A 55394-nucleotide genomic window follows, 5' to 3' on the forward strand; every position below is an offset into this window, starting at 1 on the left:
TACGGCTCGGCGAGACCGGCGACCCAGACGAAGCGGTCGAGGCCCGCGTCCCGGGCGAAGGCGGCGAACCGCGCGGCGTCGGGTACGGCGTACTTCACACCGATGACGTTCGGGCAGTGGTCGGCGAGTTCGGCGAGCCGGGCGCCGGGCAGCTGCGCGTTGCGGATGTACGGCACCACGCCCAGCCCGGGCACGGCCTCGGCGATGGCGCGGTGGTAGTCGACCCAGCCGGCCGCCGAGACGTACGGGTGGACGGGCTGGTGGACCATGACCATCGGGGCGCCGAGGTCGCGGGCGTGCCGGGCGGAGGCGATGGCCGTGGGCAGGTCGTGGCCGACGCCGACGAGGACCGCGGCACGGTCGCCGGCCTCCTCGGTCGTCAACTCGGTGACCAGGCGGCGCTCTTCGGGGGTGAGGGCGTAGAACTCGCCGGTGTTGCCGTTGGGGGTGAGGGTGCGGATCCCGCCGTCGAGCAGGCGACGCAGCAGGGCCCGGTGGGTGCCGGTGTCGACGGAGCCGTCCGCGGCGAAGGGGGTCACCGGGATGGCCACCACGTCGGCCAGGGCCGCCCGTTGGGTCTCGAACGTCACGCTGCTCATGAATGACCTTCCTCTGCGGGGAACGCGCGCCGGACGAAGGAGGCGATGTGGGCGTGCAGGGCGCTCGCCGCGCCGTCGGCGTCGCCGTCGAGCGCGAGTCGGAGGATCTCCCGGTGCTCGGCGGCCTCCCGCTCCCAGGAGGGCTCGGCGGCCCAGGCGACGGCGGAGACCAGTGCGGCCTGGTCGCGGACCTCGTCCAGCATCCGGCCGAGCAGCGGGTTGCCGCACGGCAGGTAGAGGGCGCGGTGGAACTCCCGGTTGGCGAGCGACCGTTCGGCGGTGTCGTGGGCGGCATCGGCCCGGTTCAGCGCGTCGCGCGCGGCGCCGAGGGAGGCCCCCCGCCCGACGGTTCTTCTCAGTGCCTCGGGTTCCAGCAGCAGCCGCACGTCGTAGACCTCGCGTGCCATGTCCGCGTCCACCATGCGCACCGTGACGCCCTTGTACTGGCTCATCACCACGAGCCCGGTCCCGGCGAGCGTCTTCAGCGCCTCCCGCACCGGGGTCTTGGACACCCCGAACTGCGCGGCCAGCTCCGTCTCGACCAGGGCCTGACCAGGAGCCAGCTGCCCGGTCAGGATGCGGTGTTTGATCGCGTCCAGAACGTACTGCGTGCGGGACGGGATCGGGGTGGGCACAGAGGTCATGCGGCCCTCTCGGATCTCACATATCGCGTCTCATATATGACGTACGAAGTACGACGCGGTCGAAGGTAGGAGGGGGCCCGTGTTTCGTCAATGTCTATGACAAAAGAAGGCAGAGCTGCGGTCAGACGGTGTGGACGGCACCCTCGACGGCGGTGCGGGTGGGCCGGCCGGAGGCCGCCGCGGCCCGGGCGGTGGCCGCCTCACGGGTGAGCGTGGGTCCGACATGGGTGACCAGCAGCTCGCGGACGCGCGCCGCATGGGCGATCCGCCCCGCGTCCTCGGGCGTCAGATGGACCTGCTCCCGGTGTTCGCCGTCGCGATGCGTGTCGATGTCCGCCTCGCACAGGAACAGGTCGGCGCGGGAGGCGAGTTCGCCCAGCGCGGCACACGGCCCGCTGTCCCCGGAGTAGGCGAGCACGCTCCCCTGGCATTCGGCGCGCAGCCCGTACGCCTCGGTGTCGTGGGCGACGGCGCGTGCGGTGAGGCGGAGGTTCCAGTGCCGGACGTCATGGCCGTCGTACAGGGCCCGGAAGTCGAAGACGCCCTTGAGGAAGGCGACGTCCGCCCGCCCGAAGAAGCCGACCAGCCGGCGGGCGCAGTCCTGCGGCGCGTACACCGGGATGGGCGCGGCCGGGGTCATCCCGCCGAAGGCGAAGGCGTAGGCGGCGGGCAGCAGGTCGGCGCTGTGGTCGGCGTGCAGGTGGGAGATCCAGATCGCGGTGAGCCGTGCGGGGTCCGTGTGCCGCTGCAACGCGGCGAACGTGCCGGGCCCCGCGTCCACCCACACCTCGGCACCCCCGCCGGACAACAGGTACCCGGAGCAGGGCCGCTCGGGGCCGGGGTGCGGGGAGGCGGTGCCGAGGACGGTGAGGGTGAGTGGCATGGGGGGAGAGTACGACGGCCGTGGGTTCCGCTTCGGCCCACTCGGGCAAGCGGAACCGGGGCGTCAGGCGCCCGGTACGGGGAAGTACTGGGCGGCCTGGGCCTCGTAGGGGGTGCGGTAGTGACCGTTCGGGGGTTCCCGGATGCGCGTCGGCCGGACTGAGCACCTCCTCGTCACCGGCCGGGACGTGCTTCAGCCGGGTACACCTCTCACCCGGCGGCAGCTTCGAACCCTCCGGCCTTCAGGTACCGGGCCTCGCGCGTGTCGGGGAGCGAGGGACCTGAGCTTGCGCGGCACGCTCGTCCGACACCGCGGTCGGCAGCCGGCGTTGTTCTCACTCCGGGCGCCATCCCGGATTCCGCCCGCTCAGGCCCACCGCCCGGTCCAGCAGGGGTGCCTCCGGCGGCACCGGGACGACCGGGCCGAAGAGGCCGCCGCCGCGGTTCGGGTCCTCGGCGGCCGCGAGCAGGAAGCCGTGGGCCGAGTCCAGCGCCGCGGGGTCGGGAGCGTAGGGCCGGCCGATGGCGCGGGCCAGGTCCCAGCCGTGGATGACCAGTTCGTCGGCGACGACGGCGCCGGCGACCTCGCCCGGCAGGTTCACCCCGCCCGCGCGGGTCGTCCCGGTCCAGGCGGCCGGCTCGCGCCAGGCGTCGGCCAGTTCGTCCAGGGCCTTGGGCAGCTCCGCGCGCCAGCCGGGGCCGATGTCCGGTACGGCGGCGGTCGGATTGGTGTCGGTGGTCGTACCGAGGTCCTTGCGAGCGGCGTCGCGGAAGGCCACCGACAGCATCTGGATGTGGCCCAGCAGACTCCGCACCGCCAGGTCCGGGCACGGTGTGGGTGCGGTCAGTTGCTCGTCGGCCACGGACTCGGCGAGCCGCGCCAGGATCCGGGTCTGCGGCCCGAGGTCGACCATGTTCATGCCTCACTCCTTCACGGTTGCGCTCCTCCTGCGAAGTACTGACCGGCCGGCTCCCGAAAACTCATCGGTGCCCCGCAGCCGCTCCCACGGCGATCGTCCGCCGCCCAGGCACCACACCGCGATCACCGGATCGCACAGCGCGCAGCCGAACGAGGAGTCGTGGGCGAAGGGGATGATCGGGTGCCCCTTGAGGTGGTGCACGACGTCCCAGGCCGTGTGCAGCAGCCAGCCGCCGCCGATCCAGGCCCAGGAGTCCAGTCCCTTGTACGCCACCCAGGTGGCCACCGCGGTGAACACGAACTCCCAGCCGCCCAGCCCTCCGCCACTGAGATAGGCGGCGCCCGCGCCGGCCACCATGACCGCGTTCAGGCGGCGCCGGTGCGGCTCCGGGACGAGGGACATCGACAGGACGTAGACGAGACCGATCAGGATCGGGGCGAGGTAGCGCGTGGCGCCGACGGTAGGTTCGGGCGGGCGCGCGCCCCAGGGGCATTACCGACAGGTTCCGACGGATTGCCGCCGTCCGCCGGCCCTGCCGGACAAGGCACCTTACCGATCCGCGCCCACCCGCCTTAGACCCACGATGAGCAGGCATGACGACTTCCTGGACCCTGCTCCGCGTGCTGCGCGGGCGCAACGCGGGGCTGTATCTGGCGGCGGTGGTGGTGTCGGGCTTCGGCAACTCCGCGCTGTTTCTGGCATCGGGTGTGTGGGTGAAGGACCTCACCGGATCCGACGGCCTGGCCGCGCTGTGCATGTTCGCCACGTGGGCCCCCACCGTGGCCGGCCCGCCGCTGGGCACGATCGCCGACCGGGTGCGGCGCAAGCCCCTGCTGGTGGCTCTGAACGCGGGCCTGGCGGCCCTGCTGCTCACTGTGTGCACCGTGGACTCTCCGGGCGGCCTGTGGCTGCTCTTCACCGTGCTGCTGGTCTACGGCGCCGCCGAGGTCGTCCACGACGCGGCCGAGTCCGCCCTGGTGACCTCGGCGATCGGCCCGGACCGCCTGGGCGGCTTCAACGGGCTGCGCATGGCCGTCACCGAGGGCATGAAGCTCGTCGCCCCGCTGACCGGCGCGGGCCTGTACACGGCCTTCGGCGGCCCGGCCGTCGCCTGCCTGGACGCGGGCACCTTCGTGGTCGCCGCCGGGTTGTACGCCCTGCTGCGGGTGCGCGAGGAACGGCCGGTCCGGTCCGGCGGCAGTTGGCGCGAGGAGACCGCGGAGGGCGTCCGGCACCTGTGGGGTCACCCGGAACTGCGCCCGCTGGTCCGGGCGGGCGGTACGACGATGCTTTTCACCTCCCTGTGCGGCACGACGCTGTACGCCGTCGTCGACCGGCTCGGCCACTCCCCCGCGTACACGGGCGTGCTGTACGCCGTCCAGGGCGCCGGTTCGGTGGCGGCCGGGCTCGTCTCGGGCGCCGCGCTGCGGCGGCTCGGTGCGCGCCGGTTCGCGGCGGCGGGGATCGCGCTGACGGCACTCGCGGTGGCCGCCCGTGCCGTGCCGTCGGACCCGGTGGCCCTCGTGTCGTCCGCGGCGGCCGGTCTCGGCCTGCCCTGCGTGCTCGTCGCGGTCTTCACCGCCGTGCAGCAGCAGACGCCCGGCCCGCTGCTCGGACGGGCGACGGCCACCGCCGGCACCCTGGTCTTCACCCCCAACGCCGTCGGACTGGCCGTAGGCGCGGCCCTGGTCGAACTGGCCTCCCCGGCACTGCTGTTGCCGCTGTACGGCCTCGCGCTGCTCGGGACGGCGGCTTGCCTGGCTCAGCGCGCCGGCAGCGCCTCGCGCACCGAGGCGAGGTCCGAGTCCGACGCCAACCCGGCGTGATAGAGCCGCAGTTCGTTCGCGCCCTGCGCACGCGCGCGTGCCGCGTCCGCCGCGAGTGTGCCGGGGCTGCCGCCCATGCCGGAGACGACGGTGAGGTTGGCGGCCAGCACCGTCCCCTCCCGGGCCGCTTCGGCGAAGGGCGCCAGCAGGGCCGTACCGCCGGTGCAGGGCACCACCACGCCGTCGGCGACGGCGAGGACGCGGGCGGGGTCGACGCCGGCGTTGGCGCCGCAGTGGTAGGAGACCGGGTCGGCGTGCAGCAGGACCTGGAAGCCGGCCGGTGCGGCGGCGCGCACGGCGGCGACGGCCTGCTCCTGGAGCGTACCGGCGACCTCGTCGCGCCACGCGCGCGTGCGGGCCGCCTTCTCCTCGCCGAGCAGCTTCTCCACCGTCGGCCAGCCCTCGTCGCCCGCCGCGCTCCGCCACAGCGGCTCCAGCGCGGCCCGCACGGAAGCGGCCAGCTCCTCGGGATCCAGGCCCTGTTCGCCGTAGCCGGCGCGGCAGGACGGGCAGAAGCACAGGGACATCAGGTACTGCCCGGCCTCACCGAGACCGACACCGCCGGTCTTGTCGTGGGCGTGCAGGTGCTGGAGCCCGTACCAGCCGGCGGACTCCAGTTCGGTGCCCTGCGCGCCGGGGCGTACGGCGGCCTCGGCGGCCAGGTCGACCAGGTACGCGCGCGTGGCGGGCTGGGCGATGCAGGGCGCCCAGGGGTAGTGGTCGCCGTAGGCGTTGACCACCGAGGTGTCCGGGTGTTCGGCGCCCAGGCGGGAGTTGTGCGCGAGGACGACCCAGGTGTGCACCTCGAGGCCCGCCGCGGCCAGAGCGGCCGCCGCCTCGCCGTAGGCGTCGCCGGGGGCCCAGCGGCCGGCGGGGTACGGCCTCAGGCCCCGGCCCGCCCAGCGCTCGCCCGGCGGATAGAGGACGGCCGCGTACTCGGCGGTGACGATGCGGTGGCGGGGGTGGCGGGGGGTCAGGGCGCGGGTGGAGTGGTAGGCGGCGGCGAGGGTCACCTGTTCCACGCCGAGCCCGGCGATGCGCGCGGGGGCCTCCGGGTCCCCGCCCACGTCCCAGGGGTAGACGAACGCCGACGCCTTCACGCGCCCTCCTTCGAGCCGCACGGACGCTCGCTCACGCGTCCCCCTTCGAGCCGTACCGACGCTCGCTCACGCGTCCTCCTCCAGCAGCGCGCAGCCCCGCTCGATCAGCTGGGCGAGCTGTTTGACATGGTCCTCCGCCGGCTCGTGCAGCGGGGGCCGGACCTCGCCGACGTCCAGGCCGCGCAGCCGTACGCCCGCCTTGACGAGCGAGACGGCGTAGCCGCGGCCCTGGGCGCGCAGTTCCACGAACGGGCGGTAGAAGCCGTCCAGGAGGCGCCGCAGGGTCGCCGTGTCGCCCGCGGTCAGGGCCCGGTGGTAGGCGAGGGCGATCTCGGGGGCGAAGCAGAAGACGGCCGAGGAGTACAGGGTGACGCCGAGGGCGTGATAGGCGAGCTGGGTCTGCTCGGCGGTGGGCAGGCCGTTGAAGTACAGGAAGTCGCCGGGGACTTCGGTGCGTACGGTGCTGATGATCCGCTGCATCAGGTCCAGGTCGCCCAGGCCGTCCTTGAGGCCGATGATCCCGTCGGTGCGGGCGAGTTCGGCCACCGTCCGCGGGGTGAAGACGGCGTTGTCCCGCTGGTAGACGATCACCGGCAGCCCGGTGGCCGCGGCGACCTCCCGGTAGTGCCGCAGCAGGCCCTCCTGACCGGCGAGCACGAGGTACGGCGGCATGGCGAGGAGGCCGTCGGCGCCGGCCTGCCCGGCGAGACGGGCGTAGCGGACGGCGAGCGCGGTGCCGTAGCCGGCGCCCGCGACGACCGGGACACGTCCCTCGGCCGCCTCCACGGCCGCCCGGACGCAGGCCTCGAACTCCTCCGGCAGCAGCGCGTGGAACTCCCCGGTGCCGCAGCAGGCGAACACGGCGGCGGCACCGGCGGCGACGCCGCGGCGGACGTGGGTGCGGTAGACATCGAGGTCCAGCGAGCCGTCCGGGCCGTAGGCCGTGACGGGGAAGAAGAGCGGCCCGCTCGGTTCGCGGAGCCGTTCGGTGAGAGGGGCTGGCGTCACGGGCTCTCCCTTGGGACACGCCGGTGCATGTTTCACGGGTGCATGTTTCTGATCCACGTCCATATTTCTGAACGCGACCACGCTAAGGGCGCTTCTTGTGGCAGGTCAAGCAGGCAAACTCGCAACACCCGGAGCGAATTCGCCGACTCCACGCAACACTTGACGGTGCGCGTCGAAACTCTCTAGCGTGTCCACGTATGTGAATATCGGCCACAAGGAGAACCGAGGATGCCAGCTCCCCGCACCGTTCTGCTCACCGGCGCCGCCGGCGGGCTCGGCACCCTGATGCGGTCCCTGCTGCCGGAGTACGGCTACACGCTGCGCCTGTTCGACGTGCGCCCCATCGAGGACGCGCCGGACGCGATCACCGCCGACCTCACCGACACGGCGGCCCTGCGCGAGGCCGTACGGGGCGTGGACGCGGTCCTGCACCTGGCGGGCATCTCCCTGGAGGCCCCCTTCGAGAAGATCCTGAAGTCCAACATCGAGGGCACCTACAACCTCTACGAGGCCGCCCGCCAGGAGGGCGTGCCCCGGATCGTCTTCGCCTCCTCCAACCACGCCGTCGGCTTCACCCCGGCCCCGCGCCCGGGCGAGCCGCCGATCCCGGTCGACACCCCGCGCCGCCCGGACACCTTCTACGGCCTGTCCAAGTCCTTCGGCGAGGACCTCGCCCAGCTGTACTGGGACAAGCACGGCCTGGAGACCGTGTCCGTGCGCATCGGCTCCTGCTTCCCGGAGCCGACCAGCGTGCGCATGCTCTCGGTGTGGATGAGCCCCGCCGACGGCGCCCGCCTCTTCCACGCGGCCCTGACCGCCGAGGAGGTCGGCCACACCGTCGTCTACGGCTCCTCCGCCAACACCCGGCTGTGGTGGGACCTGGCCACCGCGCGGGCGCTCGGCTACGAGCCGCAGGACGACTCCGAGCCGTACGCCGAGAAGCTGATCGCCGAGCAGGGCGAGCTGGACCCCGACAACCCGGCGCACAGCCACCTGGGCGGGCACTTCGTGAACGACCCGCCGGTCTGGCCGTACTGAGTTCCGCCGGCCGCGGGAAGGCGCACCCCTACCCGGACGCCGCACCACGCGGCCGGCCGGGGCAACCCTGACGGCCCCGGCTGCCGCCACGCCGGGGCCGGTCCCCACGGCGGCCACCGGCGCACCCGGGACACCGACGAACCCCGCCTCGCCACTGCGCCGAGCCGGGCCGCCCAGCAGCCGCCTCCCGGCGAACACCGTCGGCCGGACACCACCGGCGGCGCCCGCACGGCCCGCAGCCCCGGCGCCTCCCTCCCGGCCGTACCCGCCGTGGCCCCTCCGGCGAAGGCCACCGGGCCCGGACACACGGCAGCCCCACCGGCCCGCACGCCCTGAGGAGGACGGCCGGCGCGTCGGCCACACCCGCGGCACCCCCGGCAGCCGGCCGCCCCCGGCGGCGACGACTGCGACCCGGCCACCGCGCAGCACGGAGCCGGAGCCGGGGCCGGGGCGGGAGGGCCCGGAAGGACTCCGGCCGGAATAGCTCGGGCGGCTCAAAACGATCGTCCGCGCACGCGGGCGGGCACCGAACGGGCCCGCCCGCCGCCGTGTTCGGGCATCCACGGCGCCCGCTCCCACCCCGCCGGGCACGGCCGCGCAGGTCCGCGCCGGGCACCGCCCTCGGTAAACGGGCGCAAACGGGCAGTATCGGGCCCGCAACAGGCCTGGCCACTGCCGCACGGCCGCTGTAGAACTTCCCCCAAGGGCCCGAACGGGCAGTTCCGCGGGAAGGTGGGTGAGGGGATGAGCACAGGGACGGCGGAAGAACGCCAGCGCGCGATCGTGCGGGCCGCGCGCGCCACCGGATCGGTCGACGTCACCGCGCTCGCCGCCGAGCTGGGCGTGGCCAAGGAGACCATCCGGCGCGATCTGCGCGCCCTGGAGGACCACGGGCTGGTCCGCCGTACGCACGGCGGCGCCTATCCGGTGGAGAGCGCCGGCTTCGAGACGACGCTCGCCTTCCGCGCCACCAGCCACGTCCCCGAGAAGCGCCGGATCGCGGCCGCCGCGGCCGAGCTGCTCGGGGACGCGGAGACGGTCTTCGTGGACGAGGGCTTCACCCCGCAGCTCATCGCCGAGGCCCTGCCCGCCGAGCGGGCACTGACCGTGGTCACCGCATCCCTGCCGGTCGCGGGCGCCCTGGCGGAGGCCGAGCAGATCCAGGTCCTGCTCCTCGGCGGCCGGGTCCGGGCCGGCACGCTGGCCACCGTCGACCACTGGACGACGAAGATGCTCGCCGGCTTCGTCATCGACCTCGCCTACATCGGCGCCAACGGCATCTCCCGCGAGCATGGCCTCACCACCCCCGACCCGGCGGTCAGCGAGGTCAAGGCGCAGGCGATACGGGCCGCGCGCCGCACCGTCTTCGCGGGCGTGCACACCAAGTTCGGCGCGGTCAGCTTCTGCCGGTTCGCCGAGGTCGGCGCGCTGGAGGCGATCGTGACGAGCACCCAGCTCCCGGCCGCCGAGGCCCACCGCTACTCCCTGCTGGGCCCGCAGGTCATCCGGGTCTGAAAGTCCAACTCACTCCCCCTAGAGGCGTTCCACACCGCCAAGTGCCCTTTATATCCCGATATCTTCAGGAGCGATCCATGCGAACCCAGAGCCGACGGAGGCCGCGAGCCACGCTCGTCATGGCCGCCGCAGGGACGCTGCTCTCCCCGCTGCTCTCCGGCTGCTGGGTCGGCGCGGGCGGGACCGGTGGCGGCGACTCCATCAACGTGTTGATGGTCAACAACCCCCAGATGACCGAGCTGCAGAAGCTCGCCCCCCGCTTCACCGAAGAGACCGGCATCAAGGTCAACTTCACGGTCCTGCCCGAGAACGACGTCCGCGACAAGATCAGCCAGGACTTCGCCAACCAGGCCGGCCAGTACGACGTGGCGACCCTGAGCAACTACGAGATACCGATCTACGCCCGCAACGGCTGGCTGCACGAGATGAACTCGTACGTCGCCAAGGACCCGTCGTACGACGAACAGGACGTCCTTGGCCCCATGCGCCAGTCCCTGACCGCCTCCGACGGCAGGCTCTACGGCCAGCCCTTCTACGGCGAGTCGTCCTTCCTGATGTACCGCAAGGACGTGTTCGCGGCGAAGGGCCTGACCATGCCGGCCCACCCCACCTGGCAGCAGGTCGCCGACCTCGCCGCACAGGTGGACGGCGCCAGGCCCGGCATGAAGGGCATCTGTCTGCGCGGCCTGCCCGGCTGGGGCGAGATGATCGCGCCGCTGACCACGGTGGTGAACACCTTCGGCGGCACCTGGTTCGACAAGAACTGGAAGGCGCACCTGGACTCCCCCAAGTTCGAGAAGGCGACGAAGTTCTATGTCGACCTGGTCCGAAAGCACGGCGAGTCCGGCGCCGCCCAGTCCGGCTTCGCCGAGTGCCTCAACGACATGACCCAGGGCAAGGTCGCCATGTGGTACGACGCCACGTCCGCGGCCGGCCTGCTGGAGGCGAAGGACTCCCCCGTCCAGGGCAAACTCGGCTACGCCCCCGCCCCCGTGGAGAAGACCCCGTCCTCCGGCTGGCTCTACACCTGGGCCTGGGGCATCCAGAAGGCCTCCCGCAATCCGGACAAGGCCTGGAAGTTCGTGTCCTGGGCGTCCGGCAAGGGGTACGAGCAGCTGGTCGGCCGGACCAGCGGCTGGCCGAACGTACCGGCGGGCAAACGGGCGTCGACGTACACCAACGCCGACTACCGCGCTTCGGCCGCCGCCTTCCAGGACATGACGAAACAGGCCATCGAGAGCGCCCGTCCCAGTGATCCCGGCGTGCAGCCGCGTCCGGCGCCCGGCATCCAGTTCGTCGACATCCCCGAGTTCACCGACCTCGGCACCAAGGTCTCCCAGGAGATCAGCGCGGCCATCGCCGGACGCCAGTCCGTCGACTCGGCCCTGAAGAACTCGCAGGCGCTCGCCGAGAAGATCTCCAAGGAGTACGAGGGACGATGACCGCGACGACAGCACCCCTTGCGACCGCACCGGTACGCGCCACGCGGCAGCCCTCCGCCCGCCTGCGCGCCTGGGCCACCCGGGCCCCGCTCATGCCCGCCCTCGTCTTCATGGTGGTGGTGACCCAGCTGCCGTTCGTGGCCACGCTGGTGATCTCCCTCTTCGACTGGAACGCCCTCTATCCCAAGGCCCGGCACTTCACCGGCCTGGACAACTACCGACAGGTCCTGACCGACGCGGACCTGCGCCACTCGGTCTGGACGACCGTGCTGCTCACGGTGACAGTGGTGCTGGTCAGCCTGGTCCTGGGGCTGGCGCTGGCGCTGCTGCTGAACCGGAAGTTCCGGGGCCGGGGCATCGTCCGCACCCTCCTCATCGCGCCCTTCCTGGTGGTGCCGGTGGCCGCGGCCCTCCTCTGGAAGCACGTGCTCTACAACCCTGAATACGGCCTGTTGAACGGGTTGTTGCACTATGTGGGAGGCCCACAGCCCGACTGGATCTCCAACACCCCGCTGCTCGCCGTCGAGGCCTCCCTGGTGTGGCAGTGGACGCCGTTCATGATGCTGATCCTGCTCGCCGGGCTGCAGAGCCGTGACCCCGAGCAGATCGAGGCCGCCCGGGTCGACGGCGCGAACGACTGGCAGGTCTTCCGTCATCTGACGCTCCCGCACCTGCGCCGCTACCTCGAACTCGGCGCCCTGCTGGGCTCGATCTACATCGTCCAGAACTTCGACGCGGTCTTCACGATCACGTCCGGCGGACTCGGCACCGCCAACCTGCCCTACACCGTCTACCAGAGCTTCTACCAGGCCCACGAGAACGGCCTCGCCTCGGCCGCCGGCGTCCTGGTGGTCATCGGCTCGATCATCATCGCGACCTTCGCCCTGCGCGTGGTGTCGTCCCTGTTCCGCGAGGAGGTGTCCCGCGCATGAACGCCGTGCTCCGCCGCAACGGCCTGGGTCTCGTCGCCTGGCTCGTCGGGATCGTGTTCTTCCTGCCCATCGCCTGGATGGCGCTGACGTCCTTCCACTCCGAGGCGGACGCGGCGACCAACCCGCCGTCCTTCGCCGCCTCGCTGACCCTCGACGGCTACCGCGAGTTCTTCGGATCGGGCGGCGGCGCGAGCCCCTGGCCGGCGCTGATCAACTCCACGGTGGCGTCCGTGGTGTCGACGGTCTGCGTGCTGCTCCTCGCCCTGCCGGCGGCGTACGCGCTGTCCATCCGGCGGGTGCGCAAGTGGACCGACGTCCTGTTCTTCTTCCTGTCCACGAAGATGCTGCCGGTGGTGGCCGGTCTGCTGCCGATCTACCTGTTCGCGAAGAACACCGGGATGCTCGACAACATCTGGCTGCTGGTCATCCTCTACACCTCCATGAACCTGCCGATCGCGGTGTGGATGATGCAGTCGTTCCTCGCCGAGGTCCCGGTGGCGGTGATCGAGGCGGCGCAGATCGACGGCGCCCGGCTGCCGACCGTCCTCGCGCGCGTGGTCGCCCCCATCGCCCTGCCCGGCATCGCCGCCACCGCACTGATCTGCTTCATCTTCAGCTGGAACGAACTTCTCTTCGCCCGAGTCCTCACGGGCGTGGTCGCCGAGACCGCCCCCGTCTTCCTGACCGGCTTCATCACCAGCCAGGGCCTGTTCCTGGCCAAGGTGTGCGCCGCGTCGCTCGTCGTCTCCCTGCCGGTGCTCGCCGCGGGGTTCGCCGCCCAGGACAAGCTCGTCCAGGGCCTGTCGTTGGGAGCCGTGAAATGAAGGCCGCCGTCATCGAGTCCGTGGGCCGCGCCGTCGTCGCCGAGGTGCCGGACCCGACGCCCGGCCCGCGCGAGGTCGTCGTGGAAGTGGCCGCCTGCGGCCTGTGCGGCACCGACCTGCACATCCTCCAGGGCGAGTTCGCGCCCAAGCTGCCGATCGTCCCCGGCCACGAGTTCGCGGGCGAGGTGGTCGGCATCGGCACCCGGGTCACCGAGGTGGCGGTCGGCGACCGGGTGGCCGTGGACCCCTCCCTGTACTGCTACGAGTGCCGTTACTGCCGTACCGGCCACAACAACCTGTGCGAGCGGTGGGCCGCGATCGGCGTGACCACGGCGGGCGGAGCGGCGCAGTACGCCGTCGCGCCGGTGGCGAACTGCGTGAAGCTGCCGGACCACGTGCGCACCGAGGACGCGGCCCTGGTCGAGCCGCTGTCCTGCGCGGTGCGCGGCTACGACGTCCTGCAGTCCCGCCTGGGCGCACACGTCCTGATCTACGGCTCGGGCACGATGGGCCTGATGATGCTGGAGCTCGCCAAGCGGACCGGCGCGGCCCGCGTGGACGTGGTGGACGTGAACCCGGCGCGCCTGGAGACGGCCGTACGGCTGGGCGTCTCGGCGTCGGCGGCGAACGCCGACGAACTGGACCGCCCGCAGGGCTGGGACGTCGTCGTGGACGCGACCGGCAACGCGGCGGCGATCCAGGACGGCCTGGGCCGGGTGGCGAAGGCGGGTACGTTCCTGCAGTTCGGGGTGGCCGACTACGCGACCCGGGTGACGATCGACCCGTACCGCATCTACAACCAGGAGATCACCATCACCGGCTCCATGGCGGTGCTGCACAGCTTCGAGCGGGCGGCCGAGCTGTTCGCGAACGGGGTGCTGGACCCGCAGGTGTTCATCAGCGACCGGATCCCGCTGGCGCGTTACCCGCAGGCACTGGAGCAGTTCGCGGCGGGGGTGGGGCGGAAGATCGTGGTGGTGCCGTAGGCCGTTCGGCGGGCCGTTCGACGGGTTTCTGCGGGTAAGGGAACGGTAAAGCGGTGTCGTTCGTTCACCCGGCATGACAGCTATGACCCCTGGCTCGAACATCCCTCTGCCGGCCGCGCGCGTGACGGTGGACGTCGCCGCTCCGGTGCGGCTCGACGTGTCGGGCCTGCTGCTCACCGCCGACGGCAAGGTGCGCTCGGACGACGACTTCATCTTCTACAACCAGCCGGCGGGGCCGGGCGTGACGTACGCCTCCGGCGGCGGTGCGGCGCCGGACGCGATCACGGTCGACACCGCCGCCGTCCCGCCGGACATCGAGAAGATCGTGGTCACGGCCAGCCCGGACGCGGCCGGCCAGACCTTCCAGGGCATCGAGCCGACGGCCACGATCCGCGACGCGGACGGCGGCGCGGTGCTGGCCACGTTCACCCCGCCCCAGCTCGGCGCGGAGACGGCGCTGGTCGTCGTGGAGATCTACCGCCGGGGCGGCACCTGGAAGGCCCGCGCGGTGGGCCAGGGGTACGCCAACGGACTGGCCGGCATCGCGACGGACTTCGGGGTGACGGTGGAGGAGCCGACGGCGGCCCCGGTGGCTCCTCCGCAGCCGGTGGCCCCGCCGGCGCCCACCGTGCAGACCCCGGTCACCCCGCCCGCCCCGCCGGTGTCCCCTCCCCCGGTCCCGCCCGCGCCCGCTCCGGGCGCGGGGAAGATCAACCTCGACAAGGGCCGGGTCAGCCTCCAGAAGAACCAGACCGTTTCCCTCGTCAAGGGCGGCCGCCCGCTGCTCGCCCAGGTCAGCATGGGGCTCGGCTGGGAGCCGGCGTTCCGCGGTGCGGACATCGACCTGGACGCGTCGGTCATCGCCTACGGCCCGCAGCGCAACCACGTCGACAGCTGCTACTTCGGCAAGCTGACGATCCTGAACGGCGCGATCAAGCACTCCGGCGACAACCTCACCGGCGAGGGGGCGGGCGACGACGAGGTGATCACGGTCGACCTCGGCCGCCTGCCCCAGGAGGTCACCGGCCTGGTCTTCACGGTCAACTCCTTCTCCGGCCAGAAGTTCACCGAGGTAGCCAAGGCCTACTGCCGCCTGCTGGACGCCGCCACCGGCGAGGAACTGGTCCGCTTCGACCTCACCCATGCCGAGCCCCAGACGGGTGTGATGATGGCCAAGCTCATCCGCCAGCTCTCGGGCGAGTGGGACATGACGGCGCTGGGCGACTTCGTCAAGGCCCGGACGGTGAGAAACATGGTGGAGCCGGGGGCGCGGGCCCTGTAGACGGCCGTACGGGAGCCGGTGGCGCCCCCCGTCCGTCAGGGGGCGCCCGGTCGCAGTCCCTCCGTCAGCAGGGACAGGTAGCGGCGGATCTGTCTCCCCTGCCCGTCCGCCAGCTCCGACGCGGACGCCACGCCATGCGCCAGGCGCAGGACCTCGATCGGCTCGACGTCCTCCCGCAGGCTGCCCGCCCGCTGGGCCGCCTCCACCAGCCGCCGAGCCGCGTCCTGCATATGGGTGCCGCAGGCCGTGGCCGCGACGGTGCTGCCGTCGGTGACGGCCGAGCCCAGGAGGGCCTTCAGTCCGCGCACCTGGATCGCCCCGACACCCACCTCGCCCAGCCACTCCACCAGCGCCTCGCCCGGCGGGAGTTCGGCGGCCAGTTCGTCGGCCCGGGCCGCCATGGCCTCGATCCGGTCCACGTACGCGGCCTCCAGCAGCGCCTGCCGGGTCGGGAAGTGCCGGTAGAGCGTGCCGGAGCCGACGCCCGCCCGCTTGGCGATGTCGTCCAGCGACGCGTTCTCCCCGTGCTCGGCGAAGGCCTCCGCCGCGACCTTCAGCAGCCGCTCGTAGTTGCGCCGAGCGTCCGCGCGCATGGGCCTGGCCTGCGGCATCCACAAACTCCTCGCGAACCGGGGATTTCCCCCGAATCCTATCGGGACCCGGTCCGCCCGGTCAGCGCGCTTCCGGGGCTTCGTACCCGCCGCCGGCCGGGTCCGGTCCGAGGTGGCGGCGTACGGCACCGGTGCCCAGGCCGATCGCGGCACGCGTCCGCATGGGGCCGTCGTCACGGCGGGACAGCACCGCGATCTCGGCCACGCGCGCGTGCAGTACGCCGAGCCGGGCGGCGCATTCGGCGGCGAGGACGCGCGGGGTGTGGGTACGGCCGAGCGAGAGGTGCGGGGTGAAACGCGGGAAGCGGTCCGTGCAGGACGGGAAGGGCTCCGCCAGCACGCGCCGGAGCTCCGTCCAGGGCGCGGTGCCGGCCGCCGCGGGGTCGAGCCACACGGTGGAGTAGGACCGGTGACGGAAGGAGCGGACCCCGCCGAGCCGGATGTCGAAGGGCTCGCACTCCGAGGCCGCGGCGGCCAGCAGCGGGAGCGCCGCCGGGAAGTCCTCCTCCGGCACGAAGCCGAAGATCAGGTTCACATGGGGCGGCCAGCGGCGGATCTGCGGGTCGTGCTCGGCGCGGATGTCCTGGATGACGGGCCACAGCCCGGCCGGCGGCAGCCAGGCCACGGCGGTCCGGGGCGTCGGAGCCGACTCCAGGCGGCCGGGGGCGGCAGCCGGGCGGGGCGTCGGGGGACGGGGCATACCGCCATCATGACCCCCGCCCGCCGACGGCCGCCGTACGTGAACTCCGGCGGGTGGTCACCATCCCCGCCGCACGATCAGGCTCCTCACGCCACCGAAGCGCTCACGTCCACCCAAGCGTCGGAGAAGCGTTCAGCCGCGCGCTTGTGGTGGTGCTTGCACGGCTTGTGATGGTGCTTGCACTTGTGGTGTTTGTGACAGGGCTTCGCCTCCTTGTGTTTGTGACAAGGCTTCGACTCCTCATGCTTGTGACAGGGCTTCGAGCCGTGGTGCTTGTGCTCCGGCTTCGACTCCTCGTGCTTGTGGCCCCGCTCCGAGTGCCTCTCGCCGTGCGGGGCGCCCCATGTGACCACCGCGGTGGCCTGCGCGGAAGCCACGGCGGAGACCTGGTACGGACCGTCGTTGCCGTCGGCGAAGCCGACGCCGGCGCCCAGGGTGGACAGTCCCGCGACCACCGCCGCCACGAGTGCGGCGCGCTGAAACGTGCGCATGCTTGTGCCCTCTCTCATCAGAGTGTGATGGTGCTACTACTCAGCGTGAGAATAGACACACGGATTGTAGGAATGTGCGATCTGAGGGCCGGGCACGCCGACTAGAACAGTGCGCTGTACGCGTTCAGCGCCGGCTGGCCACCGAGGTGGGCGTAGAGCACGGTGGAGTCCCTGCCGATCTCACCGCGGCGGACGAGATCGATGAGCCCGGCCATGGACTTGCCCTCGTACACCGGGTCGGTGACCATGCCCTCGGTCCGCGCGGCCAGCCGCATCGCCTCAAGGGTGGCCTCGTCGGGGATGCCGTACGTCCCCCCGTGGTACCGCTCGTCCAGCTCGATGTCCGCTTCGGTCAACTCGCTCTTCACACCGATGAGTTGGCCGGTGGCGTGGGCGATGCGGGCGATCTGCCCACGGGTGGCGGCCGGTTCGGCCGACGCGTCGACGCCGATCACCCGGCGCCGCCGTCCACCGGCCTCCTCCAGTGCCCGGAACCCGGCGACCATGCCCGCCTGCGTGGACCCGGTCACCGAGCACACGACGACGGTGTCGAAGAACACGCCCGACTCTCGCTCCTGAGCGGCGACCTCATGGGCCCAGCCTGCGAAGCCGAGGCCGCCGAGCGGGTGGTCGGAGGCGCCGGCCGGGATGGCGTACGGCTTACCGCCCGCCGCCTCCACGTCCCTGAGCGCCTGCTCCCAGCTCTCCTTGAACCCGATGCCGAACCCAGCCCGCACCAGCCGCACCTCGGCCCCGGCGAGCCGGCTGACCAGGATGTTGCCGACCTTGTCGTACACGGAGTCCGGCCACTCGACCCAACTCTCCTGGACCAGCACACACTTGAGCCCGGCGCGGGCGGCGACGGCCGCGACCTGACGGGTGTGGTTGGACTGCACGCCGCCGATCGACACCAGCGTGTCGCAGCCCTGGGCGAGCGCGTCGGCGACCAGGTACTCCAGCTTGCGGGTCTTGTTCCCGCCGTAGGCGATCCCGGAGTTGCAGTCCTCCCGCTTGGCCCAGAGGCAGGCGCCGCCGAGATGGGCGGTCAGGCGCTGCAGGGGGTGCACCGGGGAGGGCCCGAAGAGAAGGGGGTAGCGGGCGTAGGACGACAGGGACACGGGACCTCCAGTGGCAGAAGACGGGGTCAGTCGGGGTCGGCCAGGTCGGTGAGCGTGCGCCAGATCTCCTCCGTGACCCGGACCGCGCCGTCCACGTCACCGCCGGCGCAGGCCTCGATCAGCCGCTCGTGCAGTCCGGCGGAGCGGCACGAGCCGCCCTCGCCGAAGCGCTGCCGCTCCAGGCGGCGGATGAGCGGGGTGTAGCGGGCGGCGGTGGCGGCGGCCGCACGGTTGCCGGCCGCCCGGACCAGCACGTCGTGCAGGTCGTCGTCGGCGCGCAGGGCCTCGTCCACGTCGCCGGAGCGCACGGCGGCGGCGAACCGGTCGTTCGCCGCGCGCATCTCCGCGACGTCCGCCGGCCGCAGCCGGGGTACGGCGACCCGGTTGACCAGCTCGTGCATGGCGCCGACCACGGCCGCCGCGTCCCGTACGTCGGCGGCGACCAGCGGGGTGACCCGGGTGTAGCTCTGCGGCTTGCTCTCCAGCAGCCCCTCGTCCACCAGCCGCGAGAAGGCCTCACGCACCGGCGCCCGGGACAGCCCCAGCCGCTCGGCCAGGTCGGCGTCGCGCACCACCGCGCCGGGTTCGATCTCCCCGGCCACGATGGCGTCCCGGATCGCGGCGTAGGCACGGTCCCGCAGCAGGGTGCGGGGAACGGGTCGCAGGGCCTGCATGGACTGAAATGTTAGATGTCAGACCGGCGCACGGACAAGGGTGTGGCCCGCACCCCCCGTAGAAGTGCGGGCCACGCTCAGGGCCGGACGCCGCTCAGTTCTGCCACGGCCAGCGGCTGTCGTCGGCCGCCTCGAGCAGTGACACCATCCGGAAGGCCGCGTCCGAGAGACCGCCGAAGGTGTGCCGGTTTCCGCTTCCCGACGGTCCGTGGCCCGCCCGGTACCCCTCCAGGTTCCAGGTGTAGACGGGCACATGGGCCGGGATCCGGGCGGTAGAGTCGCCGTGCCGGTTCGGGGCGTACTGCTCGTCGGTGACGATCAGCACCCGGTCGTGCTTCCTGTAGTGCCGGCGCACCGCGTCGGTGGTGTCGGTGCCGCCCAGGTCGCCGAAGCGCTCCAGGATCTTCAGCACCGACTCGCCCTTGCGGAACGTCACCCTGTCGCTGGTCGTACCGAACTGGACGAGGTCGGCGTCGGCCGCCCGCAGCGCGAGCGCGGTGCCGAAGATCGCCGCCGCATCCGCCCGGGTGAGCTCCGAGCGGTCGCGCGACTGCGCCCAGAACATCGAGCCCGACCGGTCGACCAGGACCAGCGTCCGGCCCGGCAGCGCGGGCACGTTGGCCAGCGAGTGGCCGAGCGCCTGCTCCAGCGGCCAGGACCAGCGCAGTGACGGCGCGTGCCGGTGGGCGGCGAGGTAGCGGAACGGGAACTGCCGCGAGCGCACCACCTGCTCCGGGTCGCTGATCTTCGCCGCCACGCGGGCCGCGACCTCGTCGGACACCCCGGCCTCGTCGAAGTTGCGCAGGTTGCGCACGAGCGCCATCGCACCCATCGACGGGATCACGGCCTCCCAGGCCGCCTTGTCCATGGGGCCCTGGAGCCAGCCTGCCAGCGCCTCCCAGGTGATGCCGGCCGCCGCGAGCCGTTCGGCGCCACCGGGCGCGGTGACGACCGCCCGCCGCTCCTGGACCGGCAGGGCCATCAGCTCCCGGTGGGCGGTGAGCACCGGCAGGGACGCGGGCGGCACGGCGGTGTCCGGGTGGTGCCGGCGGTCGAGCGCGTACTGGAACAGCTCGCCCTGCCACGGCTTGTCCGGGTCCGGTGCCGCGTGCACCAGGTTGAGGATGTCGCCGAAGCGGTAGCCCTTGGACGCGGTGTCGTACTTCAGCAGCGACTTGGCGTGGTACAGCCGTCGTACGGCGTCGGCGACGCCGCGCTTTATGGGCTTGGGCACGGCACGGCCGTACGCCGACGTCCAGTACGCGAGCAACTCGCCGGGCTCGTCCGGGCGCTGGAGCACGGAGTCCACGACCTGCCGGTTCGACGGGCCGTCGGTCGCGCCGGCCGTCAGACGTGCGTGCACGTACTCGGCGGCGCCCACCAGCGACGCCGTCCGCATGTGGCCCTCACCGCGCAGCCAGCCGAGCAGGCCGGCCGTCCAGTGCGGGTCGCTGACGGCGAGGTCGCGCACGAGCCGGGCGAACCGGTCGTCGCGGTCGGTGCCGGACTCGTAGAAGGTGTTCCGGGTGACGAAGTTGGAGACCGCGAGGAGGAAGAGCTCGGAGCGGGCGTCGCGCTCGTGGCCCTTGCCGCCCTCGTGGGTCCGCAGGGTCCGGCCGGTGGTGGTGACGGGCGAGGCCGGCTGTGCCGTCGCGGCACGCGTGTTGAATCGCGCCATGGTGAATTCCCCCGAATTCATTGCCGTTTCGGAGGAAGGCGCAGCAATTGGAGGGTGTCCGAGTTCAGAGGTCGGCGACGGTCACATAACCCGGCGCGTCTTCCACTTCCGCCACACCGACACAAGTCGATGACGGGATTCGAACCCGCAACATACCGGGTCCCGAAGTATCCGCTGCCTGCGCACCGGACATCCACCACGAGCTGCGCCTCCCGAGATCAGGTCGGCTGCGGCTGTTGTTTCATTCCTGGAAAGGGAAGTAGCCGCTGCCCTCGCACCGGGAGGTGCGTGACGTTGTGATCTCACTGTAGGAGGCGCAGCACCGGACGTGCGAGCGGATTAATCTCCGCTTCCGCCGTTACCGCTTCTGCCGCTTCCACGGCCCCGTGATCGCGAGCATGATGCCGGGCGTCTGGATGTTGGCGAACAGGGTCCGGCCGTCGGGCGAGAAGGTGACGCCGGTGAACTCGCTGTACTCCGGCTCCGCTTCGGTGCCGCCCGCCGCGGTAGCGGCTGGTGTCATCGCGAGCTCGTTACGGGCGATCGGGTAGGTGCGGCCGCTCTCGGTGGCGCCGAACAGGTGCTGGACGCCCTCGCCGTCCTCGGCGATGACCAGGCCGCCGTACGGGGACACGGTGATGTTGTCGGGGCCGTCGAAGGCGCCGTCCTTGCCCGGGTCCGGGTTCACGCCGAGCAGGACCTTGAGCGTCAGGGTGCGGCGCCGCGGGTCGTAGAACCAGACCTGGCCGTCGTGCTGGACCGGGCTCTCCGCGCGGGCGTAGGAGGAGACGATGTAGGCGCCGCCGTCGCCCCACCACATGCCCTCCAGCTTGCGGGCGCGGGTGACCTGGCCGTCGGTGAACTGCTTGCGCACCGACACGGTCTTCGCGTCGCGGTCGGGGACGTCCACCCAGTCGACGCCGTAGACGGTACCGATCCTCGTGGCGCGGGACAGGTCGTCCACGAACTTGCCACCGGAGTCGAAGCACCTGAAGGCCTGGAGCCGGCCCGCGTCGTCGGCGAGGGTGCGCAGCCTGCCGCGGCCGTGGCTGAAGCCCTCCGGCGGGGTCCAGCGGTAGAGCAGGCCGTTGGGACCGGCCGCGTCCTCGGTCAGGTAGAGGTGGCCGCGCTTGGGGTCGACGACGACGGCCTCGTGGGCGTAGCGGCCGAGGGCCTTGACCGGCTTCGGGTCGCGGTTGGCCCGGCGGTCCTCCGGGTCGACCTCGAAGACATAGCCGTGGTCCTTGGTGAAACCGTTCTTGCCGGCCTTGTCCTCGGTCTCCTCGCAGGTCAGCCAGGTGCCCCACGGGGTGCTGCCGCCCGCGCAGTTGGTGGCGGTGCCGGCGATGCCGACCCACTCGGCGACCTCGCCGCCGCGGCGGACCTCGACGACGGTGCAGCCGCCGGCCGCCGCCGGGTCGTAGACGAGCCCCTCGGTCAGCGGCACCGGGTGCGGCCACTGGGCGCGGGGGCCGGCGAGCTCGTGGTTGTTGACGAGGAGGGTCGAGCCGCGGGGGCCCTCGAAGGCGGCGGTGCCGTCGTGGTTGGACGGGGTGAACTCGCCGGACTCCAGTTTCGTCCTGCCGCTGTAGGTGATGATCTCGTACGTGAAGCCCGCGGGCAGGGCCAGGATGCCGTTCGGGTCGGAGATCAGCGGGCCGTAGCCGACGCCGTGGTGGCCCTCGTGCGCCGGCTCCGTCTCGGTGCTGTCGATGTCGGTCGCGGCGAGGGCGTTCGGCGCGGTGGAGAGTGCGCCGACGCTGCCCACCAGGGCGACCCCGGCACCGGTGATCGCGGATTTTCTGGCGAAGTCCCTGCGGGTGAGCGACATGGTGTGTCTCCTGAGACGGTCGGAGTGCCGTGGAGGATGGCGGACCTCGGTTCGGCGCACACGCTCCCGCCACACCTTGAACGGGGGTTGAACAACGGACTACTTCAGAGGCCCTTGTTCAAGAATCCGTATGCGCCACCCCATGACCGGCTCAAGGACACCTTTCAAGCCCCGTGCTGCGACCGCGCCTTGAACGCCGCCTTCCGCGCTTCCTTCGCCACCTTCTTGTCCGGATGCAGCCGCCCCATCGCCTCCAGCACGTCGGCCGTGGCCGGGTGCTCCACCCGCCAGGCCGCGGAGAAGAACCCGCTGTGCTGCGCGGCAAGCCCCTCCACCAGCGCCTGCAGCTCCTCGGAGTTGCCCTCGGCCGCCAGCTGCGCGGCCACCGTGTCGATGGTCAGCCAGAACACCAGCTCCTCGGACGGCGCCGGCACCCCCGCCGCCCCGCGTTCGCTGAGCCACACCCGGGCGAGGCCGCCCAGTTCCGGATCGTCCAGCACCTCCCGCAGCGCCGGCTCGGCCTCGGTGCCGACCAGGGACAGGGCCTGCTGGCAGCGCAGCCGGCGCAGCGGGGCGCCCGCGTCCGCACCCCGCGCCGCCGCCAGCAACTCCCGTGCCGCGGCGAGCGGTTCGCGGCGCGCGAGCCACTGCTCGGTCTCGGCCTGGGCGGCCGCCCGGCCGAACACGGCCGTGGCGTCGAGCAGCGCGTCCGCACCCTTGTCGGCGAGGTCCCCGACGGCCGGCGCCCGGAACCCGGCCTCCAGCAGCCGGGCTCGCAGCCCGTACGCACCGAGCGGGGTGAGCCGGACCATCCCGTACCGGGTGACGTCGGTGTCGTCCAGCGACGCCGCGGGCTCCTCCCCGGCGTCGGCCATCAATGCCTCGTCCACCGGCTGGTACTCCACGAGCCCGACCGGCTCCAGCACCCGGAACTGGTCGTCGAGCCGCATCATCGCGTCGGAGACCTGCTCCAGGACGTCGTTGGTGGGCTCGCCCATGTCGTCGGGGACGATCATGGAGGCGGCGAGGGCGGGCAGCGGGACCGCGTCCCCGCCGGGGCCGTCCTCACTCACCGTCAGCAGATAGAGGTTGCCGAGGACGCCGTCCAGGAACTCCGCCTCGGCCTCGGGATCCCAGTCGAGTGACGAGAAATCGATCTCGCCGCCCTCGTCCAGGGCGTCGACCACGTCGTCCAGATCGGGGACGCTCGCGTCGGCGACGACAGTCTCCAGCGCGCTGAGCCACACCGCGAGCACATCGGCCGGGGCGCCCCCGGTGAGCAGCTTCAGCTCCTCGCCGGCCCGGACCGTCCCGGCCTCCTCGTCCACGATCTCGACCAGTCCCGCGTCCACGGCGACCCGCCAGGCCTCGCTTGCGTACGCGGCGGCGTCGTCGCCGCTCAGCCCGAGCAGTTCGGCGGCGGCCGGAAGCTGCTCCTCGACCAGTCCGCCGCCGGCGTCCACGCGGGTGTCGGGCCCGGCCCAGCGGGCGAGGCGGGCGGCGCGGGAGAGCAGCGGAGTGGACAGCGCGGCATGTGCCAGCTCCGCTTCGGGGCGCAGCCGTACGGGCGGCAGGGGGGAGCTGTCTGACATCGGCTGGTTCTCCTCGGACCGTGAACGGGCTCAGCCGCTCAGCCTAGACGGATTTCCACCCATGCCGCCCGGTTCATCTCCCCGTCGGCCACCGTACATGGCCGAAACCTTGACAACTCCCGTCGCCAGGCAGGAGATTGACGCGCGTAGAAGTTGGGGGGACAACTGTTCACTCGGCTCTACGCGTGTCACAGAGGGCTACGAGTCCTCCACGCTCCCGTACCACCCTCGTCCCGGCGCATCGTCACGTCCCCGGAGGGAACCCTTGCCGAGCAGGTCTTCCGCGCGCCTCGCCGCGCTCACCGTCGCCGCCGTCTGCAGCGCGGCGTCCGCCGTCGTCCTCACCTCTCCCGCGCACGCCGAGTCGGTGCGTATCCACGACATTCAGGGCACCACCCGAATATCGCCGTTCGCGGGCCAGAAGGTGACGGACGTCCCCGGCGTCGTCACGGCCACGCGCACGTACGGCTCCTCCAGAGGCTTCTGGATCCAGGATCCGAACCCGGACGACGACCCGGCCACCAGCGAGGGCGTCTTCGTCTTCACCAGCTCCACGCCGAAGGTCGCGGTCGGCGACTCGGTGACGGTGACCGGCACGGTCTCCGAGTACGTCCCCGGCGGCACCTCCTCCGGCAACCAGTCCGTCACGGAGATCACCAAGCCGACGATCACGACGGTCTCCACCGGCAACGCTGTCCCGGCGCCGGTCGTGATCGACGAGGACTCGGTGCCGGACGAGTACGCGCCGCAGGGCGACACCGCGGCCGGCGGCTCGATCAACGGCCTGACCCTGGACCCGTCGACGTACGCCCTGGACTACTACGAGTCCCTGGAGGGCATGAACGTCCAGGTCGAGGACACCCGCGTGGTCACCGCCACCGACCCCTACAGCGAGCTGTGGGTCACGGTGAAGCCGTGGGAGCACCCGAGCCGCCGCGGCGGCACGGTCTACGGCTCCTACGACGGGCAGAACACCGGCCGGCTGCAGATCCAGTCGCTGGGCTCGACCGCCGACTTCCCGAAGGCGAACGTCGGCGACACCCTGGAGGGCGCCACCACCGGCCCGCTGGACTTCAACCAGTTCGGCGGCTACACCCTGGTGGCGAGCAAGCTCGGCACCCTGCAGAGCGGCGGCCTGCAGCGCGAGACCACGCGGAAGCAGTCGAGCCGCGAGCTGGCGGTGGCCACCTACAACGTCGAGAACCTCGACCCGTCGGACAACACGTTCGACCAGCACGCCGCCGCGATCGTGAACAACCTGCAGTCGCCGGACATCGTCTCCCTGGAGGAGATCCAGGACAACGACGGCGCCACGGACGACGGCACGGTCGACGCGAGTGTCACCGTGAACAAGCTGATCGACGCGATCGTCGCGGCGGGCGGCCCGAAGTACGACTGGCGCTCGATCAACCCGGTCAACGACCAGGACGGCGGCCAGCCGGGCGGCAACATCCGCCAGGTGTTCCTGTTCAACCCGGAGCGGGTGTCCTTCGTGGACCGCGCGGGCGGCGACTCCACCACGCCGGTCGGCGTCACCAAGGAGAACGGCAAGGCCGAACTGACGGCCTCCCCCGGCCGCATCGACCCGGCGAACGCCGCCTGGAAGGACAGCCGCAAGCCGCTGGCCGGCCAGTTCGTCTTCCGCGGCAAGACGGTCTTCGTGATCGCCAACCACCTGATCTCCAAGGGCGGCGACCAGGGCCTGACCTCGCAGTACCAGCCGCCGACCCGCAGCTCGGAGATCCAGCGCCACGCGCAGGCCACCGCGGTGAACGCGTTCGTCAAGGACATCCTGAAGGTCCAGAAGAACGCGAACGTCATCGCGCTCGGCGACATGAACGACTTCGAGTTCTCCGACACCGCGAAGATCCTCGAGGGGGACGGCGAGCTGTGGTCGGCGATCAAGTCGCTGCCGAGGAGCGAGCGTTACACCTACGACTACCAGGGCAACGAGCAGGTCCTGGACCAGATCCTGATCAGCCCGGCGATCCGGCGCGGCTGCGACTTCGAGTACGACAGCGTGCACATCAACGCCGAGTTCAACGACCAGATCAGCGACCACGACCCGCAGGTGCTGCGCTTCCGGCCCTGACCGGGATGGTCACGCCTGACTGAACACCTCGTTCAGCCAGGCCTGCCACGCGCTCTCGTTCGCCTCGGCGTCGGCGTCCGGCGCGAAGTCGTGGATGCTGATGCCGAGGGGGGCGCCCCAGTGGCCGCGCCCGAAGAAACGGATGAGCGCGTTGTCGGTGCGCAGCCCGATGAAGTACGGGTTGCGGTAGTCGAGTACGGCGTCGAGGGTCCGCCCGCCGGGTCCGCGCACGCCGACCTTCGTACCCGCTGCCGTGTCGTCCGACAGGCCGAGGGCGAGCCCGACGGCGGCGAGCGCCCTCGGGGTCTGCGAGGCGGCGGGGCCCTGCAGCTGGGCGAAGGTGACCGGCCGGGGTGCGAAGTGCGTCAGGTACTCGCACAGGGTGTGCAGATAGAAGTTGGTGTGCTTGCTCGCGCCGTCGTACTGGTTGTTCCAGTCGTCGGTGAAGATGCCGCTGTGGACATAGCGCACCCACGCGCGGCGCCCCTCGTCGCGCGGCTCGATGGTGTAGTCGAGCTGGTTGACGGTCTGGATCGGGAAGCCGACGTCCTCGCTGCGGTTGGTGTAGCGGTGGGGCGGGTCCCAGGCGGTGACGGTGGACCCGAAGGGCCCCTTGCCGCCCTCCCGGGGCTCGGGCGGGTCCATGGGCCACAGGTAGCCGCCGGTACCCGTGGTGACGGCATCCCAGACCTTCTCGGGCGGGGCGTCGACCTCGAACTCACGGACGATCTCGAATTCCTCGGACATGGCGGGGCTCTTTCTCACTGGTCCATTGCGGGGGCGGGCTGTTCCTTGACCGTGGGATGCAGGGCGACGACGATCCGGTGGTCCCTGCCGCCCTCGGCCTCCGGGGCGTCGTACTTGCGGATCAAGGCGCTCACGCCCGCCGTCAGCTCCTGCACGAAGGCCGCGCGGTCGGCGGCGGAGGCGAACCGGACCTGGCCGTCGAGGGCATAGGTCGCCAGCCGCTTCCTGGCCTTGGCGGCGCCGGTGATCAGCGCGCCGACGTCGCGCACCAGGCGGGCACCGAGCGCGAGCAGCCAGCGCGCGGAGAGCTGGTCTCGAAAGCGGTCCGGGTCCGGCTGCACGGCGGGCAGGGCGGCCGGCGAGATGACGTACGACGCGGCGGTGGCGCGCATCAGCCGCTCGGTGACATTGCCCTTGCGGCGCTCTCCGGCCAGCTCGACCAGGCCGTGCCGCTCCAGCGTCCTGAGGTGGTAGTTCACCTTCTGCCGGGGCAGTCCGACCCTGCCGGCCAGCATCGCCGCGGACGCCGGCTCGGCGGCCAGCTCGGCGAGCAGCCGGGCCCGGACGGGGTCCAGCGACACGGCCGCCGCCTCGGGGTCCTCGATCACGGTCACGTCCAGCATGCGTCCACCCTCGCACCGAAAACTTATTTTGTCCAGGCGGACCTAGTTTTCGGTGTGAGGGTGACGCGAGGTCCTCCCATGCGGACCGGTTCGGTCAGTGGTGGCGCTGCCTGCGCCAGGCGATACCGGCCGCCACCGCGGCGGCGCCCAGCACACCCACGGCGAGGACCGGTCCCGGATGACGCATGCCCGCGCGCAGGGAGCCGCGCAGCGGCTGCGGGACGGCACCCTCGAGGGCATGCCCCGCACGTCCGGCCCGCCCCTGCGCGGCGTGCCCGGCCCGTGCCGCCCGCCCCTGTACGGCGTGCCCGGCCCGTGCCGCCCGCCCCTGTACGGCGTGCCCGGCCCGTGCCGCCCGCCCCTGCGCCGTGTGCCCGGCCTGCGCGGCCCGCCCCTGCAGCGCGTGCCCCATCTCGGAGGCCTTGCCCTGCATGGCGTGACCGGCCTGGGCCGCCCGGCCCTGGACGACGTGACCGGCCTTGACGGCCCTGTCCTGCATGCCGTGACCGGCGTGGGCGGCGCTCACCCGCAGCTGTACGGTCATGGCGCCGGCCTTGTCCCTCAGGTCGGCGGCCCGCACCCGGGCCCGGCCCTTCACATCGGCCTTGCCGACCAACTGGGCGACGGTGTCACCGAGTTGGTGCCTGGTGTGCTCGATCTGCTGCCGCAGCTCGTCGGGGCCCTTGGCGCCCGAGCGGTGCGGGATCCTGTGCCTCATCGGTGTGCCCTTTCCCTGATCTCGTCGACGTCCGCCCGGACGCTGCCGAGCGTCTCCCCTGCGGTGGGTGCGTGATCCGTCCTGGGGCCGCGCACGGCGGGGAGGAGACGTGGCGGGTCGGTGTCCGCCCGCAGCGGCCGGCGAAAACGCGGAGTGCCCGTCGAAGGACAGTGCGCCGGACCGAGGACGGACACCAACCGGCGCGGCACCGACTCACAGACCACCGTAGGCGCGACCCCGGCCACGACGCACCCGCAAGGGCCGCCACAGCCATCCGCACGTACGCACCCACAGGTCCGGGTACCCGGCCCGCGGGACCTCAGCCCCGCTCGGCGCCCCCGTTCCCGAGCTCACCCAGCCGCGCGAGCTGACTCTGGAACCAGTCCAGTCGAGCCTGCAACAGCGCGGCCTCCGCGACGAGTTCGGGCACGCCCAGCTCTGCGCCGTGCGCCAACTCGGCGGGCGGCAGTGCCGTACCGCCGCCCCGCGCCACGACCCGCAGTCCCTGCCCGGCCAGCCGGGCGAAGCCGGCGAGCGAGACGGACGTACGGCCGTGCACACAGCCGCCGCAGACAGGGGCGAGGGCCCGCCAGCCGGGTCTGCCCCAGCCGGCGTCGGCGAGCGCGACGGCGGCGACGCCGCAGGAGCACGGTCCGGCGGTGGCCGTGCGCACCCGCTGCCGGGCGTAGCGGAAGCCGCGCTCGAAGCGGATGTACGCGCCGAGCACGGAGACCTCCAGCAGCAGGGCGGTCCGGTGCTCGGCGGTGCACAGCATGGCCTCGGCGACACCGCGGTCGTGGACGCAGTGGAAGCCGCAGTCGCACAGCCGGGCCGGCGGGCGGTGCCGGCGGCCGTAGACGCAGGAGGCGTCGTCGAGCACGGCGTACGGCAGCGCGCCGCCGAGCGAGACACCGGTGAACCCGGCCCGGGTGCCGTCCTGGGACAGCACCGGGTGGGCGATCTTGTATCCGGTCGGCGGCTCCGTCGGGCGTTCCGCGGGGAGCCGGAGCCTCATCGGGCGGCCGGGACCTCTTCGCGGGCCGGCTCGGCCGGTTCGATGCGGGCGGTCTCCTCGGTGAGCGGGGTCTGCTCCTCGTCGACGTGCGGCCGCTCCTCGGCGACTCCCGTGGCCAGTGCCTTGCCGAGCTTCATGGTGCCTCCCATGACGAACGTCGGTGACCCTCCGGCCATAGTGACCCATGAGGGGCCGAGTTGGACACAGGGCCTTCGGCCGCCGCTCCCATACATCAGCAATGCTTACCCATACCGCGTAGAAGAATTAAGTAGAGCTTCACCATGGGCTCGCCGACACTACCCGTATGACGACCTCGAGCACCACCGCCCGCCCCTTCGGCCGCACGCTCTGCGCGATGATCACGCCGTTCACCGAGGGAGGCGCCCTCGACCTGGACGGTGCCCGGAAGCTGGCCGCGTGGCTGGTGGCCGAGGGCTGCGACGGCCTGGTGCTGAGCGGCACCACCGGCGAGTCGCCCACCACCACGGACGCGGAGAAGGCGGAGCTGGTCGCGGCCGTGCGGGAGGCCGTCGGCGAGGGGGTGTCCCTGGTCGCGGGCGTGGGCAGCGCCGACACCCGGCACACCGTAGAGCTGGCCCTGGCGGCCGGGGAGGCGGGCGCCGACGGCGTGCTGGTGGTGACGCCGTACTACAGCAGGCCGCCGCAGGAGGCGGTGGAGGCGCACTTCCGCGCGGTCGCCGACGCGAGCGAGCTGCCCGTGATGCTGTACGACATCCCGGGCCGCACCGGCACCAGGATCGAGCCGGAAACGGTGATCCGCCTCGCCGCGCACCCGCGGATCGTGGCCGTCAAGGACTGCTCCTACGATTTCCTCGGCACCCAGAAGGTGCTGGCCCGCACGGACCTGGCGTACTACGCGGGCTGCGACGAGCATGTGCTGGCGCTGTACGCGGTCGGCGCGGCCGGCTGTGTGAGCACGGTCGCTAACGCCGTACCCGGCCGGATCGCCGCGATCCTCGACGCCTTCGACGCGGGCGACACCGCCCGGGCGACCGAACTCCAGCTGCGCGCCACGCCGTTGATCGAGGCGATGATGGCCGCGGGCCTGCCCGGCACGGTCACCGCCAAGGCCCTCCTCACCCGCCTCGGCCTGCCCTCGGGCCCGGTACGCGCCCCACTCCTGCCCGCCGACCGGGAGGCGACCGACGCGCTGCTGGCGCACCACGAGCAGCTGACGGCGGCCTGACCAGCGGCCGGCGAACCGGCTGCCGATCGTGACCACCACCGGCCGGGTCCGGCACCGCTCCATCTCCGGGCCCCCGCTCCCAGGCGCGCAGCTCGGCGACGGTCACCTCCCGCCGCGGCCACTGCAGCGGCCGCCGGCTGATCTGCCGCGGGTACGGGATCGCCGGACGTACGCCTCAATCCGTACGTGGCCACAGACTTCTGACGGCACATCGCGGCCATTCCAGTGGAGCGCTGAGATCGGGCTGCCGCAGCTGCCGTACGTCGGCTTCGGTACGGGTCTGTTCGCCGAGCGGCCCGACGGCGTGCAACGGCGTACGCGGCGGGCCGCCCCTTCGCCCGGGTGGACGACGAGCAGGGCGCGGCGGACACCGCGTATGTGACGGCGCATCAGAGGCGGTTCGCGGCCGGACTGCCGGCATGACCGGGCGCCCGTCACCACACGTGTGAAGGGCGCCCGGAGGTGGGTCCGGCTTCGGCGAGGCCGAGTTGACGCAGCATGCCGAGTTCGTCGCTGCTGCCCCAGCGCTCGACGAGCCTGCCGTCACCGTCGAAGCGGCTGATCTGCATGCCTCGGTAGCTCACCTTCCTGCCGGTCGCCCGATGCCCCATCAGCGGTCCCAGATGCGTCCCGCTGACGGTGTAGGCGAAGGCCACCTCCTCGTCGGTGGCCACCAGGTGGTCCACCGCGATCCGCAGGTCGGGAAAGGCCGTGCGCAGCTCGCCGAACATGGTCTTGTACCCCTCGGGCCCCGGCGCCTGTCCCGGCGCGGGGTCATGGTCGATCGAGCCGGGCGCGACGATCTCCTCGAGAGCGTCGAGGTCGCCGGTGACGACGGCCTCGCCGAAAGCGGTCTGTGCGGCGATGTTCGTCTGCTGGGACATGGATGCTCCTCGGGTGCGTGCCGATCACCGGCCCGTCCGCCGCCCGCGAGATCCACGCACCTGTGCCCTAGTGCGACCGTACATCGGGCCCACGCCCACGGCATGTGCTCGCCGCCCCGGCGGGAGCGAGGCCCACGGCCGACACCGAAGCCGGCACGCATGAGCGCCCTCCCCCGGCCGTCCTGAAGCCGCGGAAGGGCGCTCGGAGCGCGTTGCACTCAGTTGTGGCTGTGCAGGATGTCGTTCAGGCCGCCCCAGACCGCGTTGTTCGGGCGGGCCTCGACCTTGCCGGTGACCGAGTTGCGGCGGAAGAGGATGTTGGAGACGCCGTTCAGCTCGCGGGCCTTGACGATCTGGCCGTCGGGCATGGTGATCAGGGTGCCCGCGGTGATGTAGAGGCCGGCCTCGACCACGCACTCGTCGCCGAGCGCGATGCCGACGCCCGCCTCGGCGCCGATGAGGCAGCGCTCGCCGATGGAGATGATCACGTTGCCGCCGCCGGACAGGGTGCCCATGGTGGAGGCGCCGCCGCCGATGTCGGAGCCGTTGCCGACCACGACGCCCGCGGAGATCCGGCCCTCGACCATCGACGTGCCGAGTGTGCCGGCGTTGAAGTTGACGAAGCCCTCGTGCATGACGGTGGTGCCCTCGGCGAGGTGCGCGCCGAGGCGGACCCGGTCGGCGTCGGCGATGCGGACACCCTTCGGGGCGACGTAGTCCGTCATGCGCGGGAACTTGTCGATCGAGGTGACCTGCAGGTGCAGGCCCTCGGCGCGGGCGTTGAGCCGCACCTTCTCGATGTCGTCCACGGCGACCGGGCCGAGCGAGGTCCAGGCGACGTTGGCGAGGTGGCCGAAGATGCCGTCCAGGCTCTGGCCGTGCGGCTTGACCAGGCGGTGCGAGAGCAGGTGCAGACGCAGGTAGACGTCGTGCGCGTCGAGCGGCTTGTCGTCGAGGGAGGCGATGACCGTGCGGACCGCGACGACCTCGACGCCCCGGCGGGCGTCCGGGCCGACCGCCGCGGTCGCGCCGCCGCCCAGCAGCTGTGCCGCCTGCTCGGCGGTGAGCCGCTCGGTGCCGGCCGGGCCCGGCTCCGCGACCAGCTGGGGGGCCGGGAACCAGGTGTCGAGAACGGTGCCGTCGGAGGCGATGGTGGCGAGGCCGGCGGCGACGGCGCCGGTGGTGCGGGAAGCAGAGTCGGTCATGGGAGAAAACCTAACGTGGGCGGGGTGGTCGGGGCGAACCGCGTCTCACGTGCCGGGCGCCGCTTCAGGGGATCAGCCGAGCGAGGGCGGCGCGGGCGTACTCCTCGTCGTACGAACCGCCCGTCAGCAGCACCTGCAGACAGATCCCGTCCAACAGCGCGAGCAGGGCCCGGGCGGTGACCGGGTCGGTGCGGCGGGCCAGCAGCGCCGTCGCGTCCTCGGTCCACTCGGCGGCGACGGGGCGCAGGGCGGGCCGGCGCAGGGCCGCCAGGTACAGCTCGTACTCCAGCTCCACGCCCGTACGGTCGCCGCCCAGCCACACTCCGAGCGCGCCGGCGAGGTCGGCGGCGAGATCGCCCTGACCGTCCTTCGGCAGCCGCTCGGCCAGCACCCGGCCGAAGTTCTCGTTGGACTGCCGCAGCGCGGCGACCATCAGCTCTTCCAGGGTGGCGAAGTGGTACGTCGTGGAGCCGAGCGGTACGTCGGCCTCGGCGGCGACGGCGCGGTGGCTGAGACCTGCGATGCCGTCCCGGCCGACCACGCGGATCGCCGCGTCGATGAGGCGCCGGCGCCGGTCGGGGTCGTAGCGGCGGGGCATCAGTGGCTCGCCCCGCCCAGGTTCAGCACGACCACGCCCCCGATGATCAGCAGGATCCCGCCGACCTTGGCGACGCCCAGCCCCTCCCCGAACAGCAGCAGGCCGAGCAGGGCGATGGCGGCGGTGCCCACGCCTGACCAGATCGCGTACGCCGTGCCGATCTGGACGGTCTTCAGCGTCCGGGCGAGCAGCGCGAAGGAGACGAGGTAGCCCAGAGCCGTCACGAGCGAGGGCCAGAACCGGCTGAATCCCTCGCTGTACTTCATCGCCGTCGTCGCGGCGACCTCGGCGGCGATGGCGCCGGCGAGTGTCAGATATCCCATGTGTACGAGCGTACACAACGCTTGCGTACGGTCGTACACAACGAGGAGGTCCCGGCGCAGACCCGCCGGCCTCCAGCCTGCGGCGCCGGTGAACGACCAAGAGGCCACGGCACATTGCCGTGGCCCCTTCCACCGACTCGGTGTCAGACGTTGAAGCCGAGCGCGCGCAGCTGCTCGCGGCCGTCGTCCGTGATCTTGTCCGGGCCCCACGGCGGCATCCAGACCCAGTTGATGCGCAGCTCGCTGACCAGGCCGTCCGTGGCGGACTTGGCCTGGTCCTCGATGACGTCCGTCAGCGGGCAGGCCGCCGAGGTGAGGGTCATGTCGACGGTCGCGATGTTGGACTCGTCGATGTGGATGCCGTAGATCAGGCCGAGGTTGACGACGTCGATGCCCAGCTCGGGGTCGACGACGTCCATCAGGGCCTCGCGCAGCTCCTCCTCGGAGGCCGGCTTCATCTCTGCGGTGTCGGTCATGCCGTCTTCCTTTCGGCTTCGGCGCCACCCAGCGCCTGGGCCGTCGCGTCCTTCCACGCCATCCAGCTCAGGAGGGCGCACTTGACCCGCGCGGGGTACTTGGAGACACCGGCGAACACGACCGCGTCCTCCAGGATTTCCTCCATCGCGTCGTCGGGCTCGATCCGGCCCCTGGACTGCATCAGCTCCAGGAAGGTCTCCTGGATCCTCTGCGCCTCGGTCACGTCCTTGCCGACCAGCAGTTCGTTGAGGACCGACGCGCTCGCCTGGCTGATGGAGCAGCCCTGGCCCTCGTACGAAACGTCCGCGATCTTCGTGCCGTCGTACTTCACGCGGAGGGTGATCTCGTCGCCGCACGTCGGGTTCACATGGTGCACCTCGGCGTCGCCATCCCGCAGACCACGCCCGTGGGGGTTCTTGTAGTGGTCCAGGATGACTTCCTGGTACATCGAGTCCAGCTTCACGGTCTCAGCTCACGCCTCTCAGCCGAAGAAGTTCCGTACGTGCTCCAGCCCCTCGACCAGTGCGTCGATCTCGGCCGGCGTGGAGTACAGATAGAACGACGCTCGCGTGGTCGCAGGAATTCCGTACCGGAGACAGACCGGGCGCGCGCAGTGGTGGCCGACGCGGACCGCGATGCCCTGCTCGTCGAGGACCTGGCCCACGTCGTGCGGGTGGATGTCACCGAGCGTGAAGGAGATCGCGGCGCCCCGGTCCTCGGCCGTGGTCGGGCCGATGATCCTCAGGTCCGGGACCTTCTGCAGACGCTGGACCGCGTACTCGGTCAGCGCGTGCTCATGGGCGAGGATCTTCTCCATGCCGATCGACTGGAGGTAGTCGATCGCGGCGCCGAGACCGACCGCCTGCGCGATCGGGGGCGTGCCCGCCTCGAACTTGTGCGGCGCGGGGGCGTAGGTGGACGAGTGCATCGAGACCGTCTCGATCATCTCACCGCCGCCCAGGAAGGGCGGAAGGTCCTCCAGGAGCTCCTGGCGGCCCCACAGGACGCCGATGCCCGTCGGGCCGCACATCTTGTGACCGGTGAAGGCCACGAAGTCGGCCTGCAGGGCCTGCACGTCCAGCGGCATGTGCGGGGCGGCCTGGGAGGCGTCGATGCAGACCAGCGCGCCGACCTCCTGGGCGCGGCGCACTATCGCCTCGACCGGGTTGACCGTGCCCAGGATGTTCGACACCAGCACGAAGGAGACGATCTTCGTCTTCTCCGTGATGACCTCGTCGATGTTGCTCAGGTCCAGCCGGCCGTCGTCCGTGAGACCGAACCACTTCAGCTTCGCGCCGGTGCGCTGCGCGAGCAGCTGCCACGGCACGATGTTGGAGTGGTGCTCCATCTCCGTGATGACGATCTCGGTCTCGTGGTCCACGCGGTAGGGCTCCTCGGCCCAGCCCAGCATGTTCGCCACGAGGTTCAGCGACTCGGAGGCGTTCTTGGTGAAGATCACCTCGTCGCGGCTCGGCGCGTTGACGAACTGGGCGACCTTGTCGCGCGCGCCCTCGTACAGCGCCGTGGCCTCCTCGGCGAGCACATGCACACCGCGGTGGACGTTGGCGTTGTAGCGCTCGTAGTACTCGCTCAGGGCGTCCAGCACCTGGCGCGGCTTCTGCGAGGTCGCCGCGTTGTCCAGGTACACGAGCTTCCTGCCGTCGTGGACCAGACGGTCCAGTACGGGGAAGTCCTTGCGGATCGCCTCGGTGTCGAGGAGGCCCGGCAGCTGTGTCACGCGGATACGCCACCCTTCGTGTATGCCTCGTAGCCCTCGTCCTCCAGCTTGTCGGCCAGCTCGGCACCGCCGGACTCGACGATCCGGCCCGCGGAGAAGACGTGGACGAAGTCGGGCTTGATGTAGCGCAGGATGCGCGTGTAGTGCGTGATCAGCAGGGTGCCGACCTCGCCGGTCTCGCGGACGCGGTTGACGCCCTCGGAGACGATGCGGAGCGCGTCGACGTCCAGACCGGAGTCCGTCTCGTCCAGGATCGCGACCTTCGGCTTGAGCAGCTCCAGCTGGAGGATCTCGTGGCGCTTCTTCTCACCGCCGGAGAAGCCCTCGTTGACGTTGCGCTCGGCGAAGGACGGGTCCATGTTGAGGCGCTCCATGGCCTCCTTGACCTCCTTCACCCAGGTGCGCAGCTTGGGGGCCTCGCCGCGGACGGCGGTGGCGGAGGTGCGCAGGAAGTTGGAGACCGAGACGCCGGGGACCTCGACCGGGTACTGCATCGCCAGGAACAGGCCGGCGCGGGCGCGCTCGTCGACGGACATCTCCAGGACGTCCTCGCCGTCGAGGGTGACGGTGCCGCTGGTGATCGTGTACTTCGGGTGACCCGCGAGGGAGTAGGCGAGGGTCGACTTGCCGGAGCCGTTGGGGCCCATGATGGCGTGCGTCTCGCCCTGCTTCACGGTGAGGTCGACGCCCTTGAGGATCTCCTTCGTGGCGTTGTCGGCCTCGACGGTGACGTGCAGGTCTCGGATTTCAAGCGTTGCCATGGGTGCCTCAGGACTCCTGGGTGAGGGAGACGAGAACGTCGTCCCCTTCGATCTTTACGGGGTATACGGGGACGGGGCGCGTGGCCGGGAGGCCGGACGGCTTGCCGGTGCGCAGGTCGAAGGCGGAGCCGTGCAGCCAGCACTCGATCTGGCAGTCCTCCACCTCGCCCTCGGAGAGCGAGACGTTCGCGTGGGAGCAGATGTCGTAGATCGCGAACACCTCGCCCTCGGTCTTGACGACCGAGACCGGCGTGCTGTCGATCTCCACCCGTTTCGGGGTGTCCTCCTCCAGCTCGCTCAGCCCGCAGACGCGTACGAAGGTCATGCGACCGAAGCCTCCAGCTCCTCCTCGATCTTGGCGAGCAGGCGCTCCTCGATGTCGGCGACACCGATCTGCTGGACCAGCTCGGCGAAGAAGCCGCGGACCACCAGGCGGCGGGCCTCGTGCTCCGGGATGCCGCGGGCCATCAGGTAGAAGAGCTGCTCGTCGTCGAAGCGGCCGGTCGCGGAGGCGTGGCCGGCACCGACGATCTCGCCGGTCTCGATCTCCAGGTTCGGCACCGAGTCGACGCGCGCGCCGTCCGTGAGGACCAGGTTGCGGTTCATCTCGTAGGTGTCCGTGCCCTCGGCCTTGGCCTCGATGAGCACGTCGCCGATCCAGACCGCGTGCGCGTCGTCGCCCTGGAGCGCGCCCTTGTAGACGACGTTCGACTTGCAGTGCGGCGTGTTGTGGGTGACCAGCAGGCGGTGCTCCTGGTGCTGCCCGGCGTCGGTGAAGTACAGGCCGAACAGCTCGGCCTCGCCGCCGGGGCCGGCGTAGGACACGCGCGGGTGCAGGCGGACGACGTCGCCGCCGAAGGTGACGACCACGGACTTGAAGGAGGCGTCCCGGCCGATCAGCGCGTTGTGCTGGGCCACGTGCACGGCCTTGTCGTCCCAGTCCTGGACGGAGACGACGGTCAGCTTGGCGCCGTCACCCAGGACGAAGTCGACGTTGGCGGCGAGCACGACGTCACCGGTGTGGTCGATGACCACGACGGCCTCGGCGAAGGCGCCCAGCTCGATCACCTGGTGGGCGAAGGCGACCCCGCCCTGGCCGTGCGCGGCGATCCGGATCGGCTCGGTGAGCACCGTCTCCTTGGGGACGGTGACCACGCCGGCCTTCTCGAACGCCGAGTACGCCTGGGCGGTGACGCGGTCCACCGGGGTGCCCGCCCTGCCGAGGCGCGCGTCGTCGCGGCCGACGGTCTCGACGACGACGCCCTCGGGGGCCTCGACGGTGACCTTCACGCCGTCGCCGGTGGCGACCGCGGTGCCGTCGTGCAGCCCGCGCAGCCGCTCCAGCGGCGTGAACCGCCACTCCTCCTCACGGCCGTGCGGGACCGGGAAGTCCGCCACGTCGAAGGAAGGGGGCGCGCTCATGCGCGAGACGACGGTCGACTCGGCGGCGACCGCGATCTGGCCGGCGGTGGTGGAGCCCACCGGGATGTTCTGAGCCTCAGCCATGGCTGTCGTAGTGCTCGCTTTCTGAGTAAGACGTGTGCTGACCGATGGGGCGGGCCTCAGCCGACCGCGCCTTCCATCTGCAGCTCGATCAGCCGGTTGAGCTCGAGGGCGTACTCCATGGGCAGTTCCTTGGCGATCGGCTCGACGAAGCCGCGCACGATCATCGCCATCGCCTCGAACTCGGTCAGACCGCGGCTCATCAGGTAGAAGAGCTGGTCCTCGGAGACCTTGGAGACGGTCGCCTCGTGACCCATGGACACGTCGTCCTCGCGGACGTCGACGTAGGGGTAGGTGTCGGAGCGGGAGATGGTGTCGACCAGCAGCGCGTCGCACAGCACGTTGGACTTGGAGCCGTGGGCACCCTCGCCGATCTCGACCAGGCCGCGGTACGAGGTACGGCCGCCACCGCGCGCCACCGACTTGGAGACGATGTTGGACGAGGTGTTCGGCGCCATGTGGACCATCTTCGAACCGGCGTCCTGGTGCTGGCCCTCGCCGGCGAAGGCGATGGAGAGGGTCTCGCCCTTGGCGTGCTCGCCCATCAGGTAGACGGCCGGGTACTTCATCGTCACCTTGGAGCCGATGTTGCCGTCGATCCACTCCATGGTCGCGCCCTCGTAGGCCACGGCGCGCTTGGTGACCAGGTTGTAGACGTTGTTCGACCAGTTCTGGATGGTCGTGTAGCGGCAGCGGGCGTTCTTCTTGACGATGATCTCGACGACCGCGGAGTGCAGCGAGTCCGACTTGTAGATCGGGGCCGTGCAGCCCTCGACGTAGTGCACGTAGGCACCCTCGTCGACGATGATCAGGGTCCGCTCGAACTGGCCCATGTTCTCCGTGTTGATGCGGAAGTAGGCCTGCAGCGGGATCTCGACGTGGACGCCCTTCGGGACGTAGATGAACGAGCCACCCGACCACACGGCGGTGTTCAGCGCGGCGAACTTGTTGTCACCGGCCGGGATGACCGTGCCGAAGTACTCCTTGAAGAGCTCCGGGTGCTCCTTCAGCGCGGTGTCGGTGTCGAGGAAGATGACGCCCTGCTCCTCCAGGTCCTCGCGGATCTGGTGGTAGACGACCTCCGACTCGTACTGGGCGGCGACGCCGGCGACCAGGCGCTGCTTCTCGGCCTCCGGGATGCCCAGCTTGTCGTAGGTGTTCTTGATGTCCTCGGGCAGGTCCTCCCAGGACTCCGCCTGCTTCTCCGTGGAGCGCACGAAGTACTTGATGTTGTCGAAGTCGATGCCCGAGAGGTCGGAGCCCCAGTTCGGCATCGGCTTCTTCTCGAAGAGCTTCAGGCCCTTCAGGCGCAGCTTGGTCATCCACTCCGGCTCCGACTTCTTGCCGGAGATGTCGCGGACGACCTCCTCGTTCAGGCCGCGCCTGGCGGAGGCACCGGCCACGTCGGAGTCGGCCCAGCCGTATTCGTACTTGCCCAGGCCCTCGAGTTCGGGGTGGGCAGTCTCCGTGGGGAGCGTCATGCGGGGTTCCTCCCGGCCGTGCTTGCAGGTGCGTCAGTGGATGTCTTGGGGATGAACGTCGTGCAGACGCCGTCGCCGTGCGCGATGGTCGCCAGTCGCTGGACGTGGGTACCCAGCAGCTCCGCGAAGATCTCCGTCTCCGCCTCGCACAGCTGCGGGAACTGCTCCGCGACGTGGGCGACCGGGCAGTGGTGCTGGCACAGCTGCTCGCCGACCGGTGCGCTGCGCGCCGTAGCAGCGTACCCGTCGACGCTCAAGGCCTTGGCCAGGGCTTCGGCGCGCTTGTCCGGCGTGACCGCCTCGATCGCCTTGCGGTACGCGCTCGCCTGGGCGGCGATCCGGGCGCGGGCGAAGGCCGCGACCGCCTCGGGGCCCCCGCCCTGCTCTGCGATCCAGCGGAGCGCGTCCACGGCGAGCTTGTCGTACGACTGGTCGAAGGCGTCCCGGCCGCAGTCGGTCAGCGCGAAGACCTTGGCGGGGCGCCCGCGCGTGCGCGTGCCGTACACGCGCTGTTCGCGGGCCTCCACGACGTCGTCGGCGACCAGTGCGTCCAGGTGACGCCGGACGGCCGCCTGGGTCAGTCCCAGCCGGCCGGCGAGTTCGGCGACGGTGGACGGGCCGTGGTCCAGGATGGAGCGCGCGACGCGGTTGCGCGTGGAGCGCTCACCGGTCGCGAGTTCCTCCTGCGGGGCCCCCAGGGGGGTCTCCCGAGCCTCGCCGACGTTTTTCACAACGCCATTGTTGCGTAATTCCTCAGAGCCTGACAAGCGCCGTCCGGATCATCGAGCGGTGCCTTGCATCACTTAGGCATACCTAATCCGACCTGCGGAAACGATCTTTGATCGATCATCCGGCAAGGCTCTGAGCAGGCAAATCAGTGGCGGAACGCGGGCCCGTCCGGCAGACTCGCCCACCATGCCGACACCCCCTCCGACCGGCCCTCTCGTCACCCGCGACACCCTCGCCGCACAACTACGCCTCTTGGGTGTCGAGACCGGCGAGACCCTCCTCGTCCACTCCTCGCTCAGCTCCCTCGGCTGGGTCAACGGAGGGGCCGTCGCGGTCGTCCAGGGACTTCTCGACGCCCTTGGCCCCTCCGGCACGCTCGTCGTGCCCGCCCAGTCGGCCGACCTGTCGGACCCCGCGCTGTGGGGCAGGCCGCCCGTGCCCCGGGAGTGGTGGGAGCGCATCCGGGCCACCATGCCGCCGTACGACCCGCTGATCACCCCCACCCGCGGGGTCGGTGTGGTCCCGGAGACCGTGCGGACCTGGCCGGGCGCCCTGCGCAGCGCGCACCCGCACACCTCGTTCGCGGCGCTCGGACCCCGCGCGCGGGAGATCACCGACGGACACGCCCCCGACTGCCGGCTCGGCGAGCGGAGCCCGCTGGCCCGGCTGGAGAAGCTGGGCGCCCGGGTCCTGCTGCTCGGCGCGGGCTACGACTCCTGCACCGCCTTCCACCTGGCCGAGTACCGGATACCCGCCCCGCTGGTGGAGGTCGGGCGGCCCGCTCCCGGCGGCGGCTGGGAGACGGTGGTCGAGGTGTCGATCGACTCCCACCGGTTCGACGAACTCGGCCACGACTTCGAACGGGACCGGCCCGTCGTACGCGGCAGGGTCGGCGCGGCGGACGCACGGCTGTTCCCGGTGGCGGACGCGGTGGCCTACGCCGAGCGGTGGCTGCCGCTGCACCGGCCCCGCGAGGAGTAACCCGGCCCGCGGGAACCCCGTGCGAAGGACTTCGCCCACCCCCGCGCCCGAGCGGTCCGGGGTCTCCCTAGACTCTGGATTCATGCGAAGCGAGCCCGTGGTCCAGGTCCAGGCCCTGGTGAAGCGGTACGGCACGAAGACCGCGGTGGACGGCCTCGACCTGGTGGCCAAGACGGGCGTGACCGCCGTACTCGGTCCCAACGGGGCGGGGAAGACGACGACGGTCGAGACCTGCGAGGGGTACCGGAAGCCGGATTCCGGCACGGTGCGCGTCCTGGGCCTCGACCCCGTGCGCCAGTCCGCCGAGCTGCGTCCCCGTATCGGCGTGATGCTCCAGTCCGGCGGCGTGTACTCCGGTGCCCGGGCCGGCGAGATGCTCAGACACGTCGCGAAGCTGCACGCGCACCCGCTGGACGTGGACGCCCTGATCGAGCGGCTGGGCCTGGGCAGCTGCGGCCGGACCGGCTACCGGCGGCTGTCCGGCGGCCAGCAGCAGCGCCTCGCGCTCGCCATGGCCGTCGTCGGGCGCCCGGAACTGGTCTTCCTGGACGAGCCGACGGCCGGCCTGGACCCGCAGGCCCGCCGGGCCACCTGGGACCTGGTGAGGGACCTGCGCGCAGACGGCGTCTCGGTGATCCTCACCACCCACCACATGGAAGAGGCCGAGGAACTCGCCGACGACGTGGCGATCATCGACGGCGGCCGGGTCATCGCCCAGGGCTCCCCGGAGGAGCTGTGCAAGGGCGGCGCCGAGAACACCCTGCGCTTCACCGGTCGCCCCGGCCTCGACGTCGGCTCCCTGCTGAAGGCCCTCCCGGCCGACTGCACGGCCGCCGAGCTGACCCCGGGCGCCTACCGGGTCGTCGGCAAGGTCGACCCGCAGCTGCTGGCCACCGTGACCTCCTGGTGCGCCCAGCACGGAGTGATGCCGGACCGGATCTCGGTGGAGCGGCACACGCTGGAGGACGTATTTCTGGAGATGACGGGCAAGGAGCTGCGCTCATGATTCCGCCTCACACGGAGATCGGCCGGGGGTCCGGGGGTTGCCCCCCGGGAGGAAACAGCCTGGAGATGACGGGCAAGGAGCTGCGCTCATGATTCCGCCTCACACGGAGATCGGCCGGGGGTCCGGGGGTTGCCCCCCGGGAGGAAACAGCCTGGAGATGACGGGCAAGGAGCTGCGCTCATGACGACCGCGACCGGTACATACGCCCCCAAGCCGGGCGCGGCACCCCTCCCCCGCATGATCGCGGCGCAGGCGGCGCTGGAGACGAAGATGCTGCTGCGCAACGGCGAGCAGCTGCTGCTGACGGTCGTCATCCCGACCCTGCTGCTGGTGCTCTTCGGCTCGGTGGACATCGTGGACACCGGCAAGGGCAGGGCCGTCGACTTCCTCGCCCCCGGCATCCTGGCGCTCGCCGTGATGTCGACGGCTTTCACCGGGCAGGCCATCGCGACCGGTTTCGAGCGCCGCTACGGGGTGCTCAAGCGGCTCGCCTCCTCGCCGCTGCCCCGCTGGGGCCTGATGACCGCGAAGACCGCGTCCGTGCTGGTCACCGAGATCCTCCAGGTGATCCTGCTGACGGTGATCGCCTTCGCGCTGGGCTGGTCCCCGCACGGCAACCCGGCCGCCGTCCTGCTCCTGCTGATCCTCGGTACGGCCGCCTTCTCCGGACTCGGCCTGCTGATGGCGGGCACGCTGAAGGCGGAGGCGACCCTGGCCGCCGCCAACCTGGTCTTCCTGCTGCTGCTCGTCGGCGGCGGGGTCATCGTGCCGCTGGACAAGTTCGGCCCGGCCGCGCAGCACGTGCTCGCGCTGCTGCCCATCTCGGCGCTCTCCGGCGGGCTGCGGGACGTGCTCCAGCACGGCGCCGGGACGCCGTGGGGCGACCTGGGCATCCTCGCGGTGTGGGCGGTCGTCGGGCTGGCCGCGGCGGGCAAGTTCTTCCGCTGGGAGTGAGGCGTCACGGTGGACCCTCGTGAAAGCGTGCACAAGCGGCGGCCTACGATGGGGGGCGTGCCCAAGCTGAACCCCGCCGACGCCGCAGCGGCCGTGCGCAACCCGCTCGCCTTCATCGCCGAACGCTGGACCCCGTCCCCCAGGACGGTCCAGCGGGCGGCCCTCGCCGCGCTCGTGATGTCGGTGGTCATCGTCGTCACCGGCGGCGCCGTCCGCCTGACCGGCTCCGGCCTGGGCTGCCCGACCTGGCCCGAGTGTACGGACGGCTCGCTGACGCCGACGACCGCGCTGAGCTACCACAGCGCGATCGAGTTCGGCAACCGGATGCTGACGTACGTGCTGTGCGCCGCCGTCGGCTGGGCGATCATCGCCGCCCGCTCCGAGAAGCCGTACCGGCGCAGCCTGACCCGGCTCGGGTGGGCGCAGTTCTGGCTGGTGATGGGCAACGCCGTCCTCGGCGGCATCGTGGTGCTCGTGGGCCTCAACCCGTACACCGTCGCGGCCCACTTCCTGCTCGCGACGGCCCTGACCACCGTCGCTGCGGTGATGTGGCAGCGCACCCGGGAGGGCGACGGCGCGCCCCGGCCGCTGGTCGGCAAGGCCGTGGGGCAGCTGGTGTGGTTCCTGGTGGCGGCGTCCCTGCTGCTCGTCGCGGTCGGCACGGTGGTGACCGGAGCCGGTCCGCACGCGGGCGACTCCAGCGACGTCAAGCGGATCCCCGTGGACTGGGAGACGGTGGCCAAGCTGCATGCGGTGCTCGCCTGGATCGTGGTGACGCTGACGTTCGCGCTGTGGTTCGTGCTGAAGGCGGTGGACGCGCCGAAGGGGCCCCTCGCCCGCACCCGCGACCTGTTCCTGATCCTGCTCGCCCAGGGTGTGATCGGTTACGTGCAGTACTTCACCCACCTGCCCGAACTGCTGGTGGGCCTGCACATGCTCGGCTCCTGCCTGGTGTGGATCGGCGTCCTGCGCGTCCTGCTGGCGCTCCGCGAACGCCCCGAGGCCACCCTGGACCTGCCCGGCCCCTCGGCCGAGGTGGCGGTGGGCACGCGCGCGTGAGTCACCCGTAGGTGGTGACCAGCGTGTCGATCGCCGGGGCCAGATAGGCGCGGGTCAGCTCGGCGCGGCGGTCGAGCCAGTCCCCCACCGCGGGGGCGGGAGCGTCGTCGTAACGCCGGCGGGTGATGTCCTCGACGACCTCGACCGGGGCACCGAGCGCCGGGAGTTCGGCGAGCGCCTCCCGCTTCGAGATCAGCCGCCCGTCCCGCAGGGTCACCGTGGCCCGGGCGAAGGTCAGCAGGCCCAGGTCCACCCACACGTCCTGCCGCCACAGCCGGGCCCTGTCCACCGCCGGGCGCCAGTAGTCCCGCTGGTCCCGTACGACGAAGTCGTGCAGCTGCCGCTCCGGCACCGGCGGGAGCAGCCCGGCCGGCGATCCGCCGTGCAGCACCCGCCCGAAGTCGTGCAGTTCGCGCCGGGTGACGGGGGTGACCGGGCGGCGCATCGGGCGTCCGTGGGCCCAGGTGAGGTGCGAGCGGTCGGGGTCGCCCAGGGTGGCCGGGGTCAGATAGCTGCAGTGGAGCTTCGGGGCGAGGGGTTCGGCCCGCAGCCGCCGGTGCAGTCTCACCACCCGCCGCACGGTCCCGAGGCGAACCGGCCCCGGTAGTACGGCGATCAGGTCCAGGTCGCTGCGGCCCTCCTGGTAGTCACCGCCGGCCAGTGAGCCGTGTGCCCACACCGCGCGGGGTCGCAGCGGCGTGAGTCCGTCGAGGAACCGGTCGAGCAGCGATGCGGTCGGCATCCGCCCAGTCTGGACAGCTCACGCCAGTCCGTAAACCCGGCGCGCGTTGTCCGCCGCGACCATCCGGGCCACCCGCTGAGCGTCCTCCAGGCACCAGGCGCCCTCGGCGACCCAGGTGCCCAGGACCCGGCCGAGGGCCTCGCGGAACAGCCGTGCTCCCACCACGTGCAGCTCGGGCAGGCCGTGCGCGCCCGTGGAGAAGAGGATCTTGCCGAACGGGGCCAGCTCCAGGATCTCGGCGAGGACGGTGGCCGCGCGGGCGCCGGTGCGCACGAGCGCGGCGCCGGAGTCGGTGTAGACGTGCGGGAAGACGCCGGCCAGATGGGCGGCGTGACGGTGGTACGGGTATCCGTGCAGCAGGATCAGGTCCGTGCCGAGGCCCGCCGTGGCCCGCACGAAGTCGGTGAGCAGCACGGGGTCGGTGCGGTCGATGCGGGAGCTCGGCTCGCCGAGCCCGGCGTGCAGCTGGAGCGGGCGGCCGGAGGCCACGGCGATCCACAGCAGGTGCCGTAGCAGGACGGGGTCGGTGAGCGGCCCGCCGACCCGCCGCCCGGCAAGCCAGCGGCCCGCCGCGCCCCGCACCTCCCCCGGTCCCGGCGGCTCGGGCGCGAGCGCGAGGCCGTGTCCGAGCCCCGCGACGGAGGTGAAGGCGACCGCGTTCGCGGCGGCGCCGTGCACCGATTCGGCGAGGTTGGCGAGGAAGGACTCGACGGTGCCGGAGGTGTCGGCGACCTGCTCCGCGAGCTGCTCGAGCCGGATGATCTCGTGGGCCTGGGCGGAGCCGGCGGAGGCCAGCTCGGCGGGGCCGGTGAGGTCGCCGGGCAGGCCGGTGTCGACGAGGTAGGTGGTGATGCCGCTGCCGCGCAGCAGCCTGCGGCCCGCTTCCAGGACGCCCAGTTCCCGGCGCCGGGCCAGATAGCGGGCGGGCAGGCAGTGCGGTTCCAGGCCCAGCAGGGGCGGGCACCAGCGCCGTACGGCGAATCCCGTCTGGGTGTCGAAGAGGGTGGTGCCGGCCGCGGGCGGTCCCTCGGTGCGGGAGAGCTGGGCCTCGAAGGTGCCGAGGCCCAGCTCTGTTCGCAGTACGCCGTGGCAGTACTGGTCCACGAGGGACGGCGTTTCGATCATCCGGACTCCCCGTAGGACGCGTGGACGCTGCGCTGGCCTACAGGTCCTAACGGGTGAACGGGGTTCGAGGTCGCGGTCGGGACTGCGGGTTCATCGGCGGCCGCGGGCCGCCTGTGGCTTGCCGCTCAGCTCCCCGCACCCCTTCGGGGCGCGTTCATCACCCGCCGAGCTGAATGCCGGCCATCCTTTTCCACTCGTACGAACCCGTCGTCACCTTGGCGGCGAACTCGCCGTCGAAGGACTCGTGGACGGTGATGCCGGACTTCTCGACGGCCTTCTCGGCGATCTCGGTGCTGGGGGCGACCAGGTCGCCCCAGCCGCCGTCCTCGCCGACGAGGACGATGCGGGCGCCGCGCTCGCCGATGTAGGCCACCTGGCCCTCGGCGCCGCCGTGCGCCTTGGCGAAGGCGCTGATCTCCCGGGCGAGCTTCGCGGCCCTGCGCTCGGCCCTCGCGTCAACCTGCTGCGTGTCTGCCATGGGCAGGATGCTACTCGCGGGTAGATCAGCTGACGAGAGCAGGGCTCTGTGACGTACGCCCGGCGTGTGTCAGCGCAGGAACGGGTCCACCGCGATCGCCACGAACAGCAGCGACACATAGGTGATCGACCAGTGGAACAGCCGCATCTCCTTCAGCTTCACGCCCGTGACCTCGGCCCTGGCCCGGTTCTGCAGCGCGTGCGCCTCCCACAGCCACCAGCCGCCGGCGGCCAGGGCGACGGCCGTGTAGAACCAGCCGGTGTAGCCGAGCGGGGTGAGCAGCAGGGACACGGCGACCATCACCCAGCTGTAGATGACGATCTGCTTGGCGACGACCTTGTTGGACGCGATGACCGGGAGCATCGGCACGCCCACGCGCGCGTAGTCGTCCCTGACCTTCATGGACAGCGGCCAGTAGTGCGGCGGGGTCCAGAAGAAGATCACCATGAACAGGATGACGGGCGCCCAGGAGAGCGAGTTCGTCACGGCCGACCAGCCGATGAGCACGGGCATGCAGCCCGCGATGCCGCCCCACACGATGTTCTGCGACGTGCGCCGCTTGAGGATCATCGTGTAGACGACGACGTAGAAGAGGAGCGCGCCGAGGGACAGCCAGGCGGACAGCCAGTTGACGGTGAGGCCGAACAGGAGCGTCGAGACGACCGCGAGGCTGATGCCGAAGGCGAGGCACTCGCGCGGGCTGACCATGCCGGTCACCAGCGGCCGCTGCGAGGTGCGGTCCATCAGGGCGTCGATGTCCCGGTCGATGTACATGTTCAGCGCGTTGGCGCCGCCCGCCGACAGGTAGCCGCCGACGCAGGTCAGCAGGACCAGCCCGAGGTCGGGCACGCCCTGCTGGGCCAGGAACATCACCGGAACGGTGGTGATGAGCAGCAGCTCGATGATCCGCGGCTTGGTCAGCGCCACGAACGCCTTGGCACGGGCCCCGAACGGCCGGTGAACCGGGCCCTGGCTCGCAGCACCGAGCGAGCCCGCTGGACGGGATTCGACGGCCGTCACGCACACCCCTGACAGAGACATCCCAGCAAGCCTCCCCGTGTGAAGTCCCGGTAAAGGCTCGCGCGTACCACGCCACTTTAGACGTTGCCCATACCCCGGCCTTCGCGGGGGTGGGGTCGTGTTGGCGCACGCCCCATAAGAGGGGAGCGGGCACTCGATTGAGCGCTCAGATGACCGCCTCCGTATTCATGTGCCAAATGGCTTCCCGGCCAGTCGGGAGGCGGATCCGACGGAGTCCCGGCAGTCTGGAAACACTCGAAAAAATGCACGTCCTCACGGGGGTAGGCTCGTCAGCGGCCGGCGGGCGGCAAGCGCGCCGGCGGCCGGGTGGGGGCATGCCCCGAAGACCGGCGACCGACATGTGGAGAGGAGCCCTGACCCAGGGTGAGCACCAAGCCGACCACCACAGACCTTGAGTGGACCGAGCTGGACCAGCGGGCCGTGGACACCGCCCGTGTCCTGGCCGCCGACGCCGTACAGAAGGTCGGCAACGGCCATCCCGGTACGGCGATGAGCCTGGCCCCGGCCGCCTACACCCTCTTCCAGAAGGTGATGCGGCACGACCCGGCCGACCCGGAGTGGGTCGGGCGCGACCGCTTCGTGCTGTCCGCCGGCCACTCCTCCCTGACCCTCTACACGCAGCTCTACCTGGCCGGCTTCGGCCTGGAGCTCGAGGACCTGGAGTCCTTCCGCACCTGGGGCTCGAAGACCCCGGGCCACCCGGAGTACGGGCACACCAAGGGCGTCGAGACCACCACGGGTCCGCTCGGCCAGGGCGTCGCCAACGCCGTGGGCATGGCGATGGCCGCCCGCTACGAGCGCGGTCTGTTCGACCCCGAGGCCCCGCAGGGCGAGTCGCCCTTCGACCACTTCGTCTACTGCATCGCCGGTGACGGCTGTCTGCAGGAGGGCATCTCCGCCGAGGCCTCCTCGCTGGCCGGCCACCAGAAGCTCGGCAACCTGATCCTGCTGTGGGACGACAACCACATCTCGATCGAGGGCGACACCGAGACGGCCGTGTCCGAGGACACCACTCTGCGGTACGAGGCCTACGGCTGGCACGTGCAGCGCGTGGAGGCCCAGGAGAACGGCGACCTGGACCCGGCCGCCATCTACGAGGCGGTCCAGAAGGCCAAGGCGGTCACGGACAAGCCGTCCTTCATCGCGATGCGCTCGATCATCGCCTGGCCGGCTCCGTCCGCGCAGAACACCGAGGCCGCGCACGGCTCGGCGCTGGGCGAGGAGGAGGTCGCGGCCACCAAGCGCGTCCTCGGCTTCGACCCGGAGAAGAGCTTCGCCGTCGAGGACGAGGTGATCACCCACACCCGCAAGGCCCTGGAGCGCGGTGCCCAGGCGAAGGCCGAGTGGGAGAAGTCCCTGCAGCAGTGGCGGGACGACAACCCCGAGCGCGCCGCCCAGTTCGACCGCATCAGCCGGGGCGAGCTGCCCACCGGCTGGGAGGAGAAGATCCCGGTCTTCGAGCCGGGCAAGGGCGTCGCGACGCGTGCCGCCTCCGGCAAGGTGCTGCAGGCGCTGGGTGCGGTGATCCCCGAGCTGTGGGGCGGCTCCGCCGACCTCGCCGGGTCGAACAACACGACCATCGACAAGGAGAGCTCGTTCCTCCCCGAGGGCAACCCGCTGCCCGAGGCCAAGCCGTACGGCCGCACCATCCACTTCGGCATCCGCGAGCACTCGATGGGCGCCGAGATGAACGGCATCACGCTGCACGGCAACACCCGTGTCTACGGCGGTACGTTCCTCGTCTTCTCCGACTACATGCGCAACGCGGTGCGCCTGTCGGCCCTGATGCACCTGCCGGTGACGTACGTGTGGACGCACGACTCCATCGGCCTCGGCGAGGACGGCCCCACCCACCAGCCGGTCGAGCACCTGGCCTCGCTGCGCGCGATCCCCGGTCTGAACATCGTCCGCCCGGCCGACGCCAACGAGACGGCGATCGCCTGGCGCGAGATCCTCGGGCGCTGGACGAAGGAGTTCGGCAAGGGGCAGCCGCACGGCCTCGCCCTCACCCGCCAGGGCGTGCCGACGTACGAGCCCAACGAGGACGCGGCCAAGGGTGGCTATGTCCTGTTCGAGGCCGAGGGCGGCGAACCGCAGGTGATTCTGATCGCCACCGGTTCCGAGGTGCACGTGGCCGTGGAGGCGCGTGAGCAGCTCCAGGCCGAGGGCGTTCCGACGCGGGTCGTGTCGATGCCGTCCGTCGAGTGGTTCGAGGAGCAGGACCAGGGGTACCGGGACTCCGTGCTCCCGCCGTCGGTCAGGGCCCGCGTCGCCGTGGAGGCGGGCATCGGGCTGACCTGGTACCGCTACGTCGGGGACGCCGGCCGCATCGTTTCCCTGGAGCACTTCGGTGCTTCCGCCGATGGCAAGGTGCTCTTCCGCGAGTTCGGCTTCACTGCCGAGAATGTGGCCGCCAAGGCCCGGGAATCCCTCGCCGCCGCCCAGCGCTGACGCTCATATACGACACGTAGGAGATGTAATTCCATGACAGACGCACTCAAGCGCCTCTCCGACGAAGGCGTCGCGATCTGGCTGGACGACCTGTCGCGCAAGCGGATCACGTCCGGCAACCTCGCCGAGCTGATCGACCAGCAGCACGTCGTGGGCGTCACCACCAACCCGACGATCTTCCAGAAGGCGATCAGTGGCGGCGACGGCTACGAGCAGCAGGTCGCCGACCTGGCCGCCCGGAAGGTCACCGTCGAAGAGGCCATCCGCATGATCACCACGGCGGACGTCCGCGACGCCGCCGACATCCTGCGCCCGGTCTTCGACGCCACCGGCGGCAAGGACGGCCGGGTCTCGATCGAGGTCGACCCGCGCCTGGCGCACAACACCAGGGCCACCGTCGCCGAGGCCAAGCAGCTGGCCTGGCTGGTGGACCGCCCCAACACCCTGATCAAGATCCCGGCCACCAAGGCGGGTCTGCCGGCGATCACCGAGACGATCGGCCTCGGCATCAGCGTCAACGTCACCCTGATCTTCTCCCTGGAGCGGTACCGGGCCGTCATGGACGCCTACCTCTCCGGCCTGGAGAAGGCCAAGGAGCGCGGCCTGGACCTGTCGCCGATCCACTCCGTGGCGTCCTTCTTCGTCTCCCGCGTGGACACCGAGATCGACAAGCGTCTGGACGGCATCGGCACCGACGAGGCCAAGGCGCTGCGCGGCAAGGCCGCCGTCGCCAACGCGCGCCTCGCCTACCAGGCATACGAGGAGGTCTTCTCCTCCGACCGCTGGCAGGCGCTGGAGAACGCCGGCGCCAACAAGCAGCGTCCGCTGTGGGCGTCGACCGGCGTGAAGGACCCGGCGTACCAGGACACGATGTACGTCACCGAACTGGTCGCGCCGAACACGGTCAACACCATGCCGGAGGCCACGCTGGAGGCCACCGAGGACCACGGCGAGATCAGCGGCGACACCATCGCCGGCACCTACGAGCAGGCGCGTGCCGACCTCGACGCGCTGGAGAAGCTCGGCATCTCGTACGACGACGTCGTACAGGTGCTGGAGGACGAGGGCGTCGAGAAGTTCGAGGCGTCCTGGAACGACCTGCTGAAGTCCACCCAGGCGGAGATCGAGCGCCTCGCCCCTTCGGAGGGCTGAGTTGTCACCCCTTCCCGGTTCCGGAGCGAACCCGCTTCGTGACCCGGCCGACCGACGGCTCCCGCGTATCGCGGGGCCGTCGGGTCTGGTCATCTTCGGTGTCACGGGCGACCTGTCCCGCAAGAAGCTGATGCCCGCGGTGTACGACCTCGCCAACCGGGGTCTGCTGCCGCCGGGCTTCTCGCTGGTGGGCTTCGCCCGCCGCGAGTGGGCCAACGAGGACTTCGCGCAGGAGGTCCACGACGCGGTCAAGGCGCACGCCCGAACGCCGTTCCGCGAGGAGGTCTGGCAGCAGCTCATCCAGGGGATGCGCTTCGTCCAGGGCACCTTCGACGACGACGACGCGTTCGAGCGGCTGCGCTCCACCATCGACGAGCTGGACAAGGCGCAGGGCACGAGCGGCAACTTCGCCTTCTACCTGTCGGTGCCGCCGCGGTCCTTCCCGGTGGTCATCCAGCAGCTGAAGAAGCACGGGCTGGCCGACCAGTCGGGCGGTTCCTGGCGGCGCGCGGTCATCGAGAAGCCGTTCGGGCACGACCTGAAGTCGGCCGAGGAACTGAACGCGATCGTCCACGAGGTGTTCTCGTCGGACCAGGTGTTCCGCATCGACCACTACCTCGGCAAGGAGACCGTCCAGAACATCCTGGCGCTGCGCTTCGCCAACACGATGTTCGAGCCGATCTGGAACCGGTCCTTCGTGGACCACGTGCAGATCACCATGGCCGAGGACATCGGCATCGGCGGCCGCGCCGGCTACTACGACGGCATCGGCGCCGCCCGTGACGTCATCCAGAACCACCTGCTGCAGCTCATGGCGCTGACCGCCATGGAGGAGCCCGCCTCCTTCGACGCGGACGCGCTGGCCGCGGAGAAGGAGAAGGTGCTCGGCGCGGTGCGGCTGCCCAGGGACCTGGGCCACAGCACCGTGCGCGGCCAGTACGCGGCCGGCTGGCAGGGCGGCGAGAAGGTCATCGGCTACCTCGAAGAGGAGGGCATCGACCCGAAGTCGAAGACCGACACGTACGCGGCGATCAAGCTGGGGATAGACAACCGCCGCTGGGCGGGTGTCCCCTTCTACCTGCGCACCGGCAAGCGCCTCGGCCGCCGGGTGACCGAGATCGCCGTCGTCTTCCAGCGGGCCCCGCACTCCCCCTTCGACACCACGGCGACGGAGGAGCTGGGCCAGAACGCGATCGTCATCCGCGTCCAGCCGGACGAGGGCGTCACGGTCCGCTTCGGCTCCAAGGTGCCGGGCACCTCGATGGAGATCCGGGACGTCTCCATGGACTTCGCCTACGGCGAGTCCTTCACGGAGTCCAGCCCGGAGGCGTACGAGCGCCTGATCCTGGACGTGCTGCTCGGCGACGCCAACCTCTTCCCGCGCACGGAGGAGGTCGAGCTGTCCTGGAAGATCCTCGACCCGATCGAGGAGTACTGGGACGGCCACGGCAGGCCCGCACAGTACAAGTCGGGCACCTGGGGTCCGGAAGAGGCGGACGAGATGCTCGCACGAGACGGACGGAGCTGGCGCCGGCCATGAAGATAGACCTGACCGACACCACCGCCGGCGACATCAACAAGGCGCTCGTGCAGGGCCGCCGCGCCATCGGCACGCCTGCCGTGGGCATGGTCCTGACCCTCGTCATCGTCACCGACGAGGAGAACGCCTACGACGCCCTGAAGGCCGCCAACGACGCCTCGCGCGAGCACCCCTCGCGCACGCTGGTAGTCATCAAGCGGGTCTCCCGCGGCCCGCGCGACCGCACCTCCTCGCGTCTGGACGCCGAGGTGCGGGTGGGCGCGGACGCGGGCACCGGCGAGACGGCCGTGCTGCGCCTGTACGGCGAGGTCGCGGGCCACGCCGACTCGGTCGTGCTGCCGCTGCTGCTGCCGGACGCGCCCGTGGTGGTGTGGTGGCCGGTGAACGCCCCGCTGGACCCGGCGAAGGACCCGCTGGGCGCGCTCGCCCAGCGCCGGGTCACCGACACCTACGCCGCCGAGCAGCCGGTGCGGGAGCTGTCCGCCCGTGCCGCGTCGTACACGCCCGGCGACACCGACCTGTCCTGGACGAGGATCACGCCGTGGCGTTCCATGCTGGCGGCGGCGCTCGACCAGGTCACCTGCGAGGTGAAGGCCGTCGAGGTGGAGGGCGAGGAGTTCAACCCGAGCTGTGAGCTGCTGGCGATGTGGCTCGCGGACCGGCTGGACGTACCGGTGCGGCGTTCGCTGTCGGGCGGCCCGGGGCTCACCGCGGTCCGCATGGACACCACCTGCGGCTCGATCGTCCTGGACCGCGCGGACGGCACGCTGGCCACGCTGGCCATCGAGGGCCAGCCGGCCCGCGCGGTGGCGCTGAAGCGGCGGGAGACCGCCGAGCTGATCGCGGAGGAGCTGCGCCGGCTCGACCCGGACGACACCTACGCGTCGGCGCTGCGCTACGGCGTGGAGCGGCTCAACACGGTCCCGGAGCAGTCTGCCGGGGAGGCGGTGGCCGAGCCGGAGCCCGTGGAGGAAGCGGCCAAGGCACCGGCCAGGAAGGCGGCGGCCAAGACCGCGAAGAAGACCCCGGCGAGGAAGGCGGCGGCGAAGTGAGCACTCCGCAGCTGGTCGTCCACCGCGACAAGGAACTGATGGCGCAGGCCGCCGCGGCCCGCCTGATCACGAAGATCGTGGACGCGCAGGCCTCCCGGGGCACCGCGTCCGTGGTCCTCACGGGCGGCCGCAACGGCAACGGCCTGCTGGCCGCGCTGGCGGCGGCCCCGGCCCGGGACGCCATCGACTGGGGCCGGCTCGACCTGTGGTGGGGCGACGAGCGCTACCTCCCCGGGGGCGACCCCGAGCGCAATGTCACGCAGGCCCGCGCGGCCCTGCTCGACTCCGTCCCGCTGCCCCCGGAGCGCGTGCACGCCATGCCCGCCTCCGACGGTCCGTACGGCACGGACGTCGACGCGGCGGCCGAGGCCTACGCGGCGGAGCTGGCGAAGGCGGCCGGGCCCGAGAACCACGGGGCGGTACCCACCTTCGACGTCCTGATGCTGGGCGTCGGCCCGGACACCCACGTGGCCTCGCTCTTCCCGGAGCATCCGGGGGTACGGGAGACGGAACGCACGGTGATCGGCGTCCACGGCGCCCCCAAGCCGCCGCCGACCCGGATCTCCCTGACCCTCCCCGCGATCCGCTCGGCCCGCGAGGTCTGGCTGCTCGCGGCCGGGGAGGACAAGGCGGAGGCCGCGGCCATCGCCCTGTCGGGCGCGGGTGAGATCCAGGCCCCGGCGGCGGGGGCGTACGGCCGCTCACGCACGCTGTGGCTGCTGGACGCCGCCGCGGCCTCGCAGTTGCCGAGGTCGCTGTATCCGCCGGCTTCGCCGTGAACCACTGAGGTCCCCCCTCGACGGAGCTTCACATTTTCTGCACGGAATATCCGTGCAACCGTCAACTTTTGTGTAAGCTCCCTGGCGCTGAAATCGCACCACTGAGGGGGGACCTCATGCGTATGCGCTTCGCGCCGGCCGCCGTTGTCACGGCCGGCACGCTCGCCGTCGTTCTCGCGGCGCCGGCCCAGGCCACCGAGTACTCCTCCGCCCTGAAGATCAAGGGCGTCCAGTACGACGCCCCGGGGCGGGACTCCAACAACTGCCGGACGGGCAACACCCGCGACGAGTACCTGACGATCAAGAACTACTCGCGCAGCACGACCGTCAACCTCAAGGGCTACGTCGTCAAGGACGCCGCCGGGAACCGGTTCACGTTTCCCTCGAACCACTACCTCGAGCCCGGCGACTACGTGAAGCTGCGCGGCGGCCACGGCACCGACTCGGACGCGAACAACGTCGTCTACCGCCAGAACTGCAACTTCATGTGGAACAACGACAGGGACACCATCTACCTGTACAAGCCGTCCGGGGCCCACGCGGACACCCACGCCTACACCAGGTCCCGCGACGACCGGGACGGCAACGGTTACATCACCTTCCACGGCTGACGCCGAGCCGTCCCGGGAGAGTGACCGTGCATCCGTACAGGAGTCCGCGCCGACGCATGCGGGTGTGGGCCGCTTGCGTCGCCCTGCTGGCCGCCGGCGCGGCCGGCTGTGGCCAGTCCACGCACGACGGCACGGCCAAGGCGTCGGCACCGGCGCCCCGGCCCACCGTGACCGTCACGGCGACGACCACCGTGACCGCCCGGCCCGAGCCCGGGCCGACGGTGACCAGGACGAAGACCGTCCGAACGCCCGGACCGACCGTCACCGTCACCAAGGCCGCCTCCGGCACCGTACGCAGTGACGACACCGGCACCTGCTCCATCGTCTCCAACGCGGGCAACTGCTACCGGTCGGGCCAGTTCTGCCGCAGCAGTGACCACGGGGCGACGACCACCACCGCGAGCGGTACGCCGATCACGTGTTCCTACAGCGGCAGCGCCTGGCGCTGGACGTACGCGTGAGCCGGGCGGGCTCGGTCACTTGACCGAGCCCGCCATCACGCCCTGCACGAAGTGCCGCTGGAAGGCGAAGAACACCACCACCGGCACGATCAGGGACAGGAACGCACCCGGCGCCAGGACGTCGATGTTGCTGCCGAACTGCCGGATCTGGGACTGGAGTTCCACGGT

At 71.4% G+C, this 55394-nt stretch carries 57 protein-coding genes and 1 pseudogene (2 of these 58 only partly in view); 21 read left to right on the forward strand and 37 right to left on the reverse strand.

The features are described from left to right. The 5 genes and pseudogenes from LMU33_RS30860 to LMU33_RS30880 form a co-directional block, all read right to left on the reverse strand. Positions 1–599, reverse strand: the 5' portion of a protein-coding gene (locus LMU33_RS30860) for a dihydrodipicolinate synthase family protein (RefSeq protein WP_228624027.1). Its footprint begins 313 nt before the window's first position; the window shows 599 of its 912 coding nt (coding positions 1–599); the start codon lies at positions 597–599; its stop codon lies beyond the left edge, outside the window. Next, a complete protein-coding gene (locus tag LMU33_RS30865; RefSeq protein ID WP_228624029.1) occupies positions 596–1243 on the reverse strand; it encodes a GntR family transcriptional regulator in 648 nt (215 codons plus the stop codon). The genes LMU33_RS30860 and LMU33_RS30865 overlap by 4 nt, the downstream gene beginning before the upstream one ends. 121 nt (positions 1244–1364) lie before the next feature. Continuing rightward, the gene (locus tag LMU33_RS30870; RefSeq protein ID WP_228624030.1) at positions 1365–2126 is read right to left on the reverse strand and encodes an MBL fold metallo-hydrolase; all 762 of its coding nucleotides are present in this window, start codon (positions 2124–2126) and stop codon (positions 1365–1367) included. Positions 2127–2460: 334 nt separating this feature from the next. Beyond that, a complete protein-coding gene (locus tag LMU33_RS30875; protein ID WP_228624032.1) occupies positions 2461–3045 on the reverse strand; it encodes a TIGR03086 family metal-binding protein in 585 nt (194 codons plus the stop codon). Between the two features lie 3 nt (positions 3046–3048). Then, a pseudogene (locus LMU33_RS30880) lies at positions 3049–3492 on the reverse strand (DUF6010 family protein); the annotation flags it as partial. Positions 3493–3638: 146 nt separating this feature from the next. On the opposite strand from LMU33_RS30880, the gene LMU33_RS30885 reads away from it, so the two are divergent. After that, positions 3639–4871 carry an MFS transporter gene (locus LMU33_RS30885; protein ID WP_228624034.1) on the forward strand — a complete coding sequence of 411 codons (1233 nt, stop codon included), beginning with the start codon at positions 3639–3641 and terminating at the stop codon, positions 4869–4871. On the opposite strand, the gene LMU33_RS30890 is transcribed toward LMU33_RS30885, so the two are convergent. Together LMU33_RS30890 and LMU33_RS30895 are read right to left on the reverse strand one after the other, a co-directional pair. Beyond that, the gene (locus tag LMU33_RS30890; RefSeq protein ID WP_228624035.1) at positions 4808–5971 is read right to left on the reverse strand and encodes a hypothetical protein; all 1164 of its coding nucleotides are present in this window, start codon (positions 5969–5971) and stop codon (positions 4808–4810) included. The two genes, LMU33_RS30885 and LMU33_RS30890, sit on opposite strands and share 64 nt — an antisense overlap. Positions 5972–6037: 66 nt before the next feature. After that, positions 6038–6979 (reverse strand): 5-dehydro-4-deoxyglucarate dehydratase, encoded by a 942-nt coding sequence (locus LMU33_RS30895; protein ID WP_228624037.1) that lies wholly within the window; start codon positions 6977–6979, stop codon positions 6038–6040. Positions 6980–7207: 228 nt separating this feature from the next. Between LMU33_RS30895 and LMU33_RS30900 the strand changes: the two genes are divergently transcribed. From LMU33_RS30900 to LMU33_RS30930, 7 genes are all read left to right on the forward strand, one after another. Further along, complete coding sequence (locus tag LMU33_RS30900; RefSeq protein ID WP_228624039.1) at positions 7208–8017, forward strand: NAD-dependent epimerase/dehydratase family protein; 810 nt, start codon at positions 7208–7210, stop codon at positions 8015–8017. A 744-nt stretch (positions 8018–8761) separates the two neighbouring features. Further along, positions 8762–9532 carry a DeoR/GlpR family DNA-binding transcription regulator gene (locus tag LMU33_RS30905; RefSeq protein ID WP_228624040.1) on the forward strand — a complete coding sequence of 257 codons (771 nt, stop codon included), beginning with the start codon at positions 8762–8764 and terminating at the stop codon, positions 9530–9532. Between the two features lie 77 nt (positions 9533–9609). After that, the gene (locus LMU33_RS30910) at positions 9610–10974 is read left to right on the forward strand and encodes an ABC transporter substrate-binding protein (RefSeq protein WP_228624042.1); all 1365 of its coding nucleotides are present in this window, start codon (positions 9610–9612) and stop codon (positions 10972–10974) included. Then, complete coding sequence (locus LMU33_RS30915) at positions 10971–11906, forward strand: carbohydrate ABC transporter permease (RefSeq protein ID WP_228624044.1); 936 nt, start codon at positions 10971–10973, stop codon at positions 11904–11906. The genes LMU33_RS30910 and LMU33_RS30915 overlap by 4 nt, the downstream gene beginning before the upstream one ends. After that, positions 11903–12730, forward strand: a complete 828-nt coding sequence (locus LMU33_RS30920; protein ID WP_228624046.1) for a carbohydrate ABC transporter permease — start codon at positions 11903–11905, stop codon at positions 12728–12730. Before LMU33_RS30915 ends, LMU33_RS30920 begins: the two co-directional genes overlap by 4 nt. Then, a complete protein-coding gene (locus LMU33_RS30925; RefSeq protein ID WP_228624048.1) occupies positions 12727–13716 on the forward strand; it encodes a zinc-dependent alcohol dehydrogenase family protein in 990 nt (329 codons plus the stop codon). Before LMU33_RS30920 ends, LMU33_RS30925 begins: the two co-directional genes overlap by 4 nt. A gap of 82 nt (positions 13717–13798) precedes the next feature. Next, positions 13799–14998: a TerD family protein gene (locus LMU33_RS30930; RefSeq protein WP_228624050.1), complete on the forward strand. Its 1200-nt coding sequence runs from the start codon at positions 13799–13801 to the stop codon at positions 14996–14998. 35 nt (positions 14999–15033) lie between these two features. Here LMU33_RS30930 and LMU33_RS30935 read toward each other — a convergent pair whose 3' ends face one another. The 8 genes from LMU33_RS30935 to LMU33_RS30970 form a co-directional block, all read right to left on the reverse strand. Next, positions 15034–15609, reverse strand: coding sequence for a TetR/AcrR family transcriptional regulator (locus LMU33_RS30935; RefSeq protein ID WP_228624052.1), 576 nt, complete (start codon positions 15607–15609; stop codon positions 15034–15036). 61 nt (positions 15610–15670) lie between these two features. Continuing rightward, complete coding sequence (locus tag LMU33_RS30940; protein ID WP_228624053.1) at positions 15671–16309, reverse strand: 2'-5' RNA ligase family protein; 639 nt, start codon at positions 16307–16309, stop codon at positions 15671–15673. Positions 16310–16395: 86 nt separating this feature from the next. Beyond that, the gene (locus LMU33_RS30945) at positions 16396–16800 is read right to left on the reverse strand and encodes a hypothetical protein (RefSeq protein ID WP_228624055.1); all 405 of its coding nucleotides are present in this window, start codon (positions 16798–16800) and stop codon (positions 16396–16398) included. A gap of 101 nt (positions 16801–16901) precedes the next feature. Then, a complete protein-coding gene (locus LMU33_RS30950; protein WP_228624057.1) occupies positions 16902–17918 on the reverse strand; it encodes a 1-aminocyclopropane-1-carboxylate deaminase in 1017 nt (338 codons plus the stop codon). A 26-nt stretch (positions 17919–17944) separates the two neighbouring features. Continuing rightward, positions 17945–18592: a GntR family transcriptional regulator gene (locus tag LMU33_RS30955; protein ID WP_228624059.1), complete on the reverse strand. Its 648-nt coding sequence runs from the start codon at positions 18590–18592 to the stop codon at positions 17945–17947. Positions 18593–18686: 94 nt separating this feature from the next. Then, a complete protein-coding gene (locus tag LMU33_RS30960) occupies positions 18687–20270 on the reverse strand; it encodes a TROVE domain-containing protein (protein ID WP_228624061.1) in 1584 nt (527 codons plus the stop codon). Between the two features lie 358 nt (positions 20271–20628). Further along, entirely contained in the window at positions 20629–22101 is a 1473-nt protein-coding gene (locus tag LMU33_RS30965) for an alkaline phosphatase PhoX (RefSeq protein ID WP_228624063.1), read from the reverse strand. Between the two features lie 164 nt (positions 22102–22265). Then, the gene (locus tag LMU33_RS30970; protein WP_228624065.1) at positions 22266–23693 is read right to left on the reverse strand and encodes a hypothetical protein; all 1428 of its coding nucleotides are present in this window, start codon (positions 23691–23693) and stop codon (positions 22266–22268) included. Positions 23694–23958: 265 nt separating this feature from the next. Here LMU33_RS30970 and LMU33_RS30975 point away from each other — a divergent pair, with 265 nt between their 5' ends. Further along, the gene (locus LMU33_RS30975; RefSeq protein ID WP_228624067.1) at positions 23959–25785 is read left to right on the forward strand and encodes a DUF8508 domain-containing protein; all 1827 of its coding nucleotides are present in this window, start codon (positions 23959–23961) and stop codon (positions 25783–25785) included. Between the two features lie 9 nt (positions 25786–25794). On the opposite strand, the gene LMU33_RS30980 is transcribed toward LMU33_RS30975, so the two are convergent. From LMU33_RS30980 to LMU33_RS31000, 5 genes are all read right to left on the reverse strand, one after another. Then, entirely contained in the window at positions 25795–26532 is a 738-nt protein-coding gene (locus LMU33_RS30980; protein WP_228624069.1) for an SRPBCC family protein, read from the reverse strand. Between the two features lie 14 nt (positions 26533–26546). Next, positions 26547–27155 (reverse strand): ArsR/SmtB family transcription factor, encoded by a 609-nt coding sequence (locus tag LMU33_RS30985; RefSeq protein WP_228624071.1) that lies wholly within the window; start codon positions 27153–27155, stop codon positions 26547–26549. A gap of 94 nt (positions 27156–27249) precedes the next feature. Further along, positions 27250–27873 carry a DUF3618 domain-containing protein gene (locus LMU33_RS30990; RefSeq protein ID WP_228624073.1) on the reverse strand — a complete coding sequence of 208 codons (624 nt, stop codon included), beginning with the start codon at positions 27871–27873 and terminating at the stop codon, positions 27250–27252. A gap of 319 nt (positions 27874–28192) precedes the next feature. Then, positions 28193–28888 (reverse strand): hypothetical protein, encoded by a 696-nt coding sequence (locus LMU33_RS30995; RefSeq protein WP_228624074.1) that lies wholly within the window; start codon positions 28886–28888, stop codon positions 28193–28195. Continuing rightward, positions 28885–29025 carry a hypothetical protein gene (locus LMU33_RS31000; protein ID WP_228624076.1) on the reverse strand — a complete coding sequence of 47 codons (141 nt, stop codon included), beginning with the start codon at positions 29023–29025 and terminating at the stop codon, positions 28885–28887. The genes LMU33_RS30995 and LMU33_RS31000 overlap by 4 nt, the downstream gene beginning before the upstream one ends. A 167-nt stretch (positions 29026–29192) precedes the next feature. On the opposite strand from LMU33_RS31000, the gene dapA reads away from it, so the two are divergent. After that, positions 29193–30095, forward strand: coding sequence for a 4-hydroxy-tetrahydrodipicolinate synthase (gene dapA, locus LMU33_RS31005; RefSeq protein ID WP_228624078.1), 903 nt, complete (start codon positions 29193–29195; stop codon positions 30093–30095). Between the two features lie 434 nt (positions 30096–30529). On the opposite strand, the gene LMU33_RS31010 is transcribed toward dapA, so the two are convergent. The 12 genes from LMU33_RS31010 to LMU33_RS31065 form a co-directional block, all read right to left on the reverse strand. Next, the gene (locus LMU33_RS31010) at positions 30530–30979 is read right to left on the reverse strand and encodes an ester cyclase (protein ID WP_228624080.1); all 450 of its coding nucleotides are present in this window, start codon (positions 30977–30979) and stop codon (positions 30530–30532) included. A 218-nt stretch (positions 30980–31197) separates the two neighbouring features. Beyond that, positions 31198–32184: a 2,3,4,5-tetrahydropyridine-2,6-dicarboxylate N-succinyltransferase gene (dapD, locus tag LMU33_RS31015; protein WP_228624082.1), complete on the reverse strand. Its 987-nt coding sequence runs from the start codon at positions 32182–32184 to the stop codon at positions 31198–31200. Positions 32185–32248: 64 nt separating this feature from the next. Next, complete coding sequence (locus LMU33_RS31020; protein ID WP_228624084.1) at positions 32249–32782, reverse strand: TetR/AcrR family transcriptional regulator; 534 nt, start codon at positions 32780–32782, stop codon at positions 32249–32251. Continuing rightward, complete coding sequence (locus LMU33_RS31025; RefSeq protein WP_228624086.1) at positions 32782–33105, reverse strand: DMT family transporter; 324 nt, start codon at positions 33103–33105, stop codon at positions 32782–32784. The genes LMU33_RS31020 and LMU33_RS31025 overlap by 1 nt, the downstream gene beginning before the upstream one ends. Positions 33106–33248: 143 nt before the next feature. Next, positions 33249–33581, reverse strand: coding sequence for a metal-sulfur cluster assembly factor (locus LMU33_RS31030; protein WP_228624088.1), 333 nt, complete (start codon positions 33579–33581; stop codon positions 33249–33251). Then, positions 33578–34045, reverse strand: coding sequence for a Fe-S cluster assembly sulfur transfer protein SufU (sufU, locus tag LMU33_RS31035; protein WP_228624091.1), 468 nt, complete (start codon positions 34043–34045; stop codon positions 33578–33580). The genes LMU33_RS31030 and sufU overlap by 4 nt, the downstream gene beginning before the upstream one ends. 18 nt (positions 34046–34063) lie before the next feature. Then, positions 34064–35320 carry a cysteine desulfurase gene (locus tag LMU33_RS31040; RefSeq protein ID WP_228624093.1) on the reverse strand — a complete coding sequence of 419 codons (1257 nt, stop codon included), beginning with the start codon at positions 35318–35320 and terminating at the stop codon, positions 34064–34066. Beyond that, on the reverse strand, positions 35317–36081 hold the full coding sequence (gene sufC, locus LMU33_RS31045; RefSeq protein WP_228624094.1) for a Fe-S cluster assembly ATPase SufC: 765 nt from the start codon (positions 36079–36081) through the stop codon (positions 35317–35319). The genes LMU33_RS31040 and sufC overlap by 4 nt, the downstream gene beginning before the upstream one ends. Positions 36082–36088: 7 nt before the next feature. Then, positions 36089–36406 carry a non-heme iron oxygenase ferredoxin subunit gene (locus LMU33_RS31050; protein WP_228624096.1) on the reverse strand — a complete coding sequence of 106 codons (318 nt, stop codon included), beginning with the start codon at positions 36404–36406 and terminating at the stop codon, positions 36089–36091. After that, on the reverse strand, positions 36403–37587 hold the full coding sequence (gene sufD / locus LMU33_RS31055) for a Fe-S cluster assembly protein SufD (RefSeq protein WP_228624098.1): 1185 nt from the start codon (positions 37585–37587) through the stop codon (positions 36403–36405). Before sufD ends, LMU33_RS31050 begins: the two co-directional genes overlap by 4 nt. Before the next feature lie 56 nt (positions 37588–37643). Beyond that, positions 37644–39065 carry a Fe-S cluster assembly protein SufB gene (gene sufB, locus LMU33_RS31060; protein ID WP_031166078.1) on the reverse strand — a complete coding sequence of 474 codons (1422 nt, stop codon included), beginning with the start codon at positions 39063–39065 and terminating at the stop codon, positions 37644–37646. Beyond that, the gene (locus LMU33_RS31065) at positions 39062–39796 is read right to left on the reverse strand and encodes a helix-turn-helix transcriptional regulator (protein WP_228624100.1); all 735 of its coding nucleotides are present in this window, start codon (positions 39794–39796) and stop codon (positions 39062–39064) included. Before LMU33_RS31065 ends, sufB begins: the two co-directional genes overlap by 4 nt. A 184-nt stretch (positions 39797–39980) precedes the next feature. Between LMU33_RS31065 and LMU33_RS31070 the strand changes: the two genes are divergently transcribed. The 4 genes from LMU33_RS31070 to LMU33_RS31085 all read left to right on the forward strand — a co-directional run bounded on the left by LMU33_RS31070 (position 39981) and on the right by LMU33_RS31085 (position 43794). After that, positions 39981–40775: an AAC(3) family N-acetyltransferase gene (locus LMU33_RS31070; protein WP_228624106.1), complete on the forward strand. Its 795-nt coding sequence runs from the start codon at positions 39981–39983 to the stop codon at positions 40773–40775. Between the two features lie 82 nt (positions 40776–40857). After that, positions 40858–41781: an ABC transporter ATP-binding protein gene (locus LMU33_RS31075; RefSeq protein WP_228624107.1), complete on the forward strand. Its 924-nt coding sequence runs from the start codon at positions 40858–40860 to the stop codon at positions 41779–41781. 180 nt (positions 41782–41961) lie between these two features. Beyond that, entirely contained in the window at positions 41962–42735 is a 774-nt protein-coding gene (locus LMU33_RS31080; protein WP_228624108.1) for an ABC transporter permease, read from the forward strand. A 48-nt stretch (positions 42736–42783) separates the two neighbouring features. Continuing rightward, complete coding sequence (locus tag LMU33_RS31085; RefSeq protein WP_228624109.1) at positions 42784–43794, forward strand: COX15/CtaA family protein; 1011 nt, start codon at positions 42784–42786, stop codon at positions 43792–43794. A gap of 1 nt (position 43795) precedes the next feature. Here LMU33_RS31085 and LMU33_RS31090 read toward each other — a convergent pair whose 3' ends face one another. From LMU33_RS31090 to LMU33_RS31105, 4 genes are all read right to left on the reverse strand, one after another. Then, positions 43796–44536, reverse strand: coding sequence for a DUF4111 domain-containing protein (locus LMU33_RS31090; RefSeq protein ID WP_228624110.1), 741 nt, complete (start codon positions 44534–44536; stop codon positions 43796–43798). Between the two features lie 18 nt (positions 44537–44554). Beyond that, positions 44555–45661, reverse strand: coding sequence for an amidohydrolase family protein (locus tag LMU33_RS31095; RefSeq protein ID WP_228624111.1), 1107 nt, complete (start codon positions 45659–45661; stop codon positions 44555–44557). Between the two features lie 157 nt (positions 45662–45818). Beyond that, on the reverse strand, positions 45819–46139 hold the full coding sequence (locus LMU33_RS31100; protein WP_228624112.1) for a hypothetical protein: 321 nt from the start codon (positions 46137–46139) through the stop codon (positions 45819–45821). 69 nt (positions 46140–46208) lie between these two features. Beyond that, entirely contained in the window at positions 46209–47165 is a 957-nt protein-coding gene (locus tag LMU33_RS31105) for a heme o synthase (protein ID WP_228624132.1), read from the reverse strand. A 378-nt stretch (positions 47166–47543) separates the two neighbouring features. Here LMU33_RS31105 and tkt point away from each other — a divergent pair, with 378 nt between their 5' ends. The 7 genes from tkt (at position 47544) to LMU33_RS31140 (ending at position 55226) form a co-directional block, all read left to right on the forward strand. Beyond that, a complete protein-coding gene (tkt, locus tag LMU33_RS31110; RefSeq protein ID WP_228624113.1) occupies positions 47544–49631 on the forward strand; it encodes a transketolase in 2088 nt (695 codons plus the stop codon). A gap of 33 nt (positions 49632–49664) precedes the next feature. After that, entirely contained in the window at positions 49665–50783 is a 1119-nt protein-coding gene (gene tal, locus LMU33_RS31115; protein ID WP_228624114.1) for a transaldolase, read from the forward strand. Position 50784: 1 nt separating this feature from the next. Continuing rightward, positions 50785–52323 (forward strand): glucose-6-phosphate dehydrogenase, encoded by a 1539-nt coding sequence (gene zwf / locus LMU33_RS31120; protein ID WP_228624115.1) that lies wholly within the window; start codon positions 50785–50787, stop codon positions 52321–52323. Then, a complete protein-coding gene (gene opcA / locus LMU33_RS31125) occupies positions 52320–53375 on the forward strand; it encodes a glucose-6-phosphate dehydrogenase assembly protein OpcA (protein WP_228624116.1) in 1056 nt (351 codons plus the stop codon). The genes zwf and opcA overlap by 4 nt, the downstream gene beginning before the upstream one ends. After that, entirely contained in the window at positions 53372–54154 is a 783-nt protein-coding gene (gene pgl, locus LMU33_RS31130) for a 6-phosphogluconolactonase (RefSeq protein WP_228624117.1), read from the forward strand. The genes opcA and pgl overlap by 4 nt, the downstream gene beginning before the upstream one ends. Before the next feature lie 116 nt (positions 54155–54270). After that, positions 54271–54765, forward strand: coding sequence for a lamin tail domain-containing protein (locus LMU33_RS31135; protein ID WP_228624118.1), 495 nt, complete (start codon positions 54271–54273; stop codon positions 54763–54765). A 56-nt stretch (positions 54766–54821) separates the two neighbouring features. After that, a complete protein-coding gene (locus LMU33_RS31140) occupies positions 54822–55226 on the forward strand; it encodes a hypothetical protein (RefSeq protein ID WP_228624119.1) in 405 nt (134 codons plus the stop codon). A gap of 15 nt (positions 55227–55241) precedes the next feature. Here the strand turns inward: LMU33_RS31140 and LMU33_RS31145 are convergent, their stop codons facing one another. Next, a protein-coding gene (locus tag LMU33_RS31145; RefSeq protein ID WP_228624133.1) for a carbohydrate ABC transporter permease crosses the window boundary here: on the reverse strand, positions 55242–55394 show its final stretch. The gene runs 687 nt beyond the window's last position; only the last 153 of its 840 coding nucleotides appear in the window; the start codon falls outside the window, past its right edge; the stop codon is at positions 55242–55244.

It is taken from the genome of Streptomyces barringtoniae, assembly GCF_020819595.1.
Classification (GTDB): Bacteria; Actinomycetota; Actinomycetes; order Streptomycetales; family Streptomycetaceae; genus Streptomyces; species Streptomyces barringtoniae.

Bases quoted from the DNA above. Each gene is read 5' to 3' on its own strand.
- LMU33_RS30865 (WP_228624029.1), bottom strand. From the start codon at position 1,243: ATGACCTCTGTGCCCACCCCGATCCCGTCCCGCACGCAGTACGTTCTG.
- LMU33_RS30870 (WP_228624030.1), bottom strand. From the start codon at position 2,126: ATGCCACTCACCCTCACCGTCCTCGGCACCGCCTCCCCGCACCCCGGC.
- LMU33_RS30875 (WP_228624032.1), bottom strand. From the start codon at position 3,045: ATGAACATGGTCGACCTCGGGCCGCAGACCCGGATCCTGGCGCGGCTC.
- LMU33_RS30885 (WP_228624034.1), top strand. From the start codon at position 3,639: ATGACGACTTCCTGGACCCTGCTCCGCGTGCTGCGCGGGCGCAACGCG.
- LMU33_RS30900 (WP_228624039.1), top strand. From the start codon at position 7,208: ATGCCAGCTCCCCGCACCGTTCTGCTCACCGGCGCCGCCGGCGGGCTC.
- LMU33_RS30905 (WP_228624040.1), top strand. From the start codon at position 8,762: ATGAGCACAGGGACGGCGGAAGAACGCCAGCGCGCGATCGTGCGGGCC.
- LMU33_RS30910 (WP_228624042.1), top strand. From the start codon at position 9,610: ATGCGAACCCAGAGCCGACGGAGGCCGCGAGCCACGCTCGTCATGGCC.
- LMU33_RS30915 (WP_228624044.1), top strand. From the start codon at position 10,971: ATGACCGCGACGACAGCACCCCTTGCGACCGCACCGGTACGCGCCACG.
- LMU33_RS30920 (WP_228624046.1), top strand. From the start codon at position 11,903: ATGAACGCCGTGCTCCGCCGCAACGGCCTGGGTCTCGTCGCCTGGCTC.
- LMU33_RS30925 (WP_228624048.1), top strand. From the start codon at position 12,727: ATGAAGGCCGCCGTCATCGAGTCCGTGGGCCGCGCCGTCGTCGCCGAG.
- LMU33_RS30930 (WP_228624050.1), top strand. From the start codon at position 13,799: ATGACCCCTGGCTCGAACATCCCTCTGCCGGCCGCGCGCGTGACGGTG.
- LMU33_RS30935 (WP_228624052.1), bottom strand. From the start codon at position 15,609: ATGCCGCAGGCCAGGCCCATGCGCGCGGACGCTCGGCGCAACTACGAG.
- LMU33_RS30940 (WP_228624053.1), bottom strand. From the start codon at position 16,309: ATGCCCCGTCCCCCGACGCCCCGCCCGGCTGCCGCCCCCGGCCGCCTG.
- LMU33_RS30945 (WP_228624055.1), bottom strand. From the start codon at position 16,800: ATGCGCACGTTTCAGCGCGCCGCACTCGTGGCGGCGGTGGTCGCGGGA.
- LMU33_RS30955 (WP_228624059.1), bottom strand. From the start codon at position 18,592: ATGCAGGCCCTGCGACCCGTTCCCCGCACCCTGCTGCGGGACCGTGCC.
- LMU33_RS30960 (WP_228624061.1), bottom strand. From the start codon at position 20,270: ATGGCGCGATTCAACACGCGTGCCGCGACGGCACAGCCGGCCTCGCCC.
- LMU33_RS30965 (WP_228624063.1), bottom strand. From the start codon at position 22,101: ATGTCGCTCACCCGCAGGGACTTCGCCAGAAAATCCGCGATCACCGGT.
- LMU33_RS30970 (WP_228624065.1), bottom strand. From the start codon at position 23,693: ATGTCAGACAGCTCCCCCCTGCCGCCCGTACGGCTGCGCCCCGAAGCG.
- LMU33_RS30980 (WP_228624069.1), bottom strand. From the start codon at position 26,532: ATGTCCGAGGAATTCGAGATCGTCCGTGAGTTCGAGGTCGACGCCCCG.
- LMU33_RS30985 (WP_228624071.1), bottom strand. From the start codon at position 27,155: ATGCTGGACGTGACCGTGATCGAGGACCCCGAGGCGGCGGCCGTGTCG.
- LMU33_RS30990 (WP_228624073.1), bottom strand. From the start codon at position 27,873: ATGAGGCACAGGATCCCGCACCGCTCGGGCGCCAAGGGCCCCGACGAG.
- LMU33_RS30995 (WP_228624074.1), bottom strand. From the start codon at position 28,888: ATGAGGCTCCGGCTCCCCGCGGAACGCCCGACGGAGCCGCCGACCGGA.
- LMU33_RS31000 (WP_228624076.1), bottom strand. From the start codon at position 29,025: ATGAAGCTCGGCAAGGCACTGGCCACGGGAGTCGCCGAGGAGCGGCCG.
- dapA (WP_228624078.1), top strand. From the start codon at position 29,193: ATGACGACCTCGAGCACCACCGCCCGCCCCTTCGGCCGCACGCTCTGC.
- LMU33_RS31010 (WP_228624080.1), bottom strand. From the start codon at position 30,979: ATGTCCCAGCAGACGAACATCGCCGCACAGACCGCTTTCGGCGAGGCC.
- dapD (WP_228624082.1), bottom strand. From the start codon at position 32,184: ATGACCGACTCTGCTTCCCGCACCACCGGCGCCGTCGCCGCCGGCCTC.
- LMU33_RS31020 (WP_228624084.1), bottom strand. From the start codon at position 32,782: ATGCCCCGCCGCTACGACCCCGACCGGCGCCGGCGCCTCATCGACGCG.
- LMU33_RS31025 (WP_228624086.1), bottom strand. From the start codon at position 33,105: ATGGGATATCTGACACTCGCCGGCGCCATCGCCGCCGAGGTCGCCGCG.
- LMU33_RS31030 (WP_228624088.1), bottom strand. From the start codon at position 33,581: ATGACCGACACCGCAGAGATGAAGCCGGCCTCCGAGGAGGAGCTGCGC.
- sufC (WP_228624094.1), bottom strand. From the start codon at position 36,081: ATGGCAACGCTTGAAATCCGAGACCTGCACGTCACCGTCGAGGCCGAC.
- LMU33_RS31050 (WP_228624096.1), bottom strand. From the start codon at position 36,406: ATGACCTTCGTACGCGTCTGCGGGCTGAGCGAGCTGGAGGAGGACACC.
- sufD (WP_228624098.1), bottom strand. From the start codon at position 37,587: ATGGCTGAGGCTCAGAACATCCCGGTGGGCTCCACCACCGCCGGCCAG.
- sufB (WP_031166078.1), bottom strand. From the start codon at position 39,065: ATGACGCTCCCCACGGAGACTGCCCACCCCGAACTCGAGGGCCTGGGC.
- LMU33_RS31070 (WP_228624106.1), top strand. From the start codon at position 39,981: ATGCCGACACCCCCTCCGACCGGCCCTCTCGTCACCCGCGACACCCTC.
- LMU33_RS31075 (WP_228624107.1), top strand. From the start codon at position 40,858: ATGCGAAGCGAGCCCGTGGTCCAGGTCCAGGCCCTGGTGAAGCGGTAC.
- LMU33_RS31080 (WP_228624108.1), top strand. From the start codon at position 41,962: ATGACGACCGCGACCGGTACATACGCCCCCAAGCCGGGCGCGGCACCC.
- LMU33_RS31085 (WP_228624109.1), top strand. From the start codon at position 42,784: ATGGGGGGCGTGCCCAAGCTGAACCCCGCCGACGCCGCAGCGGCCGTG.
- LMU33_RS31090 (WP_228624110.1), bottom strand. From the start codon at position 44,536: ATGCCGACCGCATCGCTGCTCGACCGGTTCCTCGACGGACTCACGCCG.
- LMU33_RS31095 (WP_228624111.1), bottom strand. From the start codon at position 45,661: ATGATCGAAACGCCGTCCCTCGTGGACCAGTACTGCCACGGCGTACTG.
- LMU33_RS31100 (WP_228624112.1), bottom strand. From the start codon at position 46,139: ATGGCAGACACGCAGCAGGTTGACGCGAGGGCCGAGCGCAGGGCCGCG.
- tal (WP_228624114.1), top strand. From the start codon at position 49,665: ATGACAGACGCACTCAAGCGCCTCTCCGACGAAGGCGTCGCGATCTGG.
- opcA (WP_228624116.1), top strand. From the start codon at position 52,320: ATGAAGATAGACCTGACCGACACCACCGCCGGCGACATCAACAAGGCG.
- LMU33_RS31135 (WP_228624118.1), top strand. From the start codon at position 54,271: ATGCGTATGCGCTTCGCGCCGGCCGCCGTTGTCACGGCCGGCACGCTC.
- LMU33_RS31140 (WP_228624119.1), top strand. From the start codon at position 54,822: ATGCGGGTGTGGGCCGCTTGCGTCGCCCTGCTGGCCGCCGGCGCGGCC.